The 57,671-nt window shown below is 65.6% G+C and carries 46 protein-coding genes, 3 tRNA genes and 5 pseudogenes (1 of these 54 running past the window's edge); 19 read left to right on the top strand and 35 right to left on the bottom strand.

Going from position 1 to position 57,671, the window contains the following annotated elements; genetic code table 11:
- The 6 genes and pseudogenes from QJR12_RS06740 to clpX form a co-directional block, all read right to left on the bottom strand.
- Positions 1-953, bottom strand: the 5' portion of a protein-coding gene (locus QJR12_RS06740; RefSeq protein WP_300580062.1) for a saccharopine dehydrogenase NADP-binding domain-containing protein. It extends 331 nt beyond the left edge of the window; 953 of the gene's 1,284 nt are visible here — the first part of the coding sequence; its start codon is at positions 951-953; the stop codon falls past the left edge of the window.
- 147 nt (positions 954-1,100) lie between these two features.
- Positions 1,101-1,664 (bottom strand): transglycosylase family protein, encoded by a 564-nt coding sequence (locus tag QJR12_RS06735; protein WP_300580060.1) that lies wholly within the window; start codon positions 1,662-1,664, stop codon positions 1,101-1,103.
- A 1,106-nt stretch (positions 1,665-2,770) separates the two neighbouring features.
- Positions 2,771-3,391, bottom strand: coding sequence for a molybdenum cofactor guanylyltransferase (gene mobA, locus QJR12_RS06730; RefSeq protein ID WP_300580059.1), 621 nt, complete (start codon positions 3,389-3,391; stop codon positions 2,771-2,773).
- Position 3,392: 1 nt separating this feature from the next.
- Positions 3,393-4,490: a 2-oxoacid:ferredoxin oxidoreductase subunit beta gene (locus tag QJR12_RS06725; protein ID WP_300580057.1), complete on the bottom strand. Its 1,098-nt coding sequence runs from the start codon at positions 4,488-4,490 to the stop codon at positions 3,393-3,395.
- A 100-nt stretch (positions 4,491-4,590) separates the two neighbouring features.
- Entirely contained in the window at positions 4,591-6,555 is a 1,965-nt protein-coding gene (locus QJR12_RS06720) for a 2-oxoacid:acceptor oxidoreductase subunit alpha (RefSeq protein WP_300580056.1), read from the bottom strand.
- Between the two features lie 278 nt (positions 6,556-6,833).
- Positions 6,834-8,110 (bottom strand): annotated as a pseudogene (gene clpX / locus QJR12_RS06715) (ATP-dependent Clp protease ATP-binding subunit ClpX).
- A 291-nt stretch (positions 8,111-8,401) separates the two neighbouring features.
- On the opposite strand from clpX, the gene mmuM reads away from it, so the two are divergent.
- Positions 8,402-9,298: a homocysteine S-methyltransferase gene (gene mmuM / locus QJR12_RS06710; RefSeq protein ID WP_300580461.1), complete on the top strand. Its 897-nt coding sequence runs from the start codon at positions 8,402-8,404 to the stop codon at positions 9,296-9,298.
- On the opposite strand, the gene QJR12_RS06705 is transcribed toward mmuM, so the two are convergent.
- The 4 genes from QJR12_RS06705 to QJR12_RS06690 form a co-directional block, all read right to left on the bottom strand.
- Positions 9,295-9,951 carry an ATP-dependent Clp protease proteolytic subunit gene (locus QJR12_RS06705; protein ID WP_300580055.1) on the bottom strand — a complete coding sequence of 219 codons (657 nt, stop codon included), beginning with the start codon at positions 9,949-9,951 and terminating at the stop codon, positions 9,295-9,297. The two genes, mmuM and QJR12_RS06705, sit on opposite strands and share 4 nt — an antisense overlap.
- Positions 9,948-10,649, bottom strand: coding sequence for an ATP-dependent Clp protease proteolytic subunit (locus tag QJR12_RS06700; RefSeq protein ID WP_300580053.1), 702 nt, complete (start codon positions 10,647-10,649; stop codon positions 9,948-9,950). The genes QJR12_RS06705 and QJR12_RS06700 overlap by 4 nt, the downstream gene beginning before the upstream one ends.
- The gene (gene tig, locus QJR12_RS06695; RefSeq protein WP_300580051.1) at positions 10,636-12,057 is read right to left on the bottom strand and encodes a trigger factor; all 1,422 of its coding nucleotides are present in this window, start codon (positions 12,055-12,057) and stop codon (positions 10,636-10,638) included. Before tig ends, QJR12_RS06700 begins: the two co-directional genes overlap by 14 nt.
- A 60-nt stretch (positions 12,058-12,117) precedes the next feature.
- A tRNA-Pro gene (locus tag QJR12_RS06690) sits at positions 12,118-12,191 on the bottom strand.
- Positions 12,192-12,326: 135 nt separating this feature from the next.
- Here QJR12_RS06690 and QJR12_RS06685 point away from each other — a divergent pair.
- Both QJR12_RS06685 and QJR12_RS06680 read left to right on the top strand, forming a co-directional pair.
- Positions 12,327-12,397 (top strand) — tRNA-Gly (locus QJR12_RS06685).
- A gap of 82 nt (positions 12,398-12,479) precedes the next feature.
- Entirely contained in the window at positions 12,480-13,667 is a 1,188-nt protein-coding gene (locus QJR12_RS06680) for a serine hydrolase domain-containing protein (protein WP_300580049.1), read from the top strand.
- A 94-nt stretch (positions 13,668-13,761) separates the two neighbouring features.
- Here QJR12_RS06680 and QJR12_RS06675 read toward each other — a convergent pair whose 3' ends face one another.
- The gene (locus tag QJR12_RS06675) at positions 13,762-14,241 is read right to left on the bottom strand and encodes a ribose-5-phosphate isomerase (protein ID WP_300580047.1); all 480 of its coding nucleotides are present in this window, start codon (positions 14,239-14,241) and stop codon (positions 13,762-13,764) included.
- 74 nt (positions 14,242-14,315) lie between these two features.
- Positions 14,316-14,924 carry a DsbA family protein gene (locus QJR12_RS06670; protein WP_300580045.1) on the bottom strand — a complete coding sequence of 203 codons (609 nt, stop codon included), beginning with the start codon at positions 14,922-14,924 and terminating at the stop codon, positions 14,316-14,318.
- 299 nt (positions 14,925-15,223) lie between these two features.
- On the opposite strand from QJR12_RS06670, the gene pepN reads away from it, so the two are divergent.
- A complete protein-coding gene (pepN, locus tag QJR12_RS06665) occupies positions 15,224-17,815 on the top strand; it encodes an aminopeptidase N (protein ID WP_300580044.1) in 2,592 nt (863 codons plus the stop codon).
- Between the two features lie 49 nt (positions 17,816-17,864).
- On the opposite strand, the gene QJR12_RS06660 is transcribed toward pepN, so the two are convergent.
- From QJR12_RS06660 to QJR12_RS06650, 3 genes are all read right to left on the bottom strand, one after another.
- On the bottom strand, positions 17,865-18,332 hold the full coding sequence (locus QJR12_RS06660) for a DUF5130 domain-containing protein (RefSeq protein ID WP_300580042.1): 468 nt from the start codon (positions 18,330-18,332) through the stop codon (positions 17,865-17,867).
- Entirely contained in the window at positions 18,319-18,546 is a 228-nt protein-coding gene (locus QJR12_RS06655) for a hypothetical protein (protein WP_300580458.1), read from the bottom strand. Before QJR12_RS06655 ends, QJR12_RS06660 begins: the two co-directional genes overlap by 14 nt.
- A 108-nt stretch (positions 18,547-18,654) precedes the next feature.
- Complete coding sequence (locus QJR12_RS06650; RefSeq protein ID WP_300580040.1) at positions 18,655-19,299, bottom strand: HNH endonuclease; 645 nt, start codon at positions 19,297-19,299, stop codon at positions 18,655-18,657.
- Between the two features lie 141 nt (positions 19,300-19,440).
- Between QJR12_RS06650 and QJR12_RS06645 the strand changes: the two genes are divergently transcribed.
- From QJR12_RS06645 to QJR12_RS06635, 3 genes are all read left to right on the top strand, one after another.
- On the top strand, positions 19,441-20,214 hold the full coding sequence (locus tag QJR12_RS06645; protein ID WP_300580039.1) for a hypothetical protein: 774 nt from the start codon (positions 19,441-19,443) through the stop codon (positions 20,212-20,214).
- 66 nt (positions 20,215-20,280) lie between these two features.
- Positions 20,281-20,676 carry a globin gene (locus tag QJR12_RS06640; RefSeq protein WP_300580037.1) on the top strand — a complete coding sequence of 132 codons (396 nt, stop codon included), beginning with the start codon at positions 20,281-20,283 and terminating at the stop codon, positions 20,674-20,676.
- 75 nt (positions 20,677-20,751) lie between these two features.
- The gene (locus tag QJR12_RS06635; RefSeq protein ID WP_300580455.1) at positions 20,752-22,344 is read left to right on the top strand and encodes a glycoside hydrolase family 13 protein; all 1,593 of its coding nucleotides are present in this window, start codon (positions 20,752-20,754) and stop codon (positions 22,342-22,344) included.
- Positions 22,345-22,508: 164 nt separating this feature from the next.
- Here QJR12_RS06635 and QJR12_RS06630 read toward each other — a convergent pair whose 3' ends face one another.
- The 9 genes from QJR12_RS06630 to QJR12_RS06590 form a co-directional block, all read right to left on the bottom strand.
- Positions 22,509-22,922: a thioesterase family protein gene (locus tag QJR12_RS06630; RefSeq protein WP_300580035.1), complete on the bottom strand. Its 414-nt coding sequence runs from the start codon at positions 22,920-22,922 to the stop codon at positions 22,509-22,511.
- Positions 22,923-22,965: 43 nt separating this feature from the next.
- The gene (locus QJR12_RS06625; protein WP_300580034.1) at positions 22,966-27,852 is read right to left on the bottom strand and encodes an NAD-glutamate dehydrogenase; all 4,887 of its coding nucleotides are present in this window, start codon (positions 27,850-27,852) and stop codon (positions 22,966-22,968) included.
- A 49-nt stretch (positions 27,853-27,901) separates the two neighbouring features.
- Entirely contained in the window at positions 27,902-29,578 is a 1,677-nt protein-coding gene (ettA, locus tag QJR12_RS06620) for an energy-dependent translational throttle protein EttA (protein WP_300580032.1), read from the bottom strand.
- 179 nt (positions 29,579-29,757) lie between these two features.
- A complete protein-coding gene (ssb, locus tag QJR12_RS06615) occupies positions 29,758-30,291 on the bottom strand; it encodes a single-stranded DNA-binding protein (protein WP_300580030.1) in 534 nt (177 codons plus the stop codon).
- A gap of 156 nt (positions 30,292-30,447) precedes the next feature.
- A complete protein-coding gene (locus QJR12_RS06610; protein ID WP_300580028.1) occupies positions 30,448-32,460 on the bottom strand; it encodes a cytochrome c oxidase assembly protein in 2,013 nt (670 codons plus the stop codon).
- Between the two features lie 68 nt (positions 32,461-32,528).
- Positions 32,529-34,874 (bottom strand): glycerol-3-phosphate 1-O-acyltransferase, encoded by a 2,346-nt coding sequence (locus QJR12_RS06605; protein WP_300580026.1) that lies wholly within the window; start codon positions 34,872-34,874, stop codon positions 32,529-32,531.
- Complete coding sequence (locus QJR12_RS06600) at positions 34,871-36,493, bottom strand: HAD-IB family hydrolase/lysophospholipid acyltransferase family protein (RefSeq protein ID WP_300580024.1); 1,623 nt, start codon at positions 36,491-36,493, stop codon at positions 34,871-34,873. Before QJR12_RS06600 ends, QJR12_RS06605 begins: the two co-directional genes overlap by 4 nt.
- Positions 36,490-37,968, bottom strand: a complete 1,479-nt coding sequence (locus QJR12_RS06595) for a wax ester/triacylglycerol synthase family O-acyltransferase (protein ID WP_300580022.1) — start codon at positions 37,966-37,968, stop codon at positions 36,490-36,492. Before QJR12_RS06595 ends, QJR12_RS06600 begins: the two co-directional genes overlap by 4 nt.
- 202 nt (positions 37,969-38,170) lie before the next feature.
- Positions 38,171-39,424, bottom strand: a complete 1,254-nt coding sequence (locus QJR12_RS06590; protein WP_300580020.1) for an alpha/beta hydrolase — start codon at positions 39,422-39,424, stop codon at positions 38,171-38,173.
- Between the two features lie 198 nt (positions 39,425-39,622).
- Here QJR12_RS06590 and QJR12_RS06585 point away from each other — a divergent pair.
- Positions 39,623-39,696 (top strand) — tRNA-Arg (locus QJR12_RS06585).
- A 668-nt stretch (positions 39,697-40,364) separates the two neighbouring features.
- Positions 40,365-40,691 carry a helix-turn-helix domain-containing protein gene (locus QJR12_RS06580; protein ID WP_300580018.1) on the top strand — a complete coding sequence of 109 codons (327 nt, stop codon included), beginning with the start codon at positions 40,365-40,367 and terminating at the stop codon, positions 40,689-40,691.
- Here QJR12_RS06580 and QJR12_RS06575 read toward each other — a convergent pair.
- Positions 40,688-40,963 (bottom strand): hypothetical protein, encoded by a 276-nt coding sequence (locus QJR12_RS06575; protein ID WP_300580016.1) that lies wholly within the window; start codon positions 40,961-40,963, stop codon positions 40,688-40,690. The genes QJR12_RS06580 and QJR12_RS06575 overlap by 4 nt on opposite strands.
- Positions 40,964-41,001: 38 nt before the next feature.
- Here QJR12_RS06575 and QJR12_RS06570 point away from each other — a divergent pair, with 38 nt between their 5' ends.
- Positions 41,002-41,754, top strand: a complete 753-nt coding sequence (locus QJR12_RS06570; RefSeq protein ID WP_300580015.1) for an integrase core domain-containing protein — start codon at positions 41,002-41,004, stop codon at positions 41,752-41,754.
- A 72-nt stretch (positions 41,755-41,826) separates the two neighbouring features.
- Here the strand turns inward: QJR12_RS06570 and QJR12_RS06565 are convergent.
- The 4 genes and pseudogenes from QJR12_RS06565 to QJR12_RS06550 form a co-directional block, all read right to left on the bottom strand.
- Positions 41,827-42,225: pseudogene (locus QJR12_RS06565) on the bottom strand (transposase domain-containing protein); the annotation flags it as partial.
- Positions 42,226-42,410: 185 nt separating this feature from the next.
- On the bottom strand, positions 42,411-42,971 hold the full coding sequence (locus QJR12_RS06560) for a transposase (protein WP_300580453.1): 561 nt from the start codon (positions 42,969-42,971) through the stop codon (positions 42,411-42,413).
- On the bottom strand, positions 42,899-43,897 hold the full coding sequence (locus QJR12_RS06555) for an IS1380 family transposase (RefSeq protein WP_300580449.1): 999 nt from the start codon (positions 43,895-43,897) through the stop codon (positions 42,899-42,901). The genes QJR12_RS06560 and QJR12_RS06555 overlap by 73 nt, the downstream gene beginning before the upstream one ends.
- Before the next feature lie 158 nt (positions 43,898-44,055).
- Positions 44,056-44,424 (bottom strand): annotated as a pseudogene (locus tag QJR12_RS06550) (IS256 family transposase); the annotation flags it as partial.
- A gap of 257 nt (positions 44,425-44,681) precedes the next feature.
- Here QJR12_RS06550 and QJR12_RS06545 point away from each other — a divergent pair.
- Entirely contained in the window at positions 44,682-45,404 is a 723-nt protein-coding gene (locus tag QJR12_RS06545; protein WP_300580014.1) for a TetR/AcrR family transcriptional regulator, read from the top strand.
- Positions 45,405-45,482: 78 nt separating this feature from the next.
- On the opposite strand, the gene QJR12_RS06540 is transcribed toward QJR12_RS06545, so the two are convergent.
- Positions 45,483-46,790, bottom strand: coding sequence for an ISL3 family transposase (locus QJR12_RS06540; RefSeq protein WP_300580013.1), 1,308 nt, complete (start codon positions 46,788-46,790; stop codon positions 45,483-45,485).
- A 178-nt stretch (positions 46,791-46,968) separates the two neighbouring features.
- Positions 46,969-47,139 carry a hypothetical protein gene (locus QJR12_RS06535; RefSeq protein ID WP_300580011.1) on the bottom strand — a complete coding sequence of 57 codons (171 nt, stop codon included), beginning with the start codon at positions 47,137-47,139 and terminating at the stop codon, positions 46,969-46,971.
- Between the two features lie 114 nt (positions 47,140-47,253).
- On the opposite strand from QJR12_RS06535, the pseudogene QJR12_RS06530 reads away from it, so the two are divergent.
- The 4 genes and pseudogenes from QJR12_RS06530 to QJR12_RS06515 form a co-directional block, all read left to right on the top strand.
- A pseudogene (locus QJR12_RS06530) lies at positions 47,254-47,940 on the top strand (helix-turn-helix domain-containing protein); the annotation flags it as partial.
- A gap of 79 nt (positions 47,941-48,019) precedes the next feature.
- Positions 48,020-48,406: a transposase gene (locus QJR12_RS06525; RefSeq protein ID WP_300580451.1), complete on the top strand. Its 387-nt coding sequence runs from the start codon at positions 48,020-48,022 to the stop codon at positions 48,404-48,406.
- A gap of 144 nt (positions 48,407-48,550) precedes the next feature.
- Positions 48,551-49,549, top strand: coding sequence for an IS1380 family transposase (locus QJR12_RS06520; RefSeq protein ID WP_300580449.1), 999 nt, complete (start codon positions 48,551-48,553; stop codon positions 49,547-49,549).
- Positions 49,450-50,013 carry a transposase gene (locus tag QJR12_RS06515; protein WP_300580447.1) on the top strand — a complete coding sequence of 188 codons (564 nt, stop codon included), beginning with the start codon at positions 49,450-49,452 and terminating at the stop codon, positions 50,011-50,013. Before QJR12_RS06520 ends, QJR12_RS06515 begins: the two co-directional genes overlap by 100 nt.
- Before the next feature lie 428 nt (positions 50,014-50,441).
- Here QJR12_RS06515 and QJR12_RS06510 read toward each other — a convergent pair.
- Positions 50,442-50,558: pseudogene (locus QJR12_RS06510) on the bottom strand (hypothetical protein); the annotation flags it as partial.
- 325 nt (positions 50,559-50,883) lie between these two features.
- Here QJR12_RS06510 and QJR12_RS06505 point away from each other — a divergent pair.
- A complete protein-coding gene (locus tag QJR12_RS06505) occupies positions 50,884-52,221 on the top strand; it encodes an IS1380 family transposase (RefSeq protein WP_300580009.1) in 1,338 nt (445 codons plus the stop codon).
- Between the two features lie 218 nt (positions 52,222-52,439).
- On the opposite strand, the gene QJR12_RS06500 is transcribed toward QJR12_RS06505, so the two are convergent.
- Genes QJR12_RS06500 through QJR12_RS06490 form a run of 3 tightly spaced genes read right to left on the bottom strand, consistent with a single transcriptional unit; the run spans position 52,440 to position 54,794 of the window.
- A complete protein-coding gene (locus QJR12_RS06500; protein WP_300580444.1) occupies positions 52,440-53,138 on the bottom strand; it encodes an MCE family protein in 699 nt (232 codons plus the stop codon).
- A gap of 10 nt (positions 53,139-53,148) precedes the next feature.
- On the bottom strand, positions 53,149-54,006 hold the full coding sequence (locus tag QJR12_RS06495) for an ABC transporter permease (protein WP_300580007.1): 858 nt from the start codon (positions 54,004-54,006) through the stop codon (positions 53,149-53,151).
- Positions 54,003-54,794 carry an ABC transporter permease gene (locus QJR12_RS06490; protein WP_300580006.1) on the bottom strand — a complete coding sequence of 264 codons (792 nt, stop codon included), beginning with the start codon at positions 54,792-54,794 and terminating at the stop codon, positions 54,003-54,005. The genes QJR12_RS06495 and QJR12_RS06490 overlap by 4 nt, the downstream gene beginning before the upstream one ends.
- Before the next feature lie 529 nt (positions 54,795-55,323).
- On the opposite strand from QJR12_RS06490, the gene QJR12_RS06485 reads away from it, so the two are divergent.
- From QJR12_RS06485 to QJR12_RS06475, 3 genes are all read left to right on the top strand, one after another.
- Positions 55,324-55,767, top strand: a complete 444-nt coding sequence (locus QJR12_RS06485; RefSeq protein WP_300580004.1) for a lipoprotein LpqH — start codon at positions 55,324-55,326, stop codon at positions 55,765-55,767.
- 146 nt (positions 55,768-55,913) lie between these two features.
- The gene (locus tag QJR12_RS06480) at positions 55,914-56,828 is read left to right on the top strand and encodes an alpha/beta hydrolase family protein (RefSeq protein ID WP_300580002.1); all 915 of its coding nucleotides are present in this window, start codon (positions 55,914-55,916) and stop codon (positions 56,826-56,828) included.
- Between the two features lie 113 nt (positions 56,829-56,941).
- The gene (locus QJR12_RS06475; RefSeq protein WP_300580441.1) at positions 56,942-57,307 is read left to right on the top strand and encodes a DUF732 domain-containing protein; all 366 of its coding nucleotides are present in this window, start codon (positions 56,942-56,944) and stop codon (positions 57,305-57,307) included.
- The last annotated feature ends 364 nt before the right edge of the window (positions 57,308-57,671 follow it).

Here is a 57,671-nt window from a genome sequence, read left to right as displayed (position 1 = left end):
TCGATGAGCCGGTGCGGAAGCAGCCTGAAGTACCGGCCGCCCAGCCCGAACAGCGCGCTGGTGCCGCCGGTCATGATGGCCGACACCACCGGAGCCGTGAAGACCCCCGATCCCACGCTCAGGTGTTCGGCGTAGCGAAATCTCCGCCCGTAAGCCCAGCCCAGCAATGCGTTGCTGCGCCGCACAATTCGAGTATTGTACGGCGCCATCAGAAACCCCGCCGTCCAGATTCCGGTCAGCTCCGGGGCTATCTCACCACCACGACGCCACGGTAAATCCGGCTGCGGTCCCAGTTCGGGTTCTGCGCTGCGGTCCGGGCTTAACGTGTAGGGGTCGGCGAGCCGACGCCGCGCGTCGGGATCACTCGAAGCGGTCTGCAGCACATCGATCATCGACGCGATCGTGCCGCCGGATACCCCACCGGAGAAGCGACGCAGCACGAAGTCGGTGTTGATGAGTTCTCCGGCACCCTCGTCGCGCGCCTTGCGATACAGCGCGTAAACACTCAGATCTGAAGGGATAGAATCGAATCCGCAGGCGTGCACGATTCGGGCGCCGCTGTCGACGGCCTGTTTGTGGTGGCAGTCGATGCTGGCGCGCACGAACATCGCTTCGCCGGTCAGATCGGCGTAATCGGTTCCTGCCGCAGCGCATGCGGCCACCAGCGGCAACCCGTACCGGGCATAGGGTCCGACGGTGGTGACCACCACCTGTGTCTGGGTTGCCATCGCCCTTAAAGTCGCCGGCTGCGAGGCGTCGGCTACCAAAACCGGCCACGAGCGCGCCGATTCCGGCAGGGTTTTGCGCACCGCCTGCAAGCGGTCGATCGACCGGCCGGCCAGCGCGATGCGCGCATCCCCACCGGCGCTGGCCAGGTATTCGGCGGTCAACTTGCCGACGAAACCGGTCGCCCCGTACACGACGATGTCGAAATCCCGCGACCCAGCCATCACCCTGACGCTACTCGCAGCGCTTCCGGTCGCTCGGCGCATCCCCGAATGGCGGTCGGTGGGCACCGACCGGCGACCGTGGGCCTGCCGCACCCGATGCGCAGGCGGTGCCGGCCCGCCGGCCGGCACCGCCTGCGCATGTTCGGGCGCTTAGCCGCGCCGGCCGCAGACCGGCCAGGCGCCAAGGCCCTGGGTGCGCAGCACGTTCTCGGCGACTCGGATCTGCTCCTCACGACTCGCGTTCGCCGGGGATCCGCTGCCACCGTTGGCCGCCCAGGTACCGGGGGTGAACTGCAAGCCACCGGAGTAGCCATTACCGGTGTTGATCGACCAGTTGCCGCCGGATTCACACTGCGCGATTGCGTCCCAGTTGACGCTGTAGGCCTTCTGCGGGGCCGGGTGCACCGCCGGCGCCTCCGCAGCGGGAGCCGGTGCCGGCGCGGCGGGCGCCTCCGGAGCAGCCTCCGGCGCGGGCGCGTCGGCAGCGTCGGACTCGGCGGCCTCGAGCGCCTCAGGTGCGGCTGGCTCGCCGGCCTCCGGGGTCCGTTCTTCCGCGGCCACGGCGGCGGGCTCCTCGGCGGCTGCGCCGAAGGCCGCGCTCACATCCCACGCCTCGCCCTCCGCATACGCGGTGCCAACGAATGGCGCGCTCGGCGCCACCGTGAGCGCCCCTGCGATCCCGGCAATGATGAGCGTCTTCTGGACGTTCTTCAATATCGTTCCTTTCGCGCTGCGCGCGCCGACGCCAGCCCCACGATGGGGCGGGATGCCTTGGTCGGGGGATTGGCGCTTCGGGAGGTGCCGTCTCGTTCCGGCACCCCAGCGGGGACACGCTCTGCCCGGCGGGCCCGGTGCCCGCCGGCCGCGACGCGGTGGTTGCCGCCCGCAGCCCCGCTCACGCGCGGATTCGTGGATTTAATTTTGGTTTGCCCCTAAAAGGGCCGAGTGGCACCGTATGAGACTGAATTGATTTCGTCATCTCGAAGAATGCTGTATATCTGTCCAATAACATGTTGGTAACGAATCAATAGATAGCTCGTTTTCCCAGCTACAGACCGAATTTTTCGTCCGCGCTAACGTCGGACCCTCACGACGTGGGTGTGAGTTAAATCACGCAAATTTTGTGATCCCGGCCACTGATGTGACAGCGGTGGCGGCCTGTCATTCCGGAAGGTCCGTCAGCGCCTGCCGCCGACACAGATGATCCCTCGGTTGCTCGGTTGCGCGAGCTTACCGTCTACTCCGGCGACAGAAAATCACCCGGCCGACCTGCCGATGACAGATCGATCTAAATATCCTGCGCTCCAGGCGATTTGCAATGACCATCTCATCGGCGGCGAACTCAATAGAACTCAATAGCGCCGCCGCACTCCGCTTCGGGATGGCCCTGTCGAGCCGTCAGCTGGTTCGTCAATTACCTTATCTGCAAGCATATCTCGATAGATTGCAACGGCCCGCCACCGCAGGCGGCCGCCGTGAAAGGGAGCCCGGCCGGGCATGAGCACCTGATCTTCACGGACCCGACAAGGCGCCCGGAAAAACTTCGAGCCCGACACGGCTCCGGAACTAATTTCGCTGGGTCTATCTTCCTGATTTCGCACGCCAAACTCTCACCGCCGCAACCCAATACGGGCGAGCATAGACCCAGACGTTGGGGTGGTGAATTGGCACATTGCGGACCGTTGCGATATTTCGGGATGCGATAATACAGTTTGGTAAATGGCTGAATTTATAGCGAAAATATAAAATAGAATGAAGTTGCCTTATAAACACCCGAGATGGCATTCCGCCGGACCCAGGGGGTGTGCTCTAGCGCCGACCTAATCCGGGAGCGGTCGCAGTCCACGACAGTCGGCAGGGGAGTTGATATTTGCCAGCGGCCGCGAATCCGACATCACGATTCGCTGGGCGTCGACCGAGTCGACCAAGGCGCGCATCGCCCGCTCGCCGCTCGCCACCAGCGCATCGACCGGCGCCGCCAACGCGGTCCGATACACCGCGGTCAGATAGTGGTCCTGGCCGTCCCAGGGCAACACCACGTCGGCGCCTAGCCGGGCGGCCCGGCGGGCGAGGTCATCGATCAAATCGACCGTCAAAAACGGCATGTCCACGGCGCACACAAACGCCCACTCCGCGCCGGCCGCCGCGGCGGCGTGCAAGCCACGACCGGTCGCGAGCAACGGGCCTTGCCCGCGTACCTCGTCGCGCACGATGCGCGCTGGTACCGGGGATATCGGCTGGCCCGGCGCTGCCATCACGAAAACCGGCTGACACCGCCGCGCCAGAACGCCCACCACGTGCTCCACCATCGTGATGCCGCAGCGGCCGGCGATCCCCTCGGGAACAGCCATGGTGGCCTTGTCACGCCCCATGCGTCGCGATGCGCCTCCCGCCAGCACCACCCCGGCCAGGGCAACCGGTTCGGATGCCGCAGAATTCACGTCAGGTAACGGTCCAGGTGTCGTTCCCGCGCAACAGGGATTGCAGGGCGGCCGCGTCATAGGGCTTGGTGTTTTGGGCGGCGCGGACCTGGGACCGGGCGGCGTCGTCGTAGGTGACCCGACGGACCTGGCGTAACACACCCAGCACGGTGTGCTCGAGATTCTGATCGGACAGCCGCGACAGCGCGAACGCGTACGCAACGTCTTCGGCGTGCGCGTCGTGCACGACGATGTCCTCGGCGGCAACATCAGCGGTCTTGGCCACATCGAGCCCGAACCCCGATCTCACCACGCAATATTCGCCGTTAGCGCCGAAGGTGATCGGCTCGCCGTGACGCACCTTGATCACCCGCTCGTCCGCGCCCTCCTTGCGAAGCGCGTCAAACGATCCATCGTTGAAGATCGGACAATCCTGCAGGATCTCGACCAAGGCCGATCCCCGATGCTGCGCGGCGGCGCGCAGCACCTCAGATAAGCCCTGGCGATCGGAGTCCAACGCCCGCCCCACGAAGGTTGCCTCGGCGCCCAGCGCTAACGACACCGGGTTGAACGGCTGATCGAGCGACCCCATCGGGGTCGACTTGGTGATCTTGCCGATCTCCGATGTCGGCGAATACTGCCCCTTCGTCAGCCCGTAGATCCGGTTATTGAACAGCAGGATCGTGATGTTGACGTTACGGCGCAGCGCGTGGATCAGGTGATTGCCACCAATCGACAACGCATCACCATCACCGGTGATCACCCACACCGACAGATCGGGCCGGGCCAGCACCAGGCCGGTCGCGATGGCGGGGGCCCGGCCGTGGATCGAATGCAGGCCGTAGGTTTCCAGGTAGTACGGGAAGCGGCTGGAACAGCCGATGCCACTGACGAAAACGATGTTCTCCCGGCGCAGCCCGAGCTCAGGCAGAAAGTTGCGGATAGTGTTGAGGATGACGTAGTCCCCGCAGCCCGGGCACCAGCGGACTTCCTGATCGCTGGTGAAGTCCTTAGCGTTCTGCCGCTGATCGGTGGTGGGCACGCCGGTGTTTTTCGACAAGTTATCAGCTGCCGCCAGATCCAGCTCCGCGACCGCCGGATCGCCGATCAGGCTTCTCATTTGCGCCGCTCCTCCTCATCGCTTCGCTCTGCATCGTCGCCGGCGGATCTCATGTGCGCGCCGCTCCTTTTCATCGCGTCGCTCTGCATCGTCGCCGGCGTCATGCGTGAGCTCCCGCCCCGACCGTTGCAGCCGCCAATCTGGCGACCATCGTCTTGTCTTGCTCGATTTCGGCGAGCGTCCCCCCCAGCGCGGCGCGAATCACGCGTGCCACCTCGTCGGCCCGAAACGAGACACCCTGAACCTTGGTGACCGATTGCACGTCGACCAAGTACTTGCCGCGCAGCAGCAGCGCCAGTTGGCCCAAGTTCATCTCCGGTGCCACCACCTTGGGGTAGCGGCGCAGCACCTCACCCAAGTTGGCCGGGAACGGATTGAGGTAGCGCAAATGGGCGTGCGCAACTTTGAGGCCCTTACGCCGTACCCGCCGACAGGCCTCACCGATCGGACCGTAGGAACTGCCCCACCCGATCAGCAGTAGCTCGGCGTCCCCCGTCGGATCGTCGACTTGTAGGTCGGGGACGCGGATACCGTCGATCTTCTCCCGGCGCACCCGCACCATCAGATCGTGGTTGGCCGGGTCGTAGGAGATCTCGCCGGAGCCGTTGGCCGACTCCAGCCCGCCGATGCGGTGCTCCAGACCGGGGGTGCCGGGAACGGCAAATTGGCGGGCAAGAGTTTCCGGGTCGCGCGCGTACGGCTGGAACGGCTCACCGGCGCTGACATAGTTGTGCTCAACGGGCGCCAACGCGCTGATGTCGGGGATACGCCACGGCTCGGACCCGTTGGCGATGGCACCGTCGGACAGCAGCACCACCGGGGTGTGATAGGAGACCGCAATCCGCACGGCCTCAAGGGCAGTCTCAAAACAATCGCCCGGTGACCGCGGTGCCAGCACCGCGACCGGGGACTCGCCGTTGCGACCGAACATCGCCTGCAACAGATCGGCCTGCTCGGTCTTGGTCGGCATACCCGTTGACGGGCCCGCCCGCTGCACGTCGATAACCACCAGCGGCAGCTCGGCCATCACCCCAAGGCCGATGGCCTCGGATTTCAGAGAAAGACCGGGACCCGATGTGCTGGTGACGCCGAGCGCTCCCCCATATGCGGCCCCCAGCGCCGCGCAGACACCACCGATCTCGTCTTCGGCCTGGAAGGTGATCACGTTGAAGTTCTTGTGCTTGGCCAACTCGTGCAGGATGTCCGACGCGGGCGTGATCGGGTAGCTGCCGAGAACCACCGGGATGCCGGCCAGCTGACCGGCAACGACGATCCCGTAGGCCAGCGCGGTGTTGCCTGAAATCTGCCGATACTCACCGGGTGGCAGCTTCGCCGGCGGAACGGTATAGCTGGTGCCGAAGGCCTCGGTGGTTTCCCCGTAGTTCCAGCCCGCCTTCAGGGCGAGAATGTTGGCCTCCGCGATGTCGGGCTTGCGGGCGAATTTATCCCGGATGAAGGCTTCGCTGTGCTCGAGTTCGCGCCCATACATCCACGACAGCAGGCCCAGCGCGAACATGTTCTTGGCGCGCTGGCCGTCCTTCTTCGAGACACCGCTCGCCTCGACGGCCCCGAGGGTCAGCGTGGTCATCGGGACGGCATGCACCACGTACTCGGACAGCTCGTCATTCTCCAACGGGTTGCCCTCGTAGCCGACTCTGGCCAGGTTGCGTTTGGTGAATTCGTCGGAGTTCGCGATGACCATTCCGCCGCGCGGCAGATCGTCGATGTTGGCCTTGAGGGCCGCCGGGTTCATGGCCACCAGCACGTCCGGTCGATCACCTGCGGTGAGGATGTCGTGATCGGCGATTTGAATCTGGAAGGACGAGACTCCGGGCAGCGTGCCCGCCGGTGCGCGAATCTCAGCCGGAAAGTTCGGTTGGGTCGCCAGGTCGTTACCGAAAAGCGCTGCCTCCGAAGTGAACCGGTCGCCGGTGAGCTGCATACCGTCACCGGAGTCCCCGGCGAAACGAATGACAACGTTCTCCAGTTGCTGCCGCCGTGCCGGCCGTGCGCGGCTACTATGCGATTCTGACCCTGGATCGGCTCCGTTGCCGTTCGGCTCCACGTCCCCGCCTTCCGTTGCTGTTCTGGCGTAGGGATACTCTGCTCTGCGACTTCAGATCCTTGTCTGTGCCCGCAGCGGACTCCCTTCCCGCCTATTCATGTCACCAGCAGTGCCGATTATTCCCATGCTGACGGCCATGCTACCGATCCGCCACCCTACGCCCACGTCAAGCCAGGCGCCGCCGATACCCGACACGGCGGTTTTATGGTGTTGCTCACAACCGCCGGCGCCCAAAGTGAAACCCCCACCCCCGCAGGGCGGTGGCACCGGCGTCGCGGTCAGGCGGTTTTGTCACGCCGCTCGGTGCGCGCAGGCTTACGCGGCACGATCGTCGGCAGCACGTTGTCTTGGACGGTCTCCTTGGTGACCACGACCTTGGCGACGTCATTGCGGCTGGGGATGTCATACATCACCGGCAGCAAGACTTCCTCCATGATCGCGCGCAATCCGCGAGCACCGGTGCCCCGGTGAATCGCTTGGGCGGCGATGGCTTCCAGCGCTTCTTGGGTGAACTCCAACTCCACGCCGTCCATCTCAAAAAGTCGGGTGTACTGCTTGACCAGGGCATTCTTGGGTTCGGAAAGTATCCTGACCAGCGATTCCAGGTCCAGGTTGGTCACCGAGGCCACCACCGGCAGCCGGCCGATGAATTCCGGGATCAACCCGTATTTGATCAGGTCCTCGGGCATCACCTCGGCGAAATGGTCGGTGGTGTCGATGTCGGCCTTGGAGCGCACCTCGGCGCCGAAGCCCAGACCGCGTTTGCCGACGCGGTCGTAGATGATCTTCTCCAACCCGGAGAACGCACCCGCGACGATGAACAGCACATTGGTGGTGTCGATCTGGATGAACTCCTGATGCGGATGCTTGCGGCCACCCTGCGGAGGGACCGATGCCTGGGTGCCCTCCAGGATCTTCAACAACGCTTGCTGCACGCCCTCCCCGGAGACGTCGCGGGGATCGACGGGTTCTCGCTCTTGCGGGCGATCTTGTCGACCTCGTCGATGTAAATGATGCCCGTCTCGGCGCGTTTGACGTCGTAATCGGCCGCCTGGATCAGCTTGAGCAGAATGTTCTCGACGTCCTCGCCGACGTAACCCGCCTCGGTCAGCGCGGTGGCGTCGGCGATGGCAAACGGGACGTTGAGCATCTTGGCCAGCGTCTGAGCCAGATAGGTCTTGCCGCAGCCGGTGGGCCCGAGCATCAAAATGTTGGACTTGGTCAGCTCGACCGGCTCACCTGACCGCGAGCCTTTGTCCCCGGCCTGGATGCGCTTGTAGTGGTTGTAGACCGCGACGGCCAGTGTTTTCTTGGCGTTTTCCTGGCCGATGACGTAGCTCTCCAGGAATTCATGGATCTCGGCGGGCTTGGGCAGTTCATCGAGTTTGACGTCGTCGGCGTCGGCGAGCTCCTCTTCGATGATCTCGTTGCACAGGTCGATGCACTCGTCACAGATGTAGACGCCCGGCCCCGCGATGAGCTTCTTAACCTGCTTTTGGCTCTTGCCGCAGAACGAGCACTTCAGCAAATCACCGCCGTCTCCGATGCGCGCCATGGTGCTGAGAGCCTACTTCCTGTTCGCCGTTGGGGCGTGGTGTATCGCCCTGTGTCCCCGACGCTACCCGCTTGCTCCGGCGCTCCGCGACCCGTAGGGCCGAATCGCGTCGGTGGTATTTACCGTCGGCCGCTGTGAACATATCGCCCGACGGGGCCCGCCACCCAGCGAGCACGCCAACTGTGTCCTTGGCGTGTCGCGGGCGTTACTTGCCGACGACCGCGCACCACCGTCCAATCCTCCGGAAGACGCCCCTGAAAGGCCCCTAAAGTGGGCGGTGTGGGATTTGCCGTGCCCGACCACACCGTGCTGATCAGCGATGGCGGCCTGGCCACCGAACTGGAGGCACGCGGCAACGACCTCTCCGGCGTCCTGTGGTCGGCGAGGCTGCTGACATCCGCGCCGCATGAGATCGTGGCGGTTCACGAGGCGTATTTTCGCGCCGGCGCCGTGATCGCCACGACCGCCAGCTACCAGGCCTCGTTTACGGGGTTCGCCGCACAAGGGATCGGTCAAGACGAAGCCGTTCGGTTGCTGCGGCGCAGCGTTCAACTGGCCAAAGCTGCGCGCGAGCAGGTGGGCGTGCCCGGGCGGTGGGTCGCCGCCTCGGTCGGGCCGTACGGCGCGGTGCTCGCCGACGGCTCGGAGTACCGCGGACGTTACGGGCTTTCCGTCGCCGCGTTGATGAAGTGGCATCGGCCACGGCTGGAGGTGCTGGCCGACGCCGGTGCCGATGTGCTCGCCCTGGAAACCCTGCCCGATGTCGACGAGGCCGAAGCGCTGGTCGAGCTGGTGCGACACGTCGGGGTGCCGGCCTGGCTGAGCTACACCATCACGGGAACCCGCACCCGGGCCGGGCAACCGCTGGCCGAGGCATTCGCGGTTGCCGCCGGCGTGCCGGAGATCGTCGCGGTCGGCGTCAACTGTTGCGCACCCGAGGATGTGCTGCCCGCGATCGGTGTAGCGCGCGACGTTTCGGCCAAACCGGTGATCGTCTACCCCAACAGCGGCGAGTACTGGGACGCGCGGCGCCGGACCTGGACCGGGGCATCACGATTCTCCACGCAACTGGCGTCGCGATGGGTGGCGGCCGGTGCCCGCATCGTCGGCGGCTGCTGCCGGGTGGGTCCGGCCGATATCGCCGCAGTTGCGGCCGCGATCCGCTCGGCGCCCTCCCCGGCGGCCTAAGACGAGCGACTTAGACCAGTTGCGAGTTGCGCGGACACCTTTCGGTAGGCCAGCACGGTGTCGATGATCCCGTACTCCTTCGCCTGCTCGGCGGTCAGGATCTTGTTGCGGTCGGTGTCTTTGCGAATCACCTCGGGCGCCTTGCCGGTGTGGCGGGCCAGGGTGACCTCCATCAACTCACGCATCCGCGCGATCTCCGCGGCCTCGATCTCCAGGTCGGAAAACTGGCCCTGGATGACCCCGGCCAGTGACGGCTGGTGGATCAACACCCGAGCGTTGGGCAGCGCCATCCGCTTGCCCGGGGTTCCCGCGGCCAGCAGCACCGCCGCGGCCGACGCCGCCTGGCCCAGGACCACCGTGGAAATGTCGGCCCGCACGTACTGCATGGTGTCGTAGATCGCCATCAGCGAGGTGAACGAGCCACCCGGCGAGTTGATGTACATGGTGATATCGCGGTCGGGGTCCTGCGACTCGAGCACCAACAACTGCGCCATGATGTCATTCGCCGAGGCGTCGTCGACCTGCACCCCGAGAAAGATGATGCGTTCCTCGAACAGCTTGTTGTACGGGTTGGACTCTTTGATGCCCCAGCTCGAGTGTTCGATGAACGACGGCAGGATGTAGCGGGCCCGGGGGTGGGTCTGCGGGGTCATCGGGCTTCTCCGTTAACTGGGGCGTTGGTGATGATGTGGTCGACAAACCCGTATTCCAGGGCTTCCTGGGCGGTGAACCAGCGGTCGCGGTCGGAATCGGCCATGATCCGCTCGATCGGCTGACCGGTAAATTCGGCGTTGAGCCGGAACATCTCCTTTTTGATGACGGCGAACTGCTCCGCCTGGATGGCGATATCGGCGGCGCTGCCGGTCACCCCACCCAACGGCTGGTGCATCAGGATCCGGGCGTGCGGCAGCGAGTAGCGCTTTCCCTTGGTGCCCGCTGCGAGCAGGAACTGGCCCATCGAGGCCGCCATGCCCATCGCATAGGTGGCGATGTCGCACGGTGCCAGCACCATGGTGTCGTAGATCGCCATGCCGGCGCTGATCGACCCTCCCGGGGAGTTGATGTACAAGGAAATGTCCTTGGCGGGGTCTTCGGCGGCGAGCAACAGAATCTGCGCGCACAACCGGTTGGCGATCTCGTCGTTGATCTCTGAGCCCAGGAAAATGATGCGCTCGGCGAGCAAGCGCTCGTACACCGAGTCGGTGAGGTTGAGGCCCTGCGTGTTCGAACGCATGTCACTCACGACGGTATACCTGCTTTCTCGAGTTTTGTATGTCCTGAGACTATCCAACTGGCGACGCTGGCACTTCCTGACGTACCAGCGTTCGCTCACAGCTTCACGTCGCGGCATTCCCCGAAGCCGTGTCCTGCGGCTCGGCGCCACCGTCGGCGGTGTCGGGAGCGGCCCCCTGCTCAATCCCGGCAGTCGGAGAGCCGGAACGCTTGCCGAAGAACTCGCTGGTGTCGATCACGTTTCCGTTGGTGTCCACGACCGTGGCCGCTTCGACCAGGGCGGCGACGGCCAGCCCGCGACGTACGTCGGCGAAAACCCCTGCCAGCTGATTGTGCTGCGTGAGATAAGACAGGAGCTGCTGGGGTTCCATGCCGTATTGCCGCGACATCACGACCAGTCGTTCGGTGAGGTCCTCCTGGCCCACCTGGATGTCCAGATCATCGGCGAGGGCGTCGAGCAGCAGTTGCGTTTTGACGACCCTCTCGGCGGCGGCGCGAGCACTGGCGTCGAACTCCTCGCGCGATGAGCCCTGCTTGGCCAACGCCTCGGCGAATTTGGTTTCGTCATGGCCCAGGCCGTGCAGGGCGCTGTTCACGGTGTTCTCGACGTGCGCCTGCACCAGTGCCTCGGGTAGCGGCATATCGACCTGTTCGCGCAGGAGATCGAGCGCAATATCCCGGATCTTCTCGGCCTGCCGGACGCGTTTTACCTGGCGCACCCGGTCGGCCAAGCTGGCCCGCAACTCGGAGATGGTATCGAATTCGCTTGCCAGTTGTGCGAATTCGTCGTCGAGTTCCGGTAGTTCACGTTCTTTCACCGACCTGACGGTGACGGTGACTTCGGCTTGCTGTCCGGCGTGCGGGCCGGCAGAAAATTGGGTGGTGAAAACCCGCGACTCGCCGGCGGACAGACCGACGATCGCCTCGTCGAGGCCATCGACCAGCCGTCCGGAACCGACCTCGTGCGACAGGCCCTCGGTCGCCACGTCCGGCACGTCCTCCCCGTCGACGGTGGCGGACAGGTCGATCGAGACGACATCACCGACGGCCGCGGCCCGGTCCACCGCGGTCAAGGTGCCAAACCGGGTCCGCAGCGACTGCAATTCGGCCTCGATTTCGTCATCGCTCACCTCGACCGGGTCCACCGTGATCGTCAGTGTGCTCAGGTCCGGCAGCGTGATCTTGGGCCGCACGTCGACCTCGGCCGTGAAGACCAGCTCCCCGCCGTACTCCTTTTTGGTCACCTCGATCCGGGGTTCACCCAGCGGGCGGATGTCGGTGTCGCTCACCGCTTGGCTATAGCGGCTGGGCAGGGCGTCGCTGACGACTTGATCGAGCATCGCCTGCCGGCCGATACGCGCCTCAAGGAGCCTCGCCGGTGCCTTGCCGGGACGAAAACCGGGCAAGCGCACCTGCTTGGCCAGCTCCTTATAGGCCCGCTCGAAGTCCGGCTCCAGTTCGGTGAAGGGCACCTCCACGTTGATGCGAACCCGGGTGGGGCTCAACTGCTCGACGGTGCTCTTCACGGGTGTACTCCTTAGATGTCGCTAGATGTCTTTGCTGGGGCCCCGGGCACGGGAAGCGGGTCGGGGTGACAGGATTTGAACCTGCGGCCTTCCGCTCCCAAAGCGGATGCGCTACCAAGCTGCGCTACACCCCGCGCTGATCCCGCGATCCTACGGCGCCGGCCGCCGCCGCCCGCAGCGACCTCAACAGCGAGGTCACGAAACGGTGTCATGGCGTCATTTGGATTTGGTGTCTGCGACGACGTACAGTCGCGCACGAGTAAATTCCTGCGGGCGTAGCTCAATGGTAGAGCCCTAGTCTTCCAAACTAGCGACGCGGGTTCGATTCCCGTCGCCCGCTCGAGCTGGGGCCCCTCCCACACCGCGGTGCCGGCGAGACCGAGGCTGCTGAGGAGGCTGGACTGATGGAGCCAGGAGGCGCCATGGCCGACGTCGACATCCAGGGCACGTGCGCGTCGGGCTTTGAGAGAGTGCGTGATGCATTCGAGCAGAACTTTGCGGTGCGCAATGAGATCGGGGCCGCCGTTGCGGCCTGGGTGGACGGAGAACTCGTCGTCAACTTGTGGGGAGGCTCGGCGGATGCCGCCGGTACCCGGCCGTGGCGCGAGAACACGCTGGCTACCGTTCTTTCCGGAACCAAAGGGTTGACGAGCACCTGCGTGCACCAACTCGTCGAGCGCGGCGAACTCGATCTGAATGCGCCGGTGGCGCGCTATTGGCCCGAGTTCGCGCAGGCGGGCAAGGAGGCCATCACCATCGCCATGGTGATGAGCCATCGTTCCGGGGTGATCGGCCCGCGCAGGCCGGTGCCCTGGCAGCGGATCGCGGATTGGGATTTCGTGTGCGAACAGCTGGCCGTCGCCGAGCCCTGGTGGCCGCCGGGCACCGCGCAGGGCTACCACATGTTCACTTTCGGTTTCATCCTCGGCGAGGTGTTCCGCCGGGTCACCGGGCGCACCATCGGTCAGTACCTGCGCACCGAGATCGCCGAGCCGCTGGGTATCGACGTGCACATCGGCCTGCCCGTCGCCGAGCACCACCGCTGCGCGGACCCGATAGGCAAGCCGCATGTCCGCGACGTGCTGGCCGCCGCGGGAGCTCCGGCGTGCCCGCTCACCCTGGCCGAGCATCCCAAGGCGGGGCTGGCCGTGGCGATGGGGTTCGCGCCCGACGACGAACTGGGCTCCCACGATCTGACGCGATGGCGTGAGCTGGAGTTCCCCGCCAACAATGGGCAGGTGTCCGCGCTGGGGATGGCGAGCTTTTACAACGCGCTGGCTCAGGAGAAGCTGTTAAGCCGCCGTCACATGGACCTGGTCCGGGTGCCGCAGGGGGGCTTTGATACCGACCTGGTGCTCGGTCCCCGGGTCGCCGACCACGGCTGGGGCCTGGGCTACATGCTCAACCAGCGCTGCCTCAACGGCCCCAACCCCCTGATGTTCGGACACGGCGGGCTGGGCGGCTCGTTCGCGTTCGCCGACCTGGAGCACCGGATCGGTTACGCATATGTGATGAACCACTTCGACGCCACCAAAGCCAACGCCGATCCGCGCAGTGTGGCCCTCAGCAACGAGGTCTATGCCGCCCTCGGTGTGACCACTCGGACGTGATCTGGCGCGGACCCTGTTCCTGCAACACCCCCGACACCCCCGACAACTGTCGGCCACTCGAACCACAACGGTTGATGACCCTCCGGCCAGGCTGTCAGGCGTCGGCAGCGGGCACCCGAGGCGCCTGGTGAGTGCGTTCGTATTCACTGATGATGTCTATACGCCGTTGGTGGCGTTCGGCTTTTGACCACGGCGTGGTCAGGAAGGCGTCGACGATGGCCAATGCCTCGGGAACGGTGTGCATCCGGCCGCCGATACCGATCAGCTGCGCATTGTTGTGTTCTCGCGCCAGTGCCGCGGTCTGGACACTCCACGCCAGCGCACAGCGCGCCCCGGGGACCTTGTTGGCGGCGATCTGCTCGCCGTTGCCGGATCCGCCCAGCACAATGCCCAGACTGCCCGGGTCGGCCACCGTGCGTGACGCGGCGGCGATGCAAAACACTGGATAGTCGTCGTCGGCCTGGTAGCTGAACGCGCCGCAGTCGATCGGCTCGTGCCCGGAGTTTTTCAGGTGCTCGATGACATGCCGCTTCAGGTCGTAGCCGGCGTGGTCCGAGCCAAGGTAGACGCGCATGCCCGACATTGTGCCCGACGCGGCTCTGGCGGCCCGCCTGGCGTGCCCGAGCGCGGCGTTCAGTCAGCGCGGCATTAGTCGAATTGCGGCGATTCGGTGCGGGTGCGCTTGAGTTCAAAGAAATGCGGGTAGGAGGCGAAGGTCACCGAGGCGTCCCAGAGCTTGCCGGCCTCCTCACCTCGGGGGATCTTCGATAACACCGGCCCGAAGAAGGCCACCCCGTTGACATGGATGGTCGGGGTGCCGACGTCCAGACCGACCGCATCCATCCCGGCGTGGTGACTGGCACGCAGCGCTTCGTCATAAGCATCGCTCGCGGCGGCGTCAGCCAACGCTGCGGGCAGCCCCACCTCAGCGAGCGACTGTTTGATGACGTCGGGAAAGTCCTTGTTTCCCTCGTTGTGGATGCGGGTGCCCATCGCGGTGTACAGCGGCCGCAATATCTCAGGGCCGTGTGCCTGCTCGGCGGCGATCGCCACCCGCACCGGTCCCCAGGCCTTCGTCATCAGCTCCTGGTACTCCTCGGGCACCTCGCGGCCTTCGTTGAGCACCGCCAGGCTCATGACATGAAAGCGGGCCTGGATATCGCGAACCTTTTCCACCTCAAGAATCCAGCGCGAGGTGATCCAGGCCCACGGGCACACCGGATCAAACCAGAAATCAGCCACCGACTTCTCGGGCATGCGAATCCTCTCGTCGACGGGGTAACCGCCTAACAGAACCCTAGCCGCGGCGATCCTGTTCCCGGGCGCGGCCCGATGGCCCGCCTCCTCCCCGGCCGGAAACGGCCGCATCGTCGCCGGGCGCAGCCCGATGGCCCGCCTCCTCCCCGGCCGGAAACGGCCGCATCGTCGCCGGGCGCAGCCCGATGGCCCGCCTCCTCCCCGGCCGGAAACGGCCGCATCGTCGCCGGGCGCAGCCCGATGGCCCGCCTCCTCCCCGGCCGGAAACGGCCGCATCGTCGCCGGGCTAAGTTGGACCCGTGGCTCTTCCGAACCTCACCCGCGAGCAGGCCGCCGAACGCGCCGCGCTCATCACTGTCGACAACTACCGCGTCAGTCTCGATGTGACGGACGGCCGCGGCGGGCCGGGCGAGCATACCTTCCGGTCCATCACCACCGTGACGTTCGAGGCCCTTCCCGGCGCTGACACCTTCATCGACATCGCCGCGGACACCCTGCGCAGCGCGACGCTCAACGGCCGCGAACTCGACATCACCGGCTACGACGAGGCCACCGGCATTGCGCTGACCGGCCTGGCCGAGCGCAACATCGTTGTCGTCGACGCCGACTGCCGCTACTCCCACACCGGCGAAGGCCTGCACCGCTTCGTCGACCCGGTGGACGAGCAGGTGTATTTGTATTCACAGTTCGAAACCGCCGACGCCAAAAGGGTGTTCGCCTGCTTCGACCAGCCCGATCTTAAAGCCACATTCGAGTTGACGGTGACCGCACCCGAGCACTGGCGGGTGATCTCCAACGCGCCCACCACATCCGCCGAAAAAGGCGTGCACATTTTCGCCACCACCCCGCGGATGAGCACGTATCTGGTGGCCTTGGTCGCCGGCCCCTACGCCCAGTGGGACGACACTTACAGCGACGAGTACGGTGAGATTCCGCTGCGGCTGTTTTGCCGCGCCTCGTTGGCCAAATACCTGGACGCCGACCGGCTATTCACCCAAACCAAACAAGGATTTGGCTTTTACCACAAGCACTTTGGCGTGCCGTACGCGTTCGGGAAATACGATCAGCTGTTCGTTCCCGAGTTCAACGCCGGCGCGATGGAGAACGCCGGCGCGGTGACTTTCGTCGAAGACCTCGTGTTCCGCAGCAAGGTCACCCGCGCGGCCTACGAACGGCGGGCAGAGACGGTGCTGCACGAGATGGCACACATGTGGTTCGGGGACCTGGTCACCATGCGCTGGTGGGATGACCTGTGGCTCAACGAGTCGTTCGCCACCTTCGCCTCGGTGCTGTGCCAAAGCCAGGCAACCGAATTCACCGACGCCTGGACCACGTTTGCCAACGCCGAGAAGGCGTGGGCCTATCGCCAGGATCAACTGCCGTCCACGCATCCGATCGCCGCCGACATCCCCGACCTGGCCGCCGTCGAGGTGAACTTCGACGGCATCACCTACGCCAAGGGCGCCAGCGTGCTCAAACAGCTGGTGGCCTACGTCGGCCTGGAGAACTTCCTGACCGGACTGCGCGACTACTTTCGCGCCCATGCATTCGACAACGCCACCTTCGATGACCTGCTGGCCGCGCTGGAGAATGCGTCGGGCCGTGACCTGTCCGACTGGGGACAACAGTGGCTCAAGACGACCGGCCTCAACACCCTGCGAGCGGATTTCGACGTCGACGCCGACGGGCGGTTCACCCGCTTCGCGGTGACCCAGAGCGGTGCCACCCCGGGAGCGGGCGAGACCCGGGTCCACCGGCTCGCGATCGGAATCTACGACGACGACGGGTCCGGCAAGCTGGTCCGGGTGCACCGCGAAGAACTTGACGTCATCGGCTCGAGAACGGAAGTTCCTGCGCTGCAGGGCATATCACGCGGCAAGCTGGTCCTGGTGAACGACGACGACCTGACGTATTGCGCGCTGCGGCTAGACCCCGGGTCGCTGCGCACCGCGCTGGAGCGCATCGGTGATATCGCCGACTCGCTGCCGCGCACGCTGGTATGGTCGGCGGCCTGGGAGATGACCCGCGAGGCCGAGTTCAAAGCCCGTGATTTCGTGTCGCTGGTCTCGCGGGGGGTGGTCGCAGAAACGGACGTCGGGGTGGCCCAGCGCCTGCTGCAGCAGGCACAGACCGCCCTGAATTCCTACGCCGAGCCGGGTTGGGCGCATTCTCAGGGTTGGCCGGCATTTGCCGACCGATTGCTGGAATTGGCCCGCAGCGCGGACCCCGGCTCGGATCACCAGCTGGCCTTCGTCAACGCCCTGTGCTCCTCGGTGCTCTCGGCGCGCCACACCCAGGTGCTGTCGGCGTTGCTGGACAGCGACCCGGCCGAGCACGGCCTGGCCGGCCTGGTGGTGGACACCGACCTGCGTTGGCGCATTGTGATCGCACTGGCAACGGCCGGGGTCATCGACGCCGACGGGGCGGCGACGCCGGTGATCGACGCCGAAGTGCAGCGCGACCCCACCGCCGCCGGCAAACGACACGCTGCCCAGGCCGCAGCGGCCCGGCCGCAATTCGCGGTCAAGGACAAAGCGTGGACACAGGTGGTCGAGGATGACACGTTGCCCAACGTCGTCGGTCGGTCAATCATCGCCGGGATCACCGCCCCCGGCCAGGCCGAGCTGCTCAAGCCGTTCACCCCCCGCTATTTCGAGGCGATCCCCGGTGTTTGGCAGCGGCGCTCCAGCGAAGTCGCGCAAACCGTCGTGATCGGCCTGTATCCGTCCTGGGATATCAGCGAGGACGCCATCGCCGCCGCCGACGAGTTCCTGGCCTCCGCGGAAGTCCCGCCCGCACTGCGCAGGCTGGTGCTGGAGGGTCAAGCGGGAGTTAAGCGGGCGCTGCGGGCCCGCACATTCGACGCTGCCGGCCAGGCTTTGGGCGCCTAAGTAACCCCGGGCGGGGCCGGGACAGGCCGGGCTAAGGCTGGGCTAAGGGCTAAGGCGGAGAGATGCCGGCGCTGAGCACGCGGATCGCGCTGATCAGCCCGTCCATCAGGTTGCCCTGCTGAAATGCCGACGCCGCCGCCGCAACGCCGAGCGGTGCCGCCGCTTCGGCGCCGCGCCCCCGCACGCCCGAGCCGTAGACCACCTCGATCACGTGCTGGTTCGGTGAAACCGCGAGGAGCACAGCGTCGTTGGGTGTTGGCACCTTAGCCAGGATCTCGCGGGCCCGCGAGGCGGTGTCATCACCCAGGTCACCGATGTAGACCGCGAAGCGCGCCTTGGATGCCCGCGAGCCATAGGTCAGCGCGTCGTCTAACGCGACGAGGTCTTTGATGGGGAACGGGTAGTGCAGCGACAGCTCCCCGGGCTCGGTGACCCCGGAGATACGCCCGCTGCTGGTGACGACCCAACCGTTGGGCAGTGCGGTGGGTTCGACCGTCGTGACCTCACCACGTGCCACTGGCCCCACCCCCCACGCGGAAATCGGAACCACCGTGTCCGCCGCGACCGGCACCGATATCCTCATCGGTCGCTGCCCACAGGATCGGTGGATGTGTCCACGGCTCGGACATCTTGTAGGTCGCCGGGTGGCGCCCCTTATGGGACCAGATCAACGCCGCCAGCACGGCCACCAGCAGCAGCGGGATTCCCACAAAGTAGAGGTGGATCTCCATCAGGCTCACGACGCAAACCGTATCCCATCGCGAAGGGGCCGGCGCGCCGGGGCAACGGTCGCCGGTAGGCCGGGTCAAGCCAGCCGCAACCGCGTTAACCGCGCTGAGCTAGGCCGCACCCTCGCCGAGATATCGTGCCCACGCCGGGTCCAGTTCCTTTACCGTCGACAACAACCGCCAATGCTGGCCCCGGGGCGGCATCGGCGTTCGCCGCAGTGTCCAGCCCAGTTCGGCCAACAGCTTGTCCCCCTTGCGGTGGTTGCACGTCGAACAGGATGCGACGCAGTTCTCCCAGGAATGATCGCCGCCGCGGCTGCGCGGAACCACATGGTCGACGGTGTCAGCCTTGGCCCCGCAGTACACGCAACAGAAGCGGTCGCGGTGCATCAGCGCGGCCCGGGTCAACGGGACACGGGCGCGGTAGGGCACCCTGACGTAGCTGCGCAGCCGGATCACCGACGGCACCACGATCGTCCTTTTGGCCGAGTGGATGACCGGTCCCGAGGGATTATCGTGTACCACGTCGACCTTGCCACGGATCAGCATCACGATCGCCCGGCGCACCGGCAGCGCGGTCAACGGCTCGTAGGTGGAGTTCAGCAACAACACCCGCCGGTGATTCCAGATCGACCCGCCCTCATAACGGGTCGGCGGTGAGACGTCGACACTGTGCAGACACGACGCAACCGCCGGTCCGGTTACGGCCGCCGCACCGGAACTCCGGTGGTTGCGGCGGTTGTCGCGCTGCGCCATAGCTCCTCCGCCGAACAGTCCACCATGACCTGGCACCGACCGCATGCCAAATCGGGGTGTGCAGGCGATGTCGATCCGGTGAATAGACAGTGCCGTGGCACCGGAAGACATGCGCCGCAAAGCACTATAGTGCCCAAGCATATGGAGGATTTGCCGGTTCCCCCTGACGATGACGCTGCGATCGAGCGTTATCGGCAGACCGCGCTGAACCCGCTGGTCCCGCGCAGCGCCTCCGAAGAGCTGCTCGCCGCGATGAACCGCCTGGTCGAGGCGACAACCCCGGACCCGCGCCTGCCCGCCGCGCTGAACTTCTCCCGGACCAGACCACTGGCGCTGGGAATCAAACGTGCCATCGAGGAGGCGTTGGCCGAGCGTGACGCCGCCGACCGTGCCGAGCCGCGGCGGCGAGAGTTGCCCGCGCGGGTCGACGGCGCATTGTCGGCGATGACCGGCTGCATCAGCCGGATGCAAGAGCTGGAGCGCACCCGATCCGGGATTGAAACAGCCGCACGCCAACAGGGCTTCGCCGTTAACCCCGACGGCACGGTCAGCCTCAGCGACCAGCACGACCGCCCCGGGGAGCTCGCCGACGACGTCAGCAGGCAACGCGCTCGTTACGAACACCAGATGATGTCGGTGCAGGCCGAGATGATGCAGGTGCAGGAGCGCACCGTGACCACCATCCGTGAACGGCTGGGAGCCGACGAACCCGGGATACCCTGGGTCATTCTCGAATGCGCCCGCGGTGGATTCGACCTCAGCGCCACGTTCGAGTCGGGGGCGCAGCTGCCGGCGTCTCCGCTGCGAGACTTGATGGAGCGGCTTGCCGTCGACACGGCGCGCGCCAAGGCGGCGGTGTGGCCCCGGCCACGGCCCAAGAACTCGCCGCAGCAGCACTGGCGGCCGGATGCGTGACAGCGCCCTTTCGTGACAGCGCCCTTTAAACGCCCCCACCGTGGGTGATGGCCCACAATGGGAGCGATGGAACAGACACAACAGTCCTTCTACGACGCCGTCGGCGGCGCGGAGACCTTTCATGCGATCGTCTCGCGCTTTTACCAGCTGGTCGCCGAGGACGAGATACTGCGCCGGGTGTACCCCGAAGACGACCTAGCCGGTGCCGAAGAGCGTTTGCGGATGTTTCTCGAGCAGTACTGGGGTGGTCCGCGGACATATTCCGAGCGCCGTGGCCATCCCCGGCTGCGGCTGCGTCACGCGCCGTTCCGGATTTCGCCGATCGAGCGCGACGCGTGGCTGCGGTGCATGCGCACCGCGGTGGCGTCAATCGACTCACGTACGCTCGACGACGCGCACCGCAAGCAGCTGCTCGACTACCTGGAGATGGCCGCCCACTCCCTGGTCAACGCGCCGTTTTAAGGAGTGTCGGTGGCTGACCGGACCGCTTCCTCCGGCTCTCCTCGCGCCCGCGCTCGTCGACCGGAGCCGGGTCCGATGGGCTCCGGCTCTCCTCGCGCCCGCGCTCGTCGACCGGAGCCGTGGTGGTCGCATGCGGTGTTCTACCAGGTGTATCCCCGCTCCTTCGCCGACAGCAACGGCGACGGGGTGGGCGATCTGGACGGCGTGGTGGCCCGCCTGGACTACCTGGAGGCGCTCGGCGTCGACGCTATCTGGCTTAACCCCGTCACGGTCTCGCCGATGGCCGATCACGGCTACGACGTCGCCGATCCGCGCGACGTCGACCCGCTGTTCGGGGGGATGGCAGCGCTTGACCGCCTGATCGCTGCGGCCCACCGGCGGGGCATCAAGATCATCATGGACGTGGTGCCCAACCACACCAGCTCACAGCACCCGTGGTTTCAGGAGGCCCTGGCCGCCGGTCCGGGCAGTTCCGCCCGGGACCGTTATATTTTTCGCGACGGCCGGGGTCCCGACGGGCAACTGGCGCCGAATAACTGGGTTTCGGTGTTCGGCGGGCCGGCCTGGACCCGGGTGGCCGAACCGGATGGTCGACCCGGCCAGTGGTATCTGCACCTGTTCGACACCGAGCAGCCGGACCTGAACTGGGACAACCGCGAGGTTTTCGAAGACTTCGAGAAAACGCTGCGGTTCTGGCTGGACCGTGGGGTGGACGGCTTCCGCATCGACGTCGCACACGGGATGGCCAAGCCGCCGGGCCTGCCGGACATGGGAGTCGTCGAGAATGAGCTGCTGCGCGACAACGACGACGATCCCCGGTTCAACCACCCGAATGTGCATGCCATTCACCGTGACATCCGCCGGGTCGTCGAGGAGTATCCCGGCGCGGTCACCATCGGTGAGGTGTGGGTGTTTGACAACGCTCGCTGGGCCCAATATCTGCGGGCCGACGAGCTGCACCTGGGTTTCAATTTCCGGCTGGCGCGAGCCGAGTTTGATGCCGCGAAGATCCGCGACGCGATCGAGAACACGCTGGCGGCCGCGGCGATCGAGGGTGCCACGCCCACCTGGACGCTGGCCAACCACGACGTCGGCCGGGAGGTGACCCGCTACGGCGGCGGCCGGGTCGGGCTGGCGCGCGCCCGGGCGATGGCGTTGGTGGTGCTCGCCCTGCCGGGCGCGGCGTTCCTCTACAACGGCGAAGAGCTGGGCCTGCCCGACGTGGAGTTGCCCGACGAGGCGTTGCAGGACCCGAGGTGGCGACGTTCCGGGTACACCGAACGCGGTCGCGACGGCTGCCGGGTTCCGCTGCCCTGGTCGGGGAAGATCCACCCGTTCGGGTTCTCCTCCTCCCCGGACACCTGGCTGCCAATGCCACCGCAATGGGCAGATCTGACCGTCGAAAAACAGCTCACCGATCCGGACTCGACGCTGTGGTTGTTCCGTCGAGCACTGGAATTACGCCGGGAGCATGTCGAATTCGACGTCAGTGACGTCGAATGGCTGCCCGCGCCGCAGGGCGTGCTGATGCTGCGCTGCGGCGGGCTGATCTGCGTGCTCAACACCGGCCACGATGCGCTGGCCCTGCCCGAGGGGCAGCTGATCCTGTCCAGCGCGCCGTTGGTTGGCACCCGGCTACCGTCGAATGCCGCGGCCTGGCTGAGATGACAAGCGCGCGCCCGCGTGAGCGCATCCGCCGCCGGATCACCGCAGCGGCCACAGCGAACACCCAACGCCGGTGGCACGCTCACGCTGGCGTCGGTTGATCGGTTGAGCTGACCCGGGTCACCTCCTGATCGAGCGGCAACCGGGCAGCCACAATCCCCGCTCGGCTACCGCAGCCAACGCCGCAAATACTCCCGATGACGAGACGACAGGCGCACCAGGCGCCGGTCGTCGATATGGACCGCGGCCAATTGAGTTTCGGCGATCACAGCCGGCTTGGCGTCAACCGCGGCATTGGCCGAGCGCACTTCATAGCCAAGGGTAAAATCCACCGCCCGCAGCCGCTTGACCCATATGGTTACCTGCAATGGCGAATCTGTCAGCCGCAGCTGGCTTTTGTAGGTGGCCCGCACATCGGCGATCAGCAAGCCGACGGTGGCGATGTCGGCGCCGAAGGGTTCCCGCAGGAACGGGACACGGGCCTCTTCGAGGATCGTGATCATCGTCGCGTGGTTGATGTGCTGGTACATGTCGATGTCCGACCAGCGCACCGGGACGGATGCGACGAAGCCAGTGCTCACGCGGAGCTGCCCGGGGCGGCGCCGATGCCCACCATGACGGTGCTCACGTAGCCGCTCCTCGTCCACTGGTGCGCGTCATGCGGCGGATCTGTCGGGCCGCGACCGACAATGTCGCCAAGTCCTTCAGGCCACTTTCGTAGATCTCGGTGAGCGTGCGCCGTGCCCGCTCCACCCGGGAAGCGTTGATGTGTTCCCATTCGGCGATTTTCTCTTCACCGCTTTCATCCGGCTCCCCCACGGCGAGCACGTCGAAACACAACGACCGCAACGAGGCATAGATATCGTCACGGATTGCCAAGCGCGCCAACGCATGCCAACGGTCATCACGAGGCAACGCGGACACCGCGGTCAATAGGCCATCGGTGCCCAAATAGTCCATCAACGCGAAATACGTATCGGCGACTTCGGCGGCGTCGATATCGGCGATATCCCCGATGTCGATGATATCGAGCAAACTATAACGGTACAGCCCAACGGCCACTAAGTATGCAAGATCCCCTGGTGCGCCATGGGAAGTAAATTCGCGTGCTTCCTTTTCGACGATGGCCTTGTCATCACCTCGCAACCACTGCGACATGCGCGGGGTCAAGGCCCTGACCTTCTCGGCGAATCGGTTGATCTCCGCGCCGACCGCCAGCGGCTGCGGGCGGTAATTCAGCAACCAGCGTCCGGCCCGGTCGATCAGCCTTCGAGTATCCAGCGTCATCCGGTCAGAGACCGCGACCGGCATGTCGACCGCGCGGATCCGCCGCCACAGCTCCCCGATGCCGAAGATAGCGTCGGTGGCGACGTAGGTGCGCACCGCGTCGACGGGTGTGACTCCGACGTCTTCGGTGATCCGAAAGGCGTAGGTGATGCCGCAGGTGTCCACCAAATCATTGACCAGCATGGTAGTGACGATTTCACGGCGCAGCTGATGCGAGCGGATCTCCGGCCCGAAACGATCTCGCAACGGCGAGGGGAAATAGCGCGGCAGGCGCGAGGCGAAGACATCCTGATCCGGCAAGTCGGTCGCCAGCAACTGGTCTTTAAGCGCCAACTTGACGTGCGCCATCAGGGTTGCCAGCTCCGGTGAGGTAAGTCCGATACCGGCTTCGGCTCGGCGGCGGATCTCCTTCTCCGACGGCAGGCCCTCGAGTTCGCGGTTGAGCCCACGCTCGGCCACCAACTCCTTGATCTGTCGCTCGTGCACGGGCAGCATGCTGCTCGCATTGGCCCGGCTGACACCCATCAGGTCGTTCTGGTCGGCGTTGTCGGCCAGCACCAGCTCGGCCACCTCGTCGGTCATCGACTCCAGCAGCGGGGTTCGCTCCTCTGGTCTGATCTTGCCCGCGGTGATCAGCGAGTCGATCAGGATTTTGATGTTGACCTCATGGTCGGAACAGTCCACGCCCGCGGAGTTATCCAGAGCATCGGTGTTGATCCGGCCGCCGCACAGATCGAACTCGACCCGGCCCAGTGGCGTCACCCCCAGGTTACCGCCTTCGGCGATCACCTTGGCGCGCACCTGATTCGCGTTCACCCGCACGGGATCGTTGGCCCGGTCGCCGACGTCGGCGTCGGACTCGGTCTCCGCCTTGATGTAGGTGCCGATACCACCGTTGTAGAGCAGATCCACCGGCGCCTGAAGGATCGCCCGGATCAGGTTCGGCGGCGTCATCTCGGTGACCTCGTCGTGAATGCCGAGGGCGGCTCGCACCTGCGGACTGATCGGGATCGCCTTGTGCTCCCGGCTGTACACCCCGCCACCCTCGCTGATCAGCGACTTGTCGTAGTCGTCCCAGCTGGAGCGGGGCAGCCCGAACATCCGCTTGCGTTCTTGCCAGGAGACCACGGGATCGGGAGTGGGGTCAAGGAAGATGTGCCGATGGTCGAACGCGGCCAGCAGCCGGATGTGTTTGGAGAGCAGCATGCCGTTGCCGAACACATCGCCGCTCATATCACCGATGCCGACGACGGTGAAGTCCTCAACCTGGGGATTGACACCCATTTCCCGGAAGTGCCGTTTGACCGCCTCCCAGGTGCCTCTTGCGGTAATCCCCATGGCCTTGTGGTCATACCCCACCGACCCGCCGGAGGCGAACGCGTCGCCCAACCAGAATCCGTAGGATTTGGCGACGTCGTTGGCGATGTCGGAGAACGTGGCGGTGCCCTTGTCGGCGGCCACCACCAGGTAGGCGTCATCGCCGTCACGGCGCACCACTTCCGGGGGGGCGCTGACCCGTCCGGTCGCATGGTCGACGTTGTCGGTGACGTCCAGCAGCCCGGAGATGAACAACCGATAGCAGGCGACGCCTTCGCCCCGAAGGGCGTCGCGGTCGGCCGCCGGGTCATCGGTAGAGCGCGGTGGCCGTTTGACGATAAACCCGCCCTTCGCACCCACCGGCACAATGACGGCGTTTTTGACCTCTTGGGCCTTGACCAGACCGAGGATCTCGGTGCGGTAGTCTTCCCGGCGGTCTGACCAGCGCAGGCCGCCGCGTGCCACCCGGCCGAAGCGCAGGTGCACGCCTTCAACACGGGGCGAGTAGACGAAAATCTCGAATTTAGGTCGCGGCAGCGGGAGTTCGTCGATCAGCTGCGCGTCGAGCTTTAGTGCCAAGACATTCTGAGCTCGAGCTGAATTCTTCCGTCGCACAAAGTAATTCGTTCTCAGCGTGGCCTGAATCAACGAAGCGAATGCGCGCAGTACCCGGTCGGTATCCAGGCTCACCAAAGCATCGATGTCGGCGGCCACCGCGGCGGCAGCCGCTTGGGCGTTGCGCTTCGGCGAACCGGCGGGAGCCGGGTCGAACAGCGCTTCGAACAATGTCACCAGTGACCTTGCGGTACGCGGATTCTCGTTGAGAACCGACTCGATATGCGACTGGCTGTAGGGAAAGCACGCCTGCCGAAGATATTTGGCGTATGCGCGCAGCAGCATCACCTGCTGCCAGGTCAAATCAGCGCGCAGCACCAGCTCGTTGAACCTATCGACTTCGACCCGGTCTTCCCAAATCGCGGTGACCGCATCGGCGAAACGGCGGGCGGTCGCTTCCCGTTCCGGCCCTGCTGGCGCCAGCGGGACGCCAGGCTGTGGCGTGATCTTGAACTGGTAGATCCACACCGGTAATCCGTCGGGCCGGGTCACGCTGAACGGCCGCTCCTCCAGGACCACCACCCCCATGGATTGCAGCATCGGAAGCAGCTGACTCAGCGAGGCCGTCTGCCCACCCAGGTACCACGTCAGCCGGGCGGTGTCGCCATAGTCGTGGTCGGACAGCACCAGTTTCACCGAATCGTTGGTCAGCCCTTCGATGATGACGATGTCGTCGATGGCATCGGTTGGGGTGATGGCCTGCTTGTAGGCCTCGGAGAAGGCCGCCGCATAGTGCTCGGCAGCGAGCTGTCCGATGACGGCGCTGGCCGCCCCGATCAGCCGATCCGACCAGGTTCGGGCGGCTTCGGTCAGTAACGCCTGAATACGCAGCCGGTTAGCTTCCGAGGTGTCGACCGGGCCCGAACCGTCCGGCAGCTGGACCATGAAATGCAGGAGTGACCAAGGTGATTCAGTTACGCGAGCGGTGAATTCCAGGCTGACTCCTCCGAACTCGCGTACCAGGATCTCTTCGATCTGCAAGCGGACGGCCGTGGTGTAGCGATCGCGGGGCAAAAACACCAGGCATGAGACGAAGTGCTCGAGCTTGTCGGCACGCAGAAACAACAGTGTGCGCCGCTCTGACCCCAGATCCACCACGGCCTTCGCCATTTCCAGCAGCTGCTCAGCGCTCATCGCGAAAAGCTCTGAGCGGGGGATTGTCTGGATGACGTCGAGCAGCAGCTGCCCGGGATGGCCGGGGTCGGCCAATGCGAGCGCCTCGCGGACCCGGCGCGAAATTATCGGGATTTCCAGAACGTCGGCGTTGACCGCGGCGACAGTGAAGAGCCCGATGAGGCGGTGCTCGAACACGCCGCCGTCGGCGATTTCGCGGACCGCGACGACATAGGGATACGCCCCGAAGCGCAGGTAGCTGGAGGCGGTGGTCTGCGCGAGCCCCAGCAGTTTGGTGTCGTCAGTCAGCCGGGGGCGGGATGCTTTGCGGGTCCGCAGCACGCCGAGGCTGATGGTGGCCTCCTCACCCGAGACCTGGCCGTCGCGCACCGGGCACCGCTGGTAGCCCAGCGGCATGAAATGCCCGTCGGCCAGCCAACGCAGCAGCGCGGCGACCTCCGAACGGTCCGGGGCGGAGTAGCGCCCGTCCGGATCGGTTTCGAGGTCTCGGGTAAGGTCCTTGACGGTGCTGAGCATCGCCGCCGAGTCCGCTGCGACCCGCCGGACGTCGGCGAGAACGCCGGGCAGCAGACGTTCGACCTGCGTGAGGGCGTCGCGGTCGACGGCCGGTGCCAGCTGGACATGGATCCACGCCTCCTCGACCGTTTCCGGCGCGCCACCGGCCTTCGGCACGACGGCGAGCAATTCTCCAGAGGGGCTGCGGCGGACACCGAACACCGGGTTCATGATGCCGGTGTAGGCGACCCCAATCCGGTGCAGCAGCACCGTGACCGCGTCCATCAGCATGCCGCCGTGATCGGTGACTACCTGCAGCGCGGGCCCGAAGCCGGCCGGGTCGTCGGCCGGGTAAACCGCCACACAACTCTCCCCGGCCGGCCGGTGGTGCGCCAGGCGGTAGTGTGCACGGAGCATCGCCGGCGCCACGGCCGCCACGGGCGCCGACGGGCCGGCCGACCCGGCGGGCGGCTGCCCGGGCTCGTCGCGGCGCGCCCCGCAATAGGCATCGCTGTAGGCCTGAAACACCCATCCCGGAATGTCGTCCCCGGCGCCGGTGGGCGCGGTCCACGCAACCGCGCCCTCAAGGCCGCTCTGGCCCGGCGACGCGGCGGGCCGTGCAGTGGCCGGGCACTTCGCCCCGGTCCGCGGATCCACCGTCACGTAGCCCGCTCCTGACTCAGCGCCAGCTCCGACGCCGGTATCGCAGACACTAGTCGCGGGTCAGCTTGCGGTGGGTCACTCGGTGCGGACGGGCCGCCTCGACGCCGAGGCGAACCACCTTGTTTTCCTCGTACGCGTCGAAGTTGCCTTCGAACCAGAACCACTTGGCCTCGTTGTCCTCGTCACCTTCCCACGCCAGGATGTGCGTGCAGATCCGGTCAAGAAACCACCGATCGTGCGAGCTGACCACCGCGCAGCCGGGGAAGTTGACCAGCGCATTCTCCAGCGAGCCCAGGGTCTCAACATCAAGATCGTTCGTCGGCTCGTCGAGGAGGATCAGATTCCCGCCCTGCTTGAGGGTGAGCGCAAGGTTAAGCCGGTTGCGTTCACCTCCGGAAAGCAGGCCGGCGGGTTTTTGTTGGTCAGGCCCCTTGAAGCCGAATGCCGCCACATAGGCACGTGATGGGATCTCGGTGCGCCCCACCTCGATATGGTCTAGCCCACCGGACACAACCTCCCACACCGTCTTGGTGGGGTCGATGCCGGCCCGGTCCTGATCGACGTAGCTGATCTTGACGGTGTCACCGACCCGGACGGTGCCGCTGTCGGGTTGCTCGAGTCCGACGATGATCTTGAACAGGGTGGTCTTACCGACCCCGTTGGGACCGATGACACCCACGATGCCGTTGCGGGGCAGGCTGAAGGAGAGGTCCTTGATCAAGGTGCGCCCGTTGTAGCCCTTGTCGAGGTGCTCGACGTCGACGACGACGTTACCCAAGCGCGGCCCGGCCGGGATCTGGATCTCCTCGAAATCGAGCTTGCGGGACTTCTCCGCCAGGGCGGCCATTTCCTCATAGCGCTGCAACCGGGCCTTTCCCTTAGCCTGCCGAGCCTTTGCCCCCGAGCGGATCCAGGCCAGCTCTTCTTGTAGCCGCTTCTGCAGCTTGGCGTCCTTGCGCCCCTGCACCGCCAGCCGCTCGGCCTTTTTCTCCAGATAGGTGGAGTAGTTGCCCTGATAGGGATAGGCGTGACCGCGATCGAGCTCCAAAATCCATTCGGCGACGTTGTCCAGGAAGTAGCGGTCGTGCGTCACCGCCAGGACCGCGCCCTTGTAGGCGGCCAGGTGCTGTTCCAACCACTGCACGCTTTCGGCGTCCAGGTGATTGGTCGGCTCGTCGAGCAACAGCAGGTCGGGTTTGGACAGCAGCAGCCTGCACAGCGCCACCCGGCGGCGCTCACCGCCGGAGAGTTGACTCACCGGCTCGTCGGGCGGCGGGCAGCGCAGCGCGTCCATGGCCTGCTCGAGCTGCGAGTCGAGATCCCACGCGTCGGCGTGGTCCAACTCCTCTTGCAACCGGCCCATCTCTGCCATCAGCTCGTCGGAGTACTCGGTGGCCATCAGCTCGGCGATTTCGTTGAAACGGTCAAGCTTGGCCTTGACATCGCCCACACCCTCCTCAACGTTGCCGCGAACGGTCTTCTCCTCATTCAGCGGCGGCTCTTGCTGCAGAATCCCGACGGTGGCGCCCGGAGCCGGGAAAGCCTCACCGTTGTTGGGTGTGTCCAGGCCGGCCATGATTCGCAACAGGCTGGATTTGCCGGCACCGTTGGGGCCGACCACGCCGATCTTGGCGCCCGGGTAGAAGCTCAGTGTGACATCGTCCAGGATCACCTTGTCGCCGTAAGCCTTGCGGACTTTTTTCATCGTGTAGATGAACTCGGCCATGCCGCGGTGTTACCTCTCTGGTCTGCATCTGGTCTGCATCTGGTCTGCACGATTGCCCCGGACCATCCTAGGCGGGACCCGAGCGCACCCAACCCGGCGTCGCGGGCCAGCAGCTGAGCCGGGCCGCATCCCGGAAGCAGGGAGCCGCGCCATCGGGCACCCCGCCTCCGGGGCAGGCGCTACGCCGACAGGGAAAGCGTCGGGCCGTCCGGTCCGGCCGGTGACCCCGCGCTGTCGGCTACCGCGGCTTCCGGCAGCGCACCGCGATCGGCGCTGGGATCGGGCTGATCGGACTCTGCCCGCCCGGTGGTCGTGGCGCCACCGCCCGGGGCTATCCCGCTAACTCCGGCAACCGAGTGCCCGATCTTCTCGATACGCACAATCGCGCGGGACACGTCCGGTCCGACGGCGCTGGCCCGCATCTCCAAGGTGGCGCGGCGCACCCCGTCGCGGTCTTCGTATTCGCTGGTGTAGACGGTGCCGGCCACGATAACCGGGGAACCCTTGCCCAGCGCGGCCCCGACGCCGGTGACCAACCGGCCCCAGCAGTTCACGGTGATGAACAGCGAATTGCCCGGCTCCCAATTGCCATCGGCGCCGCGGCGGCGGGAATTGCTGGCAACCCGAAACTTCATGACCTCCTGTCCGCCGACCATCCGGCGCTTCGGGTCGGTGACGATGGTGCCGACCACGGCCAGGGGCGTCTCAAACATCGTTGATTCCTTCCATTTCGCAGTTGGCGACGCTGCGCTACCGCCTCGCCGCCCGTGACAGGTCCATTGACCGACCCGCCACCGACAGCACCACCCCCACCGAGCCGGCTCCCGGCGGCGCTGTGGAGAAAACCGCAACTGTGAACGCGACCCCGGTCAGTATCGCCCGGAGGTGTCGCGGCGAGCCAATTCGGCCAACATCGCGTTGTAGGCGGCCAGCTCGGCGTCGTCGTCACGCTCGGCGGCGCGGTCCAACCGCCGTGCCATGCGCTGATCGCTGCGCGACCATTGCACCAGCAGTGCGATCATGACGATCGCCAGCGGCACCTCCCCTGCCGCCCAAGCGATTGCGCCGCCGAGTCGCTGATCACCCAGCAGATCGGTATGCCAGCTCAACCGCAGCGACCGGTAAAAACTTTCGCCGAGCACCCGCTGGGTGCCCATCATCACCACCCCGAAGAACGCGTGCAGCGGCAGCGAGGCGAACACCACGGCCGCCTTGGCCAGCGGTGGGATCAGCCGCGGCGTGGGGTCCACGCCGATCACCACCCAGTAGAACAGGTAGCCGCTGAGCAGAAAGTGGGCGTTCATCAGGACGTGCCCTAAATGGCTGCCCGCCGCGGCGTCGAACAGGCCGCTGAGATACAACCCGTAAAACCCGGCGACGAACAGCACGGTCGCCACGATCGGGTGGGTGTAAAAGCGGGACAGCCGACTGTGCAGGGCCGCCAGCAGCCATTCCCGCGGGCCCGGCGGATCGTCCCGCCCGGCGGCCGGCAACGCCCGTAGCGCCAGGCTCACCGGGCCGCCCAGCACCAGCAGGATCGGCACCAGCATCGACAGCATCATGTGCACGGCCATATGCATGCTGAACATCGCCGGCAGGTAACGGCCCGACCCCGAGGAGGTGACGAACAACAGCAGCACACAGCCGAGCAGCCAGGCCAGCGTCCTGCCGATCGGCCAGAAGTCGCCACGACGATGTAACCGGCGCACCGCCACCAGATACAGGCCGGCGAGCACGATCGCCGCCGTGCCGAAGATCAAGTCGAAGCGCCAGTCCAACAGCACCCGCGCCACGGTGGGCGGTCCGTCGAAGTCGTAGCCGATCGCCACTTGCGGGATCGAGGGAATCCCGATCGGCGGTGGCGGTGGTGGTGTGCGGCTCAGCCCGACGGCGACACCGAAGGTGAGGCCGAAGACCACCGCTTCCATCAGCGACAGCCGGATCAGCGCCCCTCGCGCGTGCGGGTCCGCTTGCAGCGCGGCGACTCCGGTACGGCGCTGACGCCAGCCGATCACCCCGAGCACGCCCAGTGCGACGGCCTTGACGAGGATCAGCCGCCCGTAGGCGGTCAGCAGCAGGTCGGAGGGCAGCACCCGCACCAGCGCGTTGATCACGCCGCTGAGCGCCATCGCGACAAAGCACCACAGGGCGATCGTCGAGAAGCGCCTCGCGGCCAGGTCGGCATGGTCCCCGTGGCGCAGCGCGTGCGCCAGCAGGACCAGCAGACCACCGGCCCACAGGCTGGCCGCGACAAGGTGGATGAGCAGGCTGTTGGTGGCCAGATCATGCGAGCCGCCGGCCGACGAGTGGCCGGTCAGCCCCAGCGGCACCAGGGTCACCAACGATCCGAGCAGCAGCAGCGGAACCCAGGACCAGCGCAACACCGGCAGGCTGGCCAACGCCACCGCAGCGGCCAGCAACGCCGTCCAGCGCCACGCGGCGGCGGTGTTGATCAGGCTAGCCAGCGACCAGACCGTCGCCGGGTTGAGATGGCTCGCCAGCCGATGACCGGAGACATCCGAAATGGTCAGCGGCACCAGCAGTGCGGCGCACACCGACCACACTCCCGACGCCACCGTGCCCCACCGAAGCGCCCGGTACCCGGCCACGTCGAGCACCCCGCTGGGTTGGGGCGGCACCAGAAAGGCCGCGAACAGGAACGAGCCGACGGCGATCACGGCGGCGATCTCCCCGGCCGCCCGCACGAACGGCAGCCCCAGCGTGGTCACCGGGCCCGGATCGGGCAACCCGGTGGCGGCCAGCGCATCCGCCCATGCCAGCAGCCCTATCCCCGCCGCGGTGCAGCCCGCCAGCACGGCGACGCCGCCCAGCAGCGGCCATAGCACCGCCCGACGCTCGCCGGTGGGCGAAGCGACAGTCATAGGTCTAGCCTATTGGGAGGCCAGACGCTAACCGGTGCGGCCTTGCGGCGAAGTTCGGATCCCCACAGCTATCCGGCCCGGGCGCGACGGGCTTCGATTTCGCGGGCGAGAAACTGATTGCGCGCGATCTCTGCGACGTGGTCGAAGTCGTGCAGAATACCCCGCAATTCCCGCCGAAACGCGGTGCGGCGCTCGGTGAGGTCCCCCGCGGGCTCCAGCAGGTGCTGGTCGGCGGCGACCTGGCGCGCGGTCGCGAACAGCAGCGTAGAGACCGGCTCGCTGCTGCGGACGCGGCCCTGCGCGACGTACTGAGCGCCGAGGCCGAGCGCCAGCCGGGTCAGGTCCTTCTGGCTGATTTCCGCTGGGGCGTCGCGCAGCACGTCGGCGACGATCGCGTACGCCTCGAAGAACACCCGCAGCATGGCGTCGGATATCAGCGGCCGTTTCGCGTAGAGCATCGCGTCGATCTCGTCGCCGCCGGCGGCGACGCGAGACTCCCAATCGTCATACCAGGACATCTCTTTGGCGATGTTGGCCTTAAATGTCGCGGAATCAGCGAAGTAGAAATCGAATTTCAGCAGGTCGCGCAGCCGCATCGCCTGCGCCCAGAAGGCCTGCCGGCGGTCCCCGTCGGCGTGGCGGGCGTGTGCCAGCGCAAGCTCGACGATCGAGGTCTCCAGGAAGGCATGGATGACCGAATTGCGGTAGAACGCCGCGGCGTGCTCATCCTCGGGCGCAATGCGCCACACGGGTTCCCGGCCGCCGTCCACCCGGGTAACCGGATGCCCGTGAGACAACGCATCCACCGCCGCTCGAACCCCCTCGGGCGTGCGGAGCCGCAATGCACTCGTTGTCATCGGGATCTGCCTGCGTTCGAGGTAATCAAGCGAATCTTGCAAGGTGCGGTGCAGCTGACCGAGAGTCAACGCCACTCCGTGAGTGGCCAGCAGCAGCGCAGACACCAGCCCGGTCGCGTTCACCGGCGTTCCCTGGAGGATACGCCACGCTACTTCGAACGACATCTTCTGCAGGGCAAGACGTTTAGCGGCTTGATCGTGGGCCATCGGACCGCCCGGCGCCCCCAGGTAGTGTCGCATCGAAACCGCTTCGGGGAATCGGACGTAGATCTTTCCGTAGTTGCGTTCACCCTGGGCCTTGATGAATTTGTACAGCCAGCTAAGGCCCTCGGGCGTCTTTTCGGCCCCGCGCGCATAGGCCGCGTACTCGGCGATCTCGTGCAACTGGTCGAAGCTTATCGAGACCGGCTGCAACAAAATGTCGTCGGTGCGGCCCTCCAGGTATGCGTCGGCAACGTAAGTCAGCAGCCCCAGCTTGGGAGGCAGCATTTTCCCCGTGCGCGAGCGAGTGCCTTCGATGGACCAGCTGAGGTTGAACCGTTTCTCGACGAGATAGCCGACGTATTCCTTGAGCACGTAGCGATAGAGCGGGTCACCGCCGATGCTGCGGCGGATGAAGATGACGCCCGAGCGGCGCATCAACGGTCCCATCAGCCCGAACGCCATGTTGATCCCGCCGAACACGTGTGTCTTGGGCAGCCCGTTTTCGGCAAGCGCGACCGTGAGCACCGCGCTGTCGAGGTTGGATCGATGCGACCACAGCAGGACGGCGGGATGGGTTTGCAGCGCGGCACGCATGGCCGCCACCTGATACTGGTCGTAGTCGATCTGGGGATCGAACCCGCGAGAAAACAGCGACTTGGCAAGCGCGGGAATCAGATCGACCGATAGCCGACTCCATCCGGTGGCCATCTCGTCGAGGATCTTACCGGCCTCTTCGAGCGTGGCTCCCGGGATCTGCTGCAGACCGGCACGAAATCGGGCCGACGCCAGCATTTCCGGCTTCACCAGTCGGGGCGACTTGTACTCCGGGCCGAGCAGTCGGTAGGCAACGCGTTCCATGGCCAGGATGGCCCGGCGGGTGACGAACTGCGCGAAATCGTTTGGATGCTCGCCCGTTGTGGTGTCACGCCACTGCTGGCGAAGTTCGGAGACCTTGGCCGCCTCCCCGGCGACCACCCGGGCCCGGCGGGGATCGCTGCGCAGGATCCGGCGCTGCCGTCGTTCGCTGGGGTGGTAGGGGTCCCGGCCGGGAAGCAGTCCAACCCACTTGCTCAGGGCTCGGCCACCGGCGGGGGGCAGCCAGAATACCCGGACCGGCACGATCGAACGGTCCTCGTCGGACTCGAGCTGCTCGACGAGCGGGCCAAGTGCCGCGGGCGGGGAATTCCGGGGCGGCAGCCGCACGACGTCGATCTTGGCCTCCGGATGGCGAGCCCGCTGCCGCTGCAGCCAGTCAGAGAGCAGCTCGGCTTCGACCGAGGACGACACGGCCGCCAACACCAGCGGGTCCTCGCTGGTGGTGAATGTGCCGGTGTCGAGGGCCGGTTTGGTCACGGTCGTCCTTTCGGGCGGGATGGTTCGGCGTTCTTTTTGACCGGGGTTGGCCGCGCGGCCACCCGGGCGTTCTTCTTGACCGCCGCCCTGGCCGGGGCCGCCTTGGGGTGCCCACGCTTTCCGGGCGCGGGCTTCCTGCGGGTATACAGACCCACCTCGGGCAACTCGCCGGCCGGCCAGTGGGCCAGCGTGTCCAAATACAGCCGACGCACCTCGGCAATGCGATCGGGCAACGTGTCAAGCGTCCAGTCGTCAACGGGGATCGGGGGAAACACCGCGACATCCACGGTCCCGGGATTCATCGTGGTGGAGTTGCGGGCGGCGATGATCTCGGCGTTGCGGATCACGATCGGCACCAGGGGAACGCCGGCCGCCATCGCGATCCGGAACGGCCCCTTCTTAAACGGCCCCACCTCGGTAGTGTCCACGCGGGTGCCCTCGGGGGCGATCACGATCGACAGCCCGGCTTTCGCCCGCTGCTCAACCTGATGCAATGCCTCCACCGCGGCGGCCGGATCGTCTCGGTCGATGAACACGGCGTCGAGCAACTTGCCCAGCGTGCCCACGATCGGGTCGCGTTCCAGCTCCTTTTTGGCCACGCCGGTCCAATCCTCGCGCACCAACGCGGCAACAATGATCGGGTCGACTTGGTTGCGGTGGTTGAAGATGAACACCGCCGGACGCTGCGCGGTCAGATTCTCCGCGCCGAGGACGTTCAAACGCACGCCGCTGGTGGCCAGCAGCAGCTGCGACCAGACGGAGGTAAAAAAGTTCACGCCCCGACGCCGGCTGCGGGTCAGCAGGCCCAGGCCAACCGCGCCGGCCGCGACCGGGGCCAGCGAGCCGATCCCGGCGAGCGCCCGCAGCTGCCCGGCAATGCCGTAGTTGCCGCGGCTGGTGAACCGCAAGATTGGCCAGCCGCGGCGCCGGGCCACGGTGGCCATCTTGCCTTTCGGGTTGGTCGGCCGGGGATTGCCGACAAGATACATCAACGCCACGTCCTCGTCACCGTCGGCATAGAAATAGCTGTCCTTCAGGTCGATGCCATGCTCGGCCGCAAACCGCTGCACGGCCGCCGCCTTGCCCGGCCCCCACAGGATCGGCTTGACCACCCCGCCGGTGAGGATCCCGTTCTCGTCGGTCTCGAACTGGTTGCTGAGGGTGTTGGGGATCCCCAAAAACCGGGCGACCGGGTCGACCTGAATGGTCAGCGCCGACGAACTGAGCACCACGGTGTGACCCCGGGCAAGGTGCGCGCGCACCAACTCCCGCATTTCCGGGTAGATCCGGGATTCGATCTTCTGGGTGAAAAGCCGCTCCCCGATCTCTTCCACGTCGCTCAGCGCCCGTCCGCGCAGCATCGCGGCGGCCTTGGTGATGAGCTCCTCGAATTCGATGCGCCCGAGTTGATGGTTGAGTCCGGCCTGAACCATCCCGATCAGCTCTCCGACCCCCATTTCGCGGCGCCGGAAGCGCTCTTGGGTGAGGATGACGCCGGTAAAACCCGCGACCAGGGTGCCGTCCAGATCGAAAAACGCCCCGATCCGGGGACCGGGCGGGCTGGCCATCACCTCGGCGACCGAGCCGGGTAGCCGAAGATCGGTGTGCTCGGCGGTCATGAGCCCGACGACAAGGATCGCGACAACGAATCGGGCGTCTCGACCGCGAACGACGCCGGTACCGCGTGCGGTGCCGGTTCACCGGCCAGCGCGAGGACCTCATCGAAACCCTCCAGCAGGCACCGTGCGAACAGCGCCTCGTCGCGGACGGCGGCCCGGTCGTATCGGACGGTGACGGTGCAGAACCCGCCTCTGGAGACCAGTACGGCCATCATCGCCACGCCCGGCAACGGCCCAAAGCCGTACTGGCGCAGCACTTTGGCGCCGGCGATGTAGGTCTCGCCCGGGTAGCCGGGCACATTGCTGGCCTGCACGTCCGAGGCGATGATCGCACCCGTGATGGCCTCCAACACCGGCGTGGGCAGGATGCTCAGCAACGGAGCAACCGAACCGAGCACGTTAAGGGCGCGCTCTTCACGGCGCCGGGTCATCTGTGCGCGGATCTTTTTGATGCGGGCCACCGGATCGACGGTGCCGACCGGCGCCGCCAGGTTGATGCCCGCAAACCGGTTCCCGCCGGCAGGGTCGGCTTCGGCGCGCAAGTTCACCGGAACCGCCATCGGCAGTGTGCTGACGGGCACGCCGAGCGCCACATGGTAGCGCCGCAGCGCCCCACACAAACCCGCCAGGTAGGCATCGTTGATAGATCCCCCGGCGGCTTTGGCGGCCGCGTGCAGGTCGGGGAGCGACATGTCGAGCGCTTCGCTGCCAGTGGAAAGGCTGCGACGGCGCAGCAACGGCGACGGCTCGGCCGCCGGCCGCAGCACCCGGGCACTCGAACGCAGGTAGCCGACAACCCCCGTCACCAGCGACGCCGGGTTGAGCACCGCCCGCCCCGCCAGTGATGCCGTGCCCGAGAGAGCTTCCCGGACACCGTCGGCCAGCGCGGCGGGCAGATGGGCGAGACCCTCCAGCATCAGGTCGTTGGAAGTCAGGTCTACCGGAATTGGTTGCGGGGGGGTCGGCTCGGGCTCGGGTTCGCGCTTCGCGTCGTAGATGTGCGCGAACATTTCGACGCTGCCGACCCCGTCGGCGACGGCGTGGCTGAGATGCAGGAGCATCGCCGCCTTGCCGTCGGCGAGTCCTTCGACCAGGGTTGCCGACCACAACGGCCGCGAGATGTCCAGCGGCGACTGCAGCATCACCTCGGCCAGATCGAACACGTCGCGTAAGGTTCCCGGTTCGGGGACCCGGAGGTGCCGCACATGGAAATCCACATCGAAATCGGGGTCCACCACCCAGCGCGGCCTGGTCGTCGGCAGGGTCGGCACCACGACCTTCTGCCGCAACCGCAGCGCTCGTCGCGACGCGTGTTCGAATTTGGTCCGAAAACGCCTCCAGTCCGGCGTGGTGTCAAGAAGCTCTAACCCCATGATCCCGGAGCGGGTCCGCGGGCGGGCCTCCCCCCGATGCAGCAGATAGTCCAGCGCTCCCAACTCGGTGGGCAATCCAGCGGAATCGACGGGTTCAGCCATGGCGGCGACCCCGCGCGGGCCCGGTCGGCCGAGTCGCCAGCCCGGTCATTGCCACTCCAGCCTCCCCTTTCCAGGCGGGTCCATCCCCGGCCAACACCACGCTAGCCCGGTTGACCCGAGAACGGGAGCTCATTGTGCGGATCCGAGCGATGTCCGGAATACCGTGAGATCAGGCCGAATTGGAAACGGCACGGATCGCGGATCAGCTTGCCGGCGAAACCTCCAGCGGTACGGATCCGGTTCGGGTGCAAGCATAGCGACCGTAGATGGCCCCGAGAAAGTCCGCGACGGCGTCGGCGGTCAGCCGGGAACGCGCGGTGGCGACGGTGTCGAACGCGTGGTGGGCGTTGGGCAGCTCGGCGTAGCAGACGGTGGCGGCCCCGGCCGCGCGCAGCGCGGCGCAAAACGACCGGGCCTGCGCGCTGGGAATCAGCGAATCGTTGCTGCCGTGCAGCACGAAAAACGGCGGTGCCCCGCGATGGGCATGGGTGATCGGCGAGGCCGCCCGAAACAGCCCGGGGTCATCGGTGTAGCGGGTCTGCATCACGAAGTGCTCCAAAAACGGCAACATCATCGCGTGCATATGCTCGACCGCGGTGAGGTCGTAGACGCCGTAACAGGGCACGGCCGCCTGGACGCCGGTGTCCACGTGCTCAAAGCCGGGCTGAAGCCGGGTGTCACCTGCGGTCAGCGCCGCCAACGCCGCGAGGTGTCCGCCGGCCGAGCCACCGGTGATCGCGATGAACCCGGGGTCGCCGCCAAAATCGGCGATGTTCTCGCGCACCCAGGCGATCGCCCTTTTGACATCGATGATGTGCGCCGGCCACGCCGCGCGCGGGCTCTTGCGGTAATCGATGGACACGCAGATCCAGCCGTGCTCGACCATCCGGCTCATCAGGGGATAAGCCTGACCGCGCTTGCCGTTGACGGCCCATCCGCCCCCGGGCACTTGCACCAGCACCGGCGCCGGCCGCGGGTTCGGCGGCCCGGGATGCCGCCAGATGTCCAGCAGATTGTCATGACCGGCCGGGCCGTAGGCGATATCGGAGGTCTGCGCGGCGTAGCGGCGGCGCTGCCCGGCCATGTGCCAGAGGTTGTCGCGGCGCGGACAGCCGTGCTGATCGTCGAGCGGATGACACACCAGGTCGCGGTAGCCCGCCCCGAGGGCTTCCGCGAGCGCCGCACCGAGAACCTGATCGGCCCGCTGCGCCGCCCAGCTGATCGCCACCCGGCCCAGCGGCAGCGGGGGCACCCCGGACAACACCTGCCCGGTCAGCGCCTGCGGACCGAATTCCGCGGCCAGCCACCCCGCTAACCAGCCCACCGCCGACGGTGCAGCGCGCAACAGCAGCGCAGCGGCCCGACACCCGGCACGGGGGGCGAGCCGCAGTCCGGGCAGCAACACCCTCGAACCGGTCAGCGGGCACCGGGTGGTCACGACCGCGGCTATGTTCATTCCGATGCCGCTCCTTGACATCAGGGCACGGACGTCGTTGTCCGCGCCTAGCCGCGGCCGCCGGTGACCACGCCGTGACCAGCGCTGGTGGCGCCGGTCACACAATAGCCGAATCGATCTCGCGGTCAAAGTGTTTCGGCCGGCGTTGCGTGCTCGGGTTCGCTCCCGGTCGCCGTTGGATAGACTGACCTGCGCATTGCCTCCGTAGCTCAGTTGGATAGAGCAAGGGCCTTCTAATCCCTAGGTCGCAGGTTCGATTCCTGCCGGGGGCACACGTATCAGTGCAGGTCAGAAGCGTTTTAGGGCCTCGCCGCAGGGTGCGTGCCGGTGTGTACCCCTGCCGCTACCCGATCGTTCGGGCATTCGCCGGCATCCGGTGGTGCTCCCGACGCGGCGCGCCGGGTGGCGTAGGTGGGGGCGGTGGTGGAGGTGGGGGTGCACGGTGCGGTGAGGGCTGGCGCCCGCCTTTTTCTCGAAGTCGTCTCCGGAGACGTCGTTAGTCGGCATCGTGTTTCGCTGCTTTGGTGACACTCGCTGGTCCTGGCGGTGGCGGACCTGGCTCTGATTTCCGGGTTGGCGATGGGCTCGCGGTGTTCCTGCCCGGACGATAACCGCCCCCTCGCGGCGGCATCCAGCCGTCATTAGCCGACGTGTCTGCGTCGCTCACTGCGGCTCACCTCCTGCTTCGCTCCTACCTGTATCCGCCTGCTCGTCCTGCGGTGCCGGTCTATCCCGCGAGGTGTCCTGTGGCTCGAGAAATTCAATGACCGGTGCATCATCGCACTTGATCCACTGGCCCGCACTTCCCGCGATCGGCTTTTCGAACTCGCCTTGCTCGTCGAGGCGCCAAGCCGGTTTGCGTCTGAGTTCGCCGCAGAGATCGGGGTGAGAAATTACCCAATGCTGGCAGTCTTCTCGGGTGATCCGAGAGGAGCTGCTTATGCCCGAGTTCAGCAATGGTCGGCGTCGTGCGACGAGCCTGTCGGCGGAGACGAAGTGGGAGATCTTCCTGCAGATCACCACCGGGGAGATCACGCAGGCCGAAGCCGCGCGCAAGTGGCAGGTGGACGTGTCGACGGTGATCGCGATCCGTCGCACGGTCAAAGACGCCGCGCTGGCGGCGTTGGCGCGCAAACCGGGTCGTCCTGGTACGCGGCGGGATTGGCAGCTTGAAGCTGCGAGAGCCGAGATCGCGCAGCTGACCGAGGCGGTCAAGGCGCAGGCTATCGAGCTCGTGGTGGCGCGGGGAAAATCCGGTTGGGGCTAAGCGGGCCGGTGCCGGCGCGGGTCCCCGCCGAGGTCAAACAAGCCGTCCTCAAAAGCGTCGACGACGCGGTCGCCGCCGGGTTGGCGCACACCTGGGCATGCTCGCTGTGGCAGGTCAGCGACTCGCGGGTGCATCGCTGGCGGGCCCGGCGCCGCGACGTTGGCACCCTGGTCGACCAGGCTCCCGGGCGTGCGATGCACGCGCTGCTGCCCGAAGAGATCGCCGCGATCCTCGACGTCGCCGAGCGTTGGGGGCCGGTCGATCGGTCGCATCGCACGCTCGCCCACCGCGGTTCCTACGAGAATCTGGTGTGGGTGTCGCCGGCCACGTTTCGGCGTGTGCTGGGGTGGCTCACGGGCTCACGCTGCCCGAGCCACAGCCCCGTAGCCGGCCTGAGCGCAGGCCATGGCCGGACTGGCTGGTGTGGGCGCCCAACCGGATCTGGATCTGGGACGCCACGCATTTCACCCGCACCCGGCGGGTCTGCTTCGCGATCGTGGACCTGGTGTCGCGCAAGTGGATCGATACCCTCATCTCGGTCGAGGAGACCGCCACCCAGGTGCAGGTGCTCTTCGAGCACGCCCTGCAGCTCGAAGGCCTGCTGGAGTTGCTCACCGACGAGCGCCTCGAACTGGATCCCGATGACCCGCGCCGGCCGATTCTGCTGGCGGTGTCTGACAACGGGCCGCCGATGACCGCCCGCGACACCCGCGCGTTCATGGCGCTGATGGCCATCGTCTGCCACCATGGCCGCCCCGGCGTGCCGACTGATCAGGCCTGGATCGAGTCGTTCTTCGGCCACATCAAGGCCGAGTGGCCCCACCTGGAGGCGATCACCGACCCGGCCCTGTTGGAAACCGAATTAGCAAGGGTACGAACGGAATATAATTCAGTTCGGCTTCACGAAGCGATCGGATACGTGACTCCGGACGACGAACACGAAGGCCGCGGCGCAGCCATCCGCCAGGCCCGCCGCGACGGCCTCGAACGAGCCCGGCAACGTCGGCTCGACTATCATCACCGAACCACCAACCCCTCCGGGGAGATGCCATGCATTGGGTAATTTCTCAAGCCATCTCTGCGGTTAACTCGGAAACGCCTCAAGCCACGACCGGTTGCGGTCGCTGTCGGCGACCTTGAACGACACACACCCGTCGAACGCCACAGTACGGAAACGCCCGAATCGCACGCCGGGGGTGTGCGGCGCGGCGACCGGACCGGCCAGCACCTCAAACAGCGCCCGCATCGGCGCTGCCCCCAGACGGCGACGCAGATCTCGAAGCGCCTTGCCCGACAGCGGCTTGCGGCCTGGTAGGGCGGCGGTGAGCTTGGCCCAGACCTTGCGGTAGCCCAGCCCGGGGAACAGGCACAGCGCGAGCACGAAATACACCCCCACCCGTGACGGCAGCACACGCAGCCGCCGTTGGACGCTGCCGGTCTCGGCCAGCACCGCGTCCACCAGCTCAACCGGGATCTGCCAGGTGAGTTCGCCCAGATGACCAGCAGCGAAAAGCTCCTCACGAGACGCGGACATGGCAGAATTCGGCACTGCGACTCCTCGGTGGCAGAAGTGGATCTTCGTCGACCGTTCTTCTACCAGGAGTCGCACCCATATCGTTAGCAATACAAGACCCATATGCCCCGCGTGTCACATTGACAGCTTCTGCGGCGCCTTAACTACCCGGCATTGGGTCTAGCCCTCAAATAAGCGAGTCGGCGTCAGGGGGTCGCAGGATTGATTTCGATGTTGTTTTTCAGGTCCGCGGTAGGGCGGTTTTTGGCGGTCGACCGGTGCCATCGGGTGCGTGAGCGGTCCTGGATTGGCCGGATTACCGCTTCTGCGTGAGTTTGTCGGTTGTAGGGGCACGCGAGGGGGCGTGCAGAGGGGGAATTGTCGTGTGCGGGCGTGGGTGGGGCCCGGAGGTCAGTAGCGGGCATCATCGCGAACCAGGACTTGATGTTCCAGGCCAGGGCGGCGATGACCATGTAGGCCCAGTTGGATACCAGGTCATAGAGCGGCACCCGCAGCGCGTTGACACCGTTTTTGAGCTGCTCGATGACGTTTTCCTGGTCGCAGCGGTCGTTGGCGCAGGCCACGACCTCGGCGGCGCTCAGGTCGGTGCGGGTGGTGATGTAGAAGAAGTAGCGGATCTCCTCGATGAGGGCCGCCTCGCCGCGGGACTTGCTGATGTTTTTGCGCAGCGCGATCACCCGGTAGGGTCGGCGGCATTTGCCGGGCTGGTAGCTGAACTCGGCGACGTGCTCGCAGGTGAGTTCCAGGTTGACATAGCCGCGTTCGGTGACGATGCGCCGCTTGTGGTTGGGTTCGCGCCGGCGCCGCTGCGCGGCGGTGCGGGCTTGGGTCGCTGCAGCGGGGTCCAGCAGGCCTCGTCGAGCGCTTCGGCGCGGCAGCGCAGTGCGGTGTTGGCGTTCATGCCCAACAGGAAATCGACCCGGGCGGCCCATCGGTCGAAGTGCGCGGTCAACGAGAAGTCGGTGTCCCCGCGCAGGCACACCCGCTGGGCGTGCGGGGCGAGCAGGTCGATCGCCTTGTCGATCCAGGCCGCCGCGCCGGCGTGGCTGGGCGCGTTGCCGGGACGGTTGACCAGATACAGCACCTCCTTGGTGTTGGCCAGCGACACGATCAGCGGGGCATATCCCCAGATGCCCTTATACGACATGTCCATTCCCGCCTTGTGCTCGCCGCAGGTGGGGGCGATGGTGCCATCAACGTCGAGGTAGGCGATCGGGCCCAGCAGCTCGCGGCCCCGGCCCGCCCATAGCTGCGGGCGCACCGCGTTGATCGCCTCCATCAACGTGGCCACGTCGGCCTGGCTGAACCGGCGGCAAAAATCACCGGCCGTGGTTGGGTCCGGGATCAGGTCCGCACCCAGGGCGTTCATGTAGGCGCTGTCGTGACGCAGCCGCTCAATGTCTTCGAGCCGGGTGCCGCCGCAGGCCACGTTGTAGGCCAGGTTCAGCACGTGGTCGGACTCGTGATAAGGCAGGTGCACCGTGAGCAACCGCAAGTCCTCGTCGATGCGCTCAACCAGCCCCAGCCGGGTGACCAGCCGATGCAGCGCGGCGATCCCGCCGAAGGCGGTGGCGTCGATGTTGGCGCCGACTTCGTAATGCACCGCGCCCGAGTTCAGCATCGGCTCGGGCTGCGCGCCCCAGCACCCCGCCCGCGCGTGCCCCGCCGCCACCTTGCGCCGCCGCCGGGCGATGTTTCGCCGGCTCTGCTCATGCGATATCATCTTCACCACAAAGGCCTATCCTGCTGGGCTGCCTTAAGACCGCAAAACCCAACCAGGATAAGGCCTTTGCCCTATCCACCCCAGCCGACACGCTTACTGAAGGCCTAGGTGAGTAGATCATCGGAGGCGAAGTGCGTATAGCTGGCCAGCGGCACCTCATAGCCCCCCACGGTGCGTGCGCGCGGACGAGTCACCGACACCCGCCGGCCACCCAGGATGACCGACCCCTTCCCGAAGCCATGGCGCACCGCGGCCCGGCCGGGATCGTGTTTGCCCTTGGCCCCGCACGCCTCGGTGATCTCGGTCTCGAACATCGCGGCCATCACCGCCAGCCCGGCGGCCACGCTCGTCACCAGCAGCCCCTCCCGCGCAGCACCAGCGATGTCGGTCATCGCCAGCGCGATCTCCCCCGGCACATCAGGCAACGCGGCCGCATCAGTCGTGTCAGCCAGACCAACAGCAGGTACGGTCTTCATGGCGGTCCCTTACTCCTTCTTCGAGGTGATACTTGGTCGTTCACCCGAAGACCTACCATCCGGTGGGCCTCAGGCGAGGGACCGCCACCTCAAAATCCCCGAAGACCGGGACAACCTCGGCCCCAGTCCCCCATACGGTCTAGCATGGAATTGCTTTCCGAAGACGGCTGACGACTTCACTATCCGTTGTCGTCCCAGTTCAAGAGAAGGGTGTTCGTGCGCGCACACCAGCATTCACACATCAAGGATTAGGAACAATGCCCCGCCCCCGAGGCCATGGTCGTAATTTTCACAAAAAGAAGAACGAAATCGTTGACCTTGCAGCGAAGTTATTCGCCGAACGTGGTTATGCAGCGACTAATCTGGACGACCTTGCAGCAGCGGCCAGGTTAGGCAAAGGTGCCTTGTATTACTACATAAATTCGAAAGAAGATCTTCTCGTCGAGATCCAATCAAGGGTCGTTCTCCCTGTGCAGTTGATCGCCAATGAAATTAACGAGCTCGGCCTCGACCCTGTTCTGCGATTGCGGATCTTGTCCGAGGCAATACTGACGTTGATGTTCCAAAGGCTTCCGCATATTTGGGCGCGCGAACACGACTCCCGTCACCTCACCGGAAAGAATCTTGAACAGTCCCATCGTGAACGACGCCTATTCGAGAAAAGCGTGTGCCGAATCATGGACGAGGCGATTTCCAGCGGTATTTTCCGTCCCATAGAACCACGACTAGCGATGCTCCAGTTTCTGAATTTACACATTTACACTTATCGGTGGATCAATCCTGAGGGGGATTGGACTCCTTGCTATCTATCTCAGGAGTATTGCACGACCTTTTTCAGGGGCATGTGGTCCGAAGAAAGCGAGTACGATCCGGCGGGCCTCGAGACTAGGTTGGCCGCGTTTCTGGAAGGCGAGCCTGCCGCTATCGTGCGAAACGCGCTGGGGTCAACTCATCTCGGAGACGCAGATCGAAATCATTGATTCTCGTGTCGTTGGTGCCCGGTATGAAATGGGGTCGCGACTCTGGCGGCTTGTGACCTGACGAGAAGATTGACGGCTCTACGCCACCAAGCTGGGACGGCGGGTTCGGATCCGTGATGTCTCGTGATTGTGCTGGATGCGGCCGTGGTTGAGAAGTAGTCGGAGCCGGTAGTTGTCGAAGTTGCGGAAGCCGCGGGCGGTGCGCTTGGTGTTCTTGATTTTCAGGTTCAACGATTCGGTAGGCCCGTTGGAGACGTCGGTGTGGGCGAAGTGCGCGAGAAACTCTGCCTTCCAGGTGTGCAATGTCTTTCCCAGGCGGGCGACTTCGGGAACAGGGCAGTCGCGGGCGGCGGTGATGACCGCTGCCGCGGCGCTGGCGTCGCGGAGCTGGTAGCAGCGCATCAAGTCCTGGGCGATGGTCCAAGCTGCGGTGACCTCCCCGTCCGGGTCGCCGGCGAGGAGTCCGTCCCGCAGCCGATCCCAGGCCCGTTCGGAGAGCCGGTCGGCGCGGCGACGCAGCGCGCGGCGGATCCCGTAGAGCGGGTCGCCACGATGACCCCGATGCCCACAGGTGTCTTGCTGCACGCGGCGGCGCACTTGATCGAGCGCGCTGAGCGCGAGCTTGGTGACATGGAAGGGATCAAGTACGCGAACCGCTTGCGGCAGTTGCCGACTCAGCGCGGTGGCGTAGCCGCGAAACGGATCCAGCGACGCGGTCGCGACCCGCGCCTTCCACTGCTCGTCGCGCTCGCCCAGCCAGGTGGCCAGCACCACACCGGAGCGCCCGGCGACCACGTCGAGCAGCCGCGCCGGCCGACCCGGTGTCAAATCCGCGATGCCGGTCGCATACATCGTCGGATGCTGCCCGGTAGCACGCAGGAACGCGGTCTCATCCACCCCAACCGCCGTCGGCGCACCCAGCCGTGCGGGATCGTCGATGATCGGCTCACCGCGTGTGGTGACGATCCGCATGATCGTCGCCCAGCCGACACCGAGTGCCGAGGCGACCCGTGACACGGCGCCGTCTCGGGCGCCGACCTGCTCGAACGCCCACGCCCGGGCACGCTCGGTCAAACATGCCCGGGGCGCGATCGCCGGATGGGTCTCGGTCCAGGTCTTCCTGGGACACAACGCATGTGGACAACACCAGATGCGCTTGTGCCAGCACACCACCACCGATCGCCCGCCGATCGGCAGGTCGCGCACCCACACCGGGCGGCGATCCTTCGCCTGCGCCACCGCGCCGCAGTCTGGGCATGGTACGACCCGAGCAACGGTCTCAACCAGCAACTCCAGCTCACCGCCGGTATCGGCGGCGGCCAGCACCCGAAACCCATCCAACCCGAACAACGCAGCAACAACCGAACCGGTAACCTCTGCTTCCAACCTGGGGCTCCTCGACAATCCGTGTGATCTTGGCTGTGATCACGGATCGTGCGAGCCCCAGGCCCACGATCAGTTCATTTCAGCGCCGCGGCGTGTCGCCCGAGCCTCCCCACTCACTCCCAGGTTCGTGGAGAAGAGCCAGATTGACGTGAGGTGAGTGCTCAGGTGAGTGGCTCGGTCAAGACGCCTGCTCGAGGGTGACGTGGTAGCCCATGGCTTCGAGTTGGCGTACGGCGTTGCTGCGGGCTTTCTGAGGGTTGAGGCGGGTGAAGTAGTCGCCACCGGGGTCGTGGTAGGCGGCGTTGGTGGTGGCGATGTTCCAGATCGCGACCAGTAGAGCGCGTTGCACGGCGACGTTGGCGCGCAGCGGTCCTCGGCAGGCGACAGGCGATCCGCCGGTACTTGGCAGCCAGGTAGGTATCACGGGTACGCGAGATCGACCTGACGAGAAGATTGACGCGAGGTGCGTTTGGAAGGTGAGTGGTCAGGACGCCTGGTGCATGTGGTCACGGCCGAGGAAACCGCGGCGGCGTGCCCTGGGTGTGGGGTGGTGTCCAGCTCGGTCAAGGAGCGGGTGTGCACCTCGCCGCGGGACATCCCCTACGGTAGCGACCCCATCGTGGTGCTCTGGCACAAGACGCGGTGGCGCTGCCGGGAGGAGTACTGCGAAAAGTCCTCGTTCACCGAGGCCATCGCGCAGGTGCCGGCGCGGGCACGGATCACCGGGCGGTTGGCTACCCAGATCGGGGAGGCGATCGGGCAGCCCGCCCGCTCGGTGGCCGAGGTTGCCAACGCCCACGGGGTATCGTGGCCGACCGCGCACCGTGCCTTCCTCGCCCACGCCGATACGGTGTTGGCCGAGCCGCAGCCGACTCGGGTGCTCGGCGTTGACGAGACCCGCCGCGGCGCGCCCCGCTGGCAGCGCTGCCCCACCACGGGCCGGTGGGTGCGGGTTGACCCGTGGGACACCGGGTTGGTCGACTTGGCTGGCGATCAGGGCCTTTTGGGGCAGACCGAGGGCCGCACTGCCGCAGCGGTGATCACCTGGTTATCAGAGCGCAGCGAGGAGTTTCGGGCCGGCGTCGAATACGTGGCGATCGATCCGGCCGCGGGCTACGCCACCGCGATTCGGGCGATGTTGCCTAACGCGACCCTCGTGGTCGACCACTTCCATCTGGTGAAATTAGCCAATGACGCGCTGACGAAGGTGCCGCCGGGTCACCTGGGATCTGCGGGAGCGGCGCGGGCGCAAACCCGACCCCGAGTGGGCCAACCGGCGTCGACTGCTGACCGCGTGGGAACGCTTGTCGGACAAAAGTTTAGCGATGATGTGGAACGCGATCCTCGCCGAGGACAGCAGTGGACAGATCCTCTCAGCGTGGATCGCCAAGGAAGAACTGCGCACCTTGCTGTCGACTGTGCACGTCGGCGGGGATGCGCACCTGACCCGCCACCGGTTACACCGGTTTTTGACCTGGTGTATCGACTCACACATCCCTGAGCTGCTCACCCTAGCCGCCACCATCGACACCTGGTGGCCCGAGATCAACGCCTTCGTGGCCACCGGGATCACCAATGCCCGCACCGAGGGCTACAACCGTCTAGTCCTTCAGTAAGCGTGTCGGCTGGGGTGGATAGGGCAAAGGCCTTATCCTGGTTGGGTTTTGCGGTCTTAAGGCAGCCCAGCAGGATAGGCCTTTGTGGTGAAGATGATATCGCATGAGCAGAGCCGGCGAAACATCGCCCGGCGGCGGCGCAAGGTGGCGGCGGGGCACGCGCGGGCGGGGTGCTGGGGCGCGCAGCCCGAGCCGATGCTGAACTCGGGCGCGGTGCATTACGAAGTCGGCGCCAACATCGACGCCACCGCCTTCGGCGGGATCGCCGCGCTGCATCGGCTGGTCACCCGGCTGGGGCTGGTTGAGCGCATCGACGAGGACTTGCGGTTGCTCACGGTGCACCTGCCTTATCACGAGTCCGACCACGTGCTGAACCTGGCCTACAACGTGGCCTGCGGCGGCACCCGGCTCGAAGACATTGAGCGGCTGCGTCACGACAGCGCCTACATGAACGCCCTGGGTGCGGACCTGATCCCGGACCCAACCACGGCCGGTGATTTTTGCCGCCGGTTCAGCCAGGCCGACGTGGCCACGTTGATGGAGGCGATCAACGCGGTGCGCCCGCAGCTATGGGCGGGCCGGGGCCGCGAGCTGCTGGGCCCGATCGCCTACCTCGACGTTGATGGCACCATCGCCCCCACCTGCGGCGAGCACAAGGCGGGAATGGACATGTCGTATAAGGGCATCTGGGGATATGCCCCGCTGATCGTGTCGCTGGCCAACACCAAGGAGGTGCTGTATCTGGTCAACCGTCCCGGCAACGCGCCCAGCCACGCCGGCGCGGCGGCCTGGATCGACAAGGCGATCGACCTGCTCGCCCCGCACGCCCAGCGGGTGTGCCTGCGCGGGGACACCGACTTCTCGTTGACCGCGCACTTCGACCGATGGGCCGCCCGGGTCGATTTCCTGTTGGGCATGAACGCCAACACCGCACTGCGCTGCCGCGCCGAAGCGCTCGACGAGGCCTGCTGGACCCCGCTGCAGCGACCCAAGCCCGCACCGCCGCGCAGCGGCGCCGGCGCGAACCCAACCACAAGCGGCGCATCGTCACCGAACGCGGCTATGTCAACCTGGAACTCACCTGCGAGCACGTCGCCGAGTTCAGCTACCAGCCCGGCAAATGCCGCCGACCCTACCGGGTGATCGCGCTGCGCAAAAACATCAGCAAGTCCCGCGGCGAGGCGGCCCTCATCGAGGAGATCCGCTACTTCTTCTACATCACCACCCGCACCGACCTGAGCGCCGCCGAGGTCGTGGCCTGCGCCAACGACCGCTGCGACCAGGAAAACGTCATCGAGCAGCTCAAAAACGGTGTCAACGCGCTGCGGGTGCCGCTCTATGACCTGGTATCCAACTGGGCCTACATGGTCATCGCCGCCCTGGCCTGGAACATCAAGTCCTGGTTCGCGATGATGCTGCACCGCAAGGAAGACCGCCGCGACTGGATCGCCATGGAGTTTCGCCGCTTTTATACCCAGGTCATCCTCATCCCCGCCATGATCATCCGCCGTGCCCGCACTATCACCGTCCGGATCATCGGCTACCACCCCAGCCTGGGCCGATTCTTCAGCGCCTACAACACCATTGAACGCACTCGCTTCGGCTGAAACCCGCACCCGCTACTGACCTCCGGGCCCCACCCACGCCCGCACACGACAATTCCCCCTCTGCACGCCCCCTCGCGTGCCCCTACAACCGACAAACTCACGCAGAAGCGGTAATCCGGCCAATCCAGGACCGCTCACGCACCCGATGGCACCGGTCGACCGCCAAAAACCGCCCTACCGCGGACCTGAAAAACAACATCGAAATCAATCCTGCGACCCGCTGACGCCGACTCGCTTATTTGAGGACTAGTGTTGCAACCGTCCCGTTGCGACGTTCACTGGAATCCGCCCTGTCACAGCCAGTCGTGGCGCAGCCGCTCGATGTCTTCGAGCCGGGTGCCCCCGCAGACCACGTTGTAGGCCAGGTTTAACACGTGGTCGGATTCGTGATAGGGCAGGTGCACCTGCAACAACTGCAGATCCTCGTTGATCCGGTCCACCAGCCCCAGTATGCTCACCAGTCGGTGCACCGCGGCGATTCCCCCGAACCCGGTGGCATCGATGTTGCCGCCGACCTCATAGCGCACCGGACCCGAGTTCAGCATCGGCGCCGACCGTGCGCCCCAGCGCCCCCGGGCGTGCCTCGCCGCTACCCTGCGCCGTCGCCGGGAAATGTTCCGCCGGCTCTGCTCATGCGCTATCGTCTTCACCACAAAGGCCTTTCCCGCTGGGCAGCGTTGAGGTCGCAAACCCAGACAGGGTAAGGCCTTTGTCCTATCCACCCCAGCCGACACGCTTACTGAAGGTCTAGCCCGGATTTTGCAGTAGTTGTGGGCGACACGGCGTGTAGATAACGGAAAGCCCTTCTGTTGCAAGGGAAACTGTAGTTGCTAACCGTAACAGTTCCAACAGCAGAAGGGCACTTCCGAGGTGAAGACTACAGCTGGCCGTCCGGGTCTGGTGGTAACTACAGGCGGACGGGGTGTCGTGGCGCACGCGGGCACGCGATTGTTGTGCGAGCTGGCCGACGGGCTGGGACTGACTGAGGGGTTGTCAGCGGCGATGGCACCGACGAAGAAGCGCCGCCGCGGCCATGACCGGGGCCGGGTGCTGACCGACCTGGCGGTGGCGATCGGCGACGGCGCGACGGCGATCAGCGACCTGCGGGTGCTGGCTGATCAGCCCGACCTGTTCGGTCAGGTGGCTTCGGTGGCCACGGCATGGCGAACCTTGGAGGCCGTCGACACCGACGCGCTGGCCCGCATCCAAACCGCCCGCGCCGCCGCGCGTGCCGCGGCCTGGGCAACCGGGGCCGATCCGGGCTGGTATGTCATCGATATCGACGGGGTACTCATCGAGGCCGATTCCGACAAGCACTATGCGGCGCCGACCTATAAGCGCGGGTTCGGGTTTTATCCGCTGTTGGCGGTCCTAGACGCCACTGGGGAGGCGCTGGCCGGGCTGCTACGGCCGGGCAATGCGGGTTCGGGTACTGCCGGCGACCACCTCAGCGTGTTGGAGGCGGCGCTGGCGCAGCTGCCGGTGGACCCCGCGCACCAGCAGGTGATCTGTCGCACCGACGCCGGGGGCACCAGCCACGAGCTGGCCGCGGCGTGCCGCAGCCGGGGTGTGCGGTTCATCGGTGGGGTCCCGATGCCCGCGGCCCGTGCCGAGGTGATCCTCGCCCTGCCGCGATCACGCTGGCAGTCAACGATCTCCGCCGATGCCAGCGAGGTTCGCGACACCGGTGAGGTGGCCGAGATCACCGACCTGGTCTCGTTGTCGGGCTGGCCGCCCGGCACCCGGATGCTGGTGCGCCGCGAACAACCCCACCCGGGCGCGCAACTGCGCTTCACCGACCTCGACGGTTACCGCTACCAGCTGTTTGTCACCGACCTGCCCGATGCAGACCTGGCCTACCTGGAGGCGCTCTACCGTGGCCGTGGCCGCATGGAATGCGCCATCCGCGACCTGAAGGACACCGGGCTGGCCAACCTGCCCTCCCATGACTTCGCCATCACCAACGCGTGGCTGATGGTGGTGCTCATCGCCGCCGACTTGCTCGCCTGGACCAAAACGCTCTGCCTGGATGGTGCGCTGGCCAGTGCCGAGCCCAAACGGCTGCGCTACACCCTGCTGCACACCGCCGGGGTGCTGGTGCGCTCGGCGCGGCGCACCACACTGCGGCTGGGCGCCAACTGGCCCTGGGCCATCGACCTGCTCACCGCGTTCACCCGACTACCCGGATGGGTCGCAGTCCCCGGCTAAACAAACCCACACCACCCACAGGGGCCCCTCGGCGACACCCCCGAGGTAGTTGAACGCTGTTTCCGCTCAGCGATGCTGATACAGCACGCCGTGAATCGACCCACCCACAACCCGTCGAGGGTTAATCGGCTCAACCACATTGCAGCACGCGAGCTTGACCGACCTCCACCGCACTCGACCCGAGCGGCAATGCCCACACAATCACCTCTCTCCAGGCCCTACCGCAAAATCCGGGTTAAGGCGTCCAGCACCGTTAGAATGTCGGGTGTGGCCGCGTTGAAGGTGTCGCTAAACCCCTTGAGCGCTCGCAAGTCCTGTCTGATGGTCTCGCTGCGGGGGTTGGTCGCCAGCAGCACCTGATCCAAATCGGTGGTGGCTTTGCCAATAGCTTCGCCGTTCCCGCGTAAGCCCTCGGATAACGCTGAAAGAATTGCATTCAATTTCGGAACGTCGACCTGGTCCAGAACATCAACCAGATTTTGGAACACCGTGTTCACTTCGACGCTCACGCTGCGGGATGTGAGCACGGCTCCAGAGGCTAACCGACTTCTGCTCGGATGGCTGGGGTCGATCAGCTCAACGTACTTGGCGCCGAACAACGTTGGAGCGACGATCTGCGCTTCGACGTTGGCTGGAATATATTGAAGTTCGTTGGGATACAACTCCAGTCGAAGCTTCACCGGACTGCCTGGGCTCGTCGAAGAGACACGGCCGACCGGAACCCCGCGGAACGTTACTTTTGCACCAGGCTCCATCACCAGGCCCGCTCGGCCTGACACGAGGGTCACCCGAGCGTACGGCTGGAGATCCTCATCGAAACTAAGGATAGTCAGCACTATGGACACGGCGATCCCTACAATGAGCAACACGGTCCACCAGGCCGGAGGAACGCGGAACTTACCTCGCCTCGGTTTCATCATCAGGTCGCTATGGAGCCAGGTGGAAATGGCCGGATCGGCCGTAGATGGCCATCGACAGCGAAATTGTTATGAATACTGACGTGACCAGGGAGGCGCGCACGGCGCGTCCGGTCGCCTCACCGACGCCAGCCGGACCGCCCGAGGCATTCATCCCATAGTAGGTGTGTATCAGCATGACAGCGATCGCTGACAAAATCACCTCCAGCGTCGAAACCATCACATCGTATGGGTCCAGGAACGTGTTGAAGTAATGTTCATAGACCCCGGTTGGCTGATGGTAGATGCCGACAATGATGCCCTCGGTCACCAAATACGCCGTCACCAAGGACGTGAGAAATATCGGAAGCGCAGCAACAACGCCCGCTATCACCCGGGTCGCGGCCAAATATGTGATCGGCGAGATACCCATAACCTCGAGCGCATCGATCTCCTCGTTGATTCGCATGGCGCCGAGTTGTGCGGTGGTGCCGGCCCCGACAGTAGCGGCCAAACCGATGCAGGCCATGAAGGGAGAAGTAGTGCGAGTGTCGACGAAGGAGGCAAAAAACCCCCCCAACGCGTCCACACCGAGTTCGCTCAGGTTGAAGTGCCCTACAACGCCGACGACGCCACCAGCGGCCATCACGAGAAATGGTACGACCATGACCGTGCCGCCAATTGCGGCAAGCGCACCGACGCCGAGACTCATTTGGGCAAGCACGCGCATCAGCTCCACTTTGTAGCGGATGACCGCGTTCGGGATTCCGCGCAGAGTTTTGGCGTAGAAGGCGGTCTGCTCTCCGACGCGGTTCCATTCGGCGGCCCAGGTGAGCAACGCGCGGGTGAGTTTCGGCCACCGGGCTGCAGCAACCTCGTGGAGACTCACAGCTTCACCTGCGCGCCTACGAAGTCCATCATAACGAGGATGTACATCAGTGCCATGAACGAAAACACGACCGTCTCGTTAACAGCGTTGCCTACGCCCTGCGGACCACCTCTGGGTGTAGTGCCTTTGTAGCAGGCGATCAATCCAGCCATCAGACCGAACAATGTAGCTTTGACAAAGGAGACTGTCGTATCACTAAGTCCGGTTATCAGGGTTAAGTTTGCCGCGAACGCGCCTGGATTGACGTCCTGCAGCCAGACGGAGAAGATGTAGCCAGCGATAAGGCCAACGCCGCATGTGATCGCGTTCAGCAGCATCGCGCAGATGGTGAGCGCCGCTACCCTCGGGACCAACAGCGCCCGAACCGGGTCGACGCCCATCACCCGCATCGCATCGATCTCTTCCCGGATGGTGCGCGCGCCCAGGTCTGCACACACCGCCGTGGCGCCAGACCCGGCGATTACGAAAACCGTGGTCATGGGCCCGGTCTGCGTGATGGTGCTAAGTGCTATGCCAGCGCTGATCAAGTCGATGGCCCCGATGTTGAACAAGACTATCCCGACCTGAAGTGCCAGGATCAAGCTGAACGGGATCGACAACAGCATCGCTGAGATCGTGCACGCCCGCGAAATGAACGCCATCTGTTGGATGAACTCACGCCAGGCGAACGGCGGGCGCACCGCCTGCACCAGGATGTCCAGCGACAATGTGACAAACCCGCCGATCCCACGCATCCCCGTACCAAGAGCTCCCGACCCCTTGGCAAGAGCTACCGACACCGTCACCATCGAACCTTCTGATCGCTTAGCACGCAATCCATGCGGAACCTACCGCGTATAGGTCGTCGTTCCCTGAGCCTGCCCGACTCCATCGCGCGCAGACCGTCTGCCTGTCGCGGGACGCGTTGAAAGCAATCATCGCTGATGACTGGCTGCGGCAACACACTCGAGACCACATGAAACCAGGCGCTAAGTGATCTGAGTCCGTTCCAGCCCGCGCCCGGTGTGCGGTTGCGGCACGTCCGACCGTCGCACCAGGAAATCCGCGCGATTCGACCGCGGTGCGCGACCTGGATCGCGGCCCCGTTACTACACATCTGCGTTCCACCCCCTGGTCAACCGAATAGTGATTTACCCCACAGCGCGCAGGCCCGGTTTTTTGTAGACTGGAAAGTACAAGTAATCGCGGCTGCTGTCAATAGCCGCTCCGATGTCATGTCTTCGCGACCGTGACGTGCTAGCGCACAGCGCCTGAGCGGCGGTAGATTCCTTGCACATCGTCAGGCAGGCTTGTACATCGTCAGGCAGGAAGGCCCCTATGAAAGACAGGTTTGTCGTCGCCGCTGCAGCCTTGCTGGTGATCGGCGGTGCCGTGGGCTGCTCATCGAACCAGGCATCCCCCAAACCCAAACCCGGTACGTTGCCCCCCGGCACTGCCGCGCTCGCCATTAACGGCAAAGACCTAGGCACGACAGATGCGGTGCATTGCACATCCGACGAATGGCTGACGACGATCAGGACCGGCCACGAGGACTCGGGCGTGACCGTGATGGTATCCAATGCGCACCAACTGGCTGCCGAATTCGTCCGGATACGTAATCTCAACGGCTTCACCGGCTCCTACGATCGCGACTTGCAAGGCAAGGCCGCCGTCACGATGACCGGCCCCACCTACGCGATCACCGGCGCCGCTATGGGCTTCAACAACGCCAACCCGAGCAAACTGACAACCGAGACGTTCGCGATAAAGGTGTCCTGCTGATGCCCCAGCCAACCGAACCCGTCGGGATTACCTCCAGCGACCGGGGAGGCGACCACCTACTCGTCGGTCGGTGGGTTGGACAAACGCCGCGGACGCAAAGTCGGACCAAGCGAACCCAGCAGGCTGGATCGTGTGCGCGAAGCAGCATGAAAAAAGCTCGTCATGAGAGGCCTGCGATGCTGCTGCGGCTGCTGTCTGTCGCTGTGCTGACCCTCGGATTGGGGTGCCTTAGCGCGACGCACGCCAAGTCAGCCCGCGCCGCGGGCTACGAGACGCTGATGGTGCCGTCGGCGGCTATGGGCCGTGACATCTCGGTGGCGTTTCTGGCCGGCGGCCCGCACGCGGTGTACCTGCTGGACCCGTTCGACGCCGGCCCCGACGTCAACAACTGGGTCACCGCCGGTAACGCGATGAACACGCTGTCCGGCAAAGGTATCGCAGTGGTGGCCCCCGCTGGCGGCGCCTACAGCATGTACACCAACTGGGAGCAGGACGCGAACAAGCAGTGGGAGACCTTCCTATCTAGCGAGTTGCCGGACTGGCTGGTCGCCAACAAGGCCCTCGCGCCCGGTGGCCACGCCGCTGTAGGTGCCTCTCAGGGCGGCTACGCAGCGATGGCGCTGACCGCCTTCCATCCCGATCGGTTTAGGTACGCCGGTTCGATGTCAGGTTTTCTGTACCCGTCGGAGACCACGATGAACGGTGCGATTACCGCGGGTATGCAGAATTTCGGCGGGGTGAACACGCAGGCGATGTGGGGTGCAGCACAGCTGGGCCGGTGGAAGTGGCACGACCCCTACGTGCACGCCGCGCTGCTAGCCCAAAACAACAGCCGGATCTGGGTCTTCAGCCCACAAACCCTCACCGCCAGTGATCCAGCTTCCATGCTCGGCGTCGCCGACCAAGCCCAGGGCAGCAACCGGATGTTCTACGCGCAGTACCGCAGCGTCGGCGGGAACAACGGCCACTTCGACTTCCCGGCCAGTGGCGACCACGGCTGGGGAACCTGGAGCCCACAGCTGGCTGCGATGTCGGCAGACCTTGCCGGCACCATCCGCTGATCTGACATAGAGAAAATAGTTGGAGGAAAACGATGAGGCCGCGAAGGTACTTAAGCAACAGCGGCTATCACTGCGCATCACTGGCTGCCTTGCTGGTCGGCTTCGTCGCTGCAATGGGCTCAGCCGCGCTGGCGATACCCTCGCCGGCGCATGCCGTTCCGTCGCCAGAGGTGGACTATCTGTACAACGTGACAGTGCGGCGGCATTTCAACTTTCCAAATGGCGACGCCATCGGCTATGGCCGCGGGATCTGCGACAAGGTCACCGGCGGCCAAAGTTTTGCCCAGGTGATGGGGGATGTGAAAAGCGACGTAACCCCCAACGACGAGTATGCGGCAAATTACCTTGTCTCCTACGCGGTCAGTCAATTCTGTCCTGAGCAAATCTGGCAGCTGCGGAATTCGGCAGCTGGCTACCAAGCGCCTCCGGGAACTGAAAGCCCGGTTAGCGGGCTTCAGGGCGACGCAGCCGGGAAGTGATGCGCAAGCGTCTACCCCCACTTCGGCGGCAAGCGATAAATGAAATGCTGCCCAACCTCTACACTGGGCAGGTGGTGTCGTGGAATCTGGCAAAGTGACATGTCGAGCACGTGGCCAATTGTTGAATTACGGGCGAGCTTCGCTGGGACTGCGCCTCGCCGTGGTGGATGAAAATTTGCCGGTGTCCGACGGTGAACCGATGACGTCGGCGATTTCGCCTTGTAGTCGTCAGTAGGACGTTCCTGCCGTAGATGTCGGCTGCGACCCGAAATTGGCTGGACGCAGGAGAAGCGCCGTGATCGGGCCGCCGAACAGGTCGCCCGCCTGCAAGCCGACAAGCAGCGACTGGAGCAGGAGCTGGCCA

It is taken from the genome of Mycobacterium sp., from assembly GCF_029961025.1.
In the GTDB taxonomy this organism is placed as follows: domain Bacteria; phylum Actinomycetota; class Actinomycetes; order Mycobacteriales; family Mycobacteriaceae; genus Mycobacterium.
This window is presented reverse-complemented; position numbering and strand designations above follow the sequence as displayed.

Excerpts from the sequence above, each read along its gene's own strand:
- QJR12_RS06500 (WP_300580444.1), bottom strand. The coding sequence starts at position 53,138 with ATGAAACCGAGGCGAGGTAAGTTCCGCGTTCCTCCGGCCTGGTGGACC.
- QJR12_RS06580 (WP_300580018.1), top strand. The coding sequence starts at position 40,365 with ATGCCCGAGTTCAGCAATGGTCGGCGTCGTGCGACGAGCCTGTCGGCG.
- QJR12_RS06590 (WP_300580020.1), bottom strand. The coding sequence starts at position 39,424 with ATGAACATAGCCGCGGTCGTGACCACCCGGTGCCCGCTGACCGGTTCG.
- QJR12_RS06705 (WP_300580055.1), bottom strand. The coding sequence starts at position 9,951 with ATGACCCCGCAGACCCACCCCCGGGCCCGCTACATCCTGCCGTCGTTC.
- ssb (WP_300580030.1), bottom strand. The coding sequence starts at position 30,291 with ATGTTTGAGACGCCCCTGGCCGTGGTCGGCACCATCGTCACCGACCCG.
- QJR12_RS06475 (WP_300580441.1), top strand. The coding sequence starts at position 56,942 with ATGGGCTCAGCCGCGCTGGCGATACCCTCGCCGGCGCATGCCGTTCCG.
- QJR12_RS06485 (WP_300580004.1), top strand. The coding sequence starts at position 55,324 with ATGAAAGACAGGTTTGTCGTCGCCGCTGCAGCCTTGCTGGTGATCGGC.
- QJR12_RS06680 (WP_300580049.1), top strand. The coding sequence starts at position 12,480 with ATGGCCGACGTCGACATCCAGGGCACGTGCGCGTCGGGCTTTGAGAGA.
- QJR12_RS06700 (WP_300580053.1), bottom strand. The coding sequence starts at position 10,649 with ATGCCGCGACGTGAAGCTGTGAGCGAACGCTGGTACGTCAGGAAGTGC.
- QJR12_RS06600 (WP_300580024.1), bottom strand. The coding sequence starts at position 36,493 with ATGACCGCCGAGCACACCGATCTTCGGCTACCCGGCTCGGTCGCCGAG.
- QJR12_RS06640 (WP_300580037.1), top strand. The coding sequence starts at position 20,281 with ATGGAACAGACACAACAGTCCTTCTACGACGCCGTCGGCGGCGCGGAG.
- QJR12_RS06650 (WP_300580040.1), bottom strand. The coding sequence starts at position 19,299 with ATGGCGCAGCGCGACAACCGCCGCAACCACCGGAGTTCCGGTGCGGCG.
- QJR12_RS06610 (WP_300580028.1), bottom strand. The coding sequence starts at position 32,460 with ATGACTGTCGCTTCGCCCACCGGCGAGCGTCGGGCGGTGCTATGGCCG.
- ettA (WP_300580032.1), bottom strand. The coding sequence starts at position 29,578 with ATGGCCGAGTTCATCTACACGATGAAAAAAGTCCGCAAGGCTTACGGC.
- QJR12_RS06490 (WP_300580006.1), bottom strand. The coding sequence starts at position 54,794 with ATGGTGACGGTGTCGGTAGCTCTTGCCAAGGGGTCGGGAGCTCTTGGT.
- QJR12_RS06635 (WP_300580455.1), top strand. The coding sequence starts at position 20,752 with ATGGGCTCCGGCTCTCCTCGCGCCCGCGCTCGTCGACCGGAGCCGTGG.
- QJR12_RS06480 (WP_300580002.1), top strand. The coding sequence starts at position 55,914 with ATGAAAAAAGCTCGTCATGAGAGGCCTGCGATGCTGCTGCGGCTGCTG.
- QJR12_RS06595 (WP_300580022.1), bottom strand. The coding sequence starts at position 37,968 with ATGGCTGAACCCGTCGATTCCGCTGGATTGCCCACCGAGTTGGGAGCG.
- QJR12_RS06545 (WP_300580014.1), top strand. The coding sequence starts at position 44,682 with ATGCCCCGCCCCCGAGGCCATGGTCGTAATTTTCACAAAAAGAAGAAC.
- QJR12_RS06645 (WP_300580039.1), top strand. The coding sequence starts at position 19,441 with ATGGAGGATTTGCCGGTTCCCCCTGACGATGACGCTGCGATCGAGCGT.
- QJR12_RS06655 (WP_300580458.1), bottom strand. The coding sequence starts at position 18,546 with ATGGAGATCCACCTCTACTTTGTGGGAATCCCGCTGCTGCTGGTGGCC.
- QJR12_RS06670 (WP_300580045.1), bottom strand. The coding sequence starts at position 14,924 with ATGCCCGAGAAGTCGGTGGCTGATTTCTGGTTTGATCCGGTGTGCCCG.
- QJR12_RS06675 (WP_300580047.1), bottom strand. The coding sequence starts at position 14,241 with ATGCGCGTCTACCTTGGCTCGGACCACGCCGGCTACGACCTGAAGCGG.
- QJR12_RS06575 (WP_300580016.1), bottom strand. The coding sequence starts at position 40,963 with ATGCGACCGATCGACCGGCCCCCAACGCTCGGCGACGTCGAGGATCGC.
- QJR12_RS06725 (WP_300580057.1), bottom strand. The coding sequence starts at position 4,490 with ATGAGAAGCCTGATCGGCGATCCGGCGGTCGCGGAGCTGGATCTGGCG.